The organism is Gordonia sp. HS-NH1 (genome assembly GCF_001418765.1).
Taxonomy (GTDB): Bacteria; Actinomycetota; Actinomycetes; order Mycobacteriales; family Mycobacteriaceae; genus Gordonia.
Genome location: NZ_LIYC01000025.1, coordinates 1 through 57,446, shown reverse-complemented (window position 1 = coordinate 57,446; position 57,446 = coordinate 1). Strand labels below are relative to the sequence as shown.

Annotated in this window: 51 protein-coding genes, 2 tRNA genes and 1 pseudogene; 32 read left to right on the top strand and 22 right to left on the bottom strand. The window is 67.7% G+C overall.

The genetic code is table 11. From position 1 onward, the window contains the following. Positions 1-26 precede the first annotated feature (26 nt). Entirely contained in the window at positions 27-1,442 is a 1,416-nt protein-coding gene (locus AMD30_RS16520; RefSeq protein WP_055476385.1) for a CCA tRNA nucleotidyltransferase, read from the bottom strand. A gap of 284 nt (positions 1,443-1,726) precedes the next feature. On the opposite strand from AMD30_RS16520, the gene AMD30_RS16515 reads away from it, so the two are divergent. The 3 genes from AMD30_RS16515 (at position 1,727) to murJ (ending at position 9,772) form a co-directional block, all read left to right on the top strand. After that, complete coding sequence (locus AMD30_RS16515) at positions 1,727-2,974, top strand: NUDIX hydrolase (protein WP_014928714.1); 1,248 nt, start codon at positions 1,727-1,729, stop codon at positions 2,972-2,974. After that, positions 2,865-5,687: a hypothetical protein gene (locus tag AMD30_RS16510; protein WP_231632754.1), complete on the top strand. Its 2,823-nt coding sequence runs from the start codon at positions 2,865-2,867 to the stop codon at positions 5,685-5,687. The genes AMD30_RS16515 and AMD30_RS16510 overlap by 110 nt, the downstream gene beginning before the upstream one ends. Before the next feature lie 410 nt (positions 5,688-6,097). Next, positions 6,098-9,772: a murein biosynthesis integral membrane protein MurJ gene (murJ, locus tag AMD30_RS16505; RefSeq protein WP_084817300.1), complete on the top strand. Its 3,675-nt coding sequence runs from the start codon at positions 6,098-6,100 to the stop codon at positions 9,770-9,772. A gap of 30 nt (positions 9,773-9,802) precedes the next feature. Here murJ and AMD30_RS16500 read toward each other — a convergent pair whose 3' ends face one another. Next, positions 9,803-10,795 (bottom strand): sterol desaturase family protein, encoded by a 993-nt coding sequence (locus AMD30_RS16500; RefSeq protein WP_055476373.1) that lies wholly within the window; start codon positions 10,793-10,795, stop codon positions 9,803-9,805. Between the two features lie 101 nt (positions 10,796-10,896). Between AMD30_RS16500 and AMD30_RS16495 the strand changes: the two genes are divergently transcribed. The 9 genes from AMD30_RS16495 to AMD30_RS16455 all read left to right on the top strand — a co-directional run bounded on the left by AMD30_RS16495 (position 10,897) and on the right by AMD30_RS16455 (position 18,446). Beyond that, positions 10,897-11,637 carry a TetR/AcrR family transcriptional regulator gene (locus tag AMD30_RS16495; protein WP_055476372.1) on the top strand — a complete coding sequence of 247 codons (741 nt, stop codon included), beginning with the start codon at positions 10,897-10,899 and terminating at the stop codon, positions 11,635-11,637. A gap of 276 nt (positions 11,638-11,913) precedes the next feature. After that, on the top strand, positions 11,914-12,771 hold the full coding sequence (locus AMD30_RS16490) for an SH3-like domain-containing protein (protein WP_055476371.1): 858 nt from the start codon (positions 11,914-11,916) through the stop codon (positions 12,769-12,771). After that, on the top strand, positions 12,768-13,484 hold the full coding sequence (scnC, locus tag AMD30_RS16485) for a thiocyanate hydrolase subunit gamma (RefSeq protein WP_055476370.1): 717 nt from the start codon (positions 12,768-12,770) through the stop codon (positions 13,482-13,484). Before AMD30_RS16490 ends, scnC begins: the two co-directional genes overlap by 4 nt. Before the next feature lie 4 nt (positions 13,485-13,488). Beyond that, complete coding sequence (locus tag AMD30_RS16480) at positions 13,489-13,857, top strand: hypothetical protein (protein WP_055476369.1); 369 nt, start codon at positions 13,489-13,491, stop codon at positions 13,855-13,857. Positions 13,858-13,954: 97 nt separating this feature from the next. Continuing rightward, on the top strand, positions 13,955-14,521 hold the full coding sequence (gene sigM, locus AMD30_RS16475; protein WP_055476368.1) for an RNA polymerase sigma factor SigM: 567 nt from the start codon (positions 13,955-13,957) through the stop codon (positions 14,519-14,521). A gap of 146 nt (positions 14,522-14,667) precedes the next feature. Next, positions 14,668-15,441: a hypothetical protein gene (locus tag AMD30_RS16470; protein WP_055476382.1), complete on the top strand. Its 774-nt coding sequence runs from the start codon at positions 14,668-14,670 to the stop codon at positions 15,439-15,441. Between the two features lie 141 nt (positions 15,442-15,582). Continuing rightward, entirely contained in the window at positions 15,583-16,599 is a 1,017-nt protein-coding gene (gene trxB, locus AMD30_RS16465) for a thioredoxin-disulfide reductase (protein ID WP_055476367.1), read from the top strand. Between the two features lie 59 nt (positions 16,600-16,658). Then, positions 16,659-16,997, top strand: coding sequence for a thioredoxin (gene trxA, locus AMD30_RS16460; RefSeq protein WP_010843067.1), 339 nt, complete (start codon positions 16,659-16,661; stop codon positions 16,995-16,997). Positions 16,998-17,267: 270 nt separating this feature from the next. Next, positions 17,268-18,446, top strand: a complete 1,179-nt coding sequence (locus AMD30_RS16455; protein WP_055476366.1) for an N-acetylmuramoyl-L-alanine amidase — start codon at positions 17,268-17,270, stop codon at positions 18,444-18,446. Here AMD30_RS16455 and AMD30_RS16450 read toward each other — a convergent pair. From AMD30_RS16450 to rsmG, 4 genes are all read right to left on the bottom strand, one after another. Further along, complete coding sequence (locus AMD30_RS16450; RefSeq protein ID WP_010843065.1) at positions 18,391-19,254, bottom strand: hypothetical protein; 864 nt, start codon at positions 19,252-19,254, stop codon at positions 18,391-18,393. The genes AMD30_RS16455 and AMD30_RS16450 overlap by 56 nt on opposite strands. 148 nt (positions 19,255-19,402) lie before the next feature. Beyond that, a complete protein-coding gene (locus AMD30_RS16445) occupies positions 19,403-20,455 on the bottom strand; it encodes a ParB/RepB/Spo0J family partition protein (protein WP_010843064.1) in 1,053 nt (350 codons plus the stop codon). A gap of 64 nt (positions 20,456-20,519) precedes the next feature. Continuing rightward, the gene (locus AMD30_RS16440) at positions 20,520-21,473 is read right to left on the bottom strand and encodes a ParA family protein (protein WP_035717512.1); all 954 of its coding nucleotides are present in this window, start codon (positions 21,471-21,473) and stop codon (positions 20,520-20,522) included. Between the two features lie 169 nt (positions 21,474-21,642). After that, entirely contained in the window at positions 21,643-22,350 is a 708-nt protein-coding gene (gene rsmG, locus AMD30_RS16435) for a 16S rRNA (guanine(527)-N(7))-methyltransferase RsmG (RefSeq protein ID WP_055476365.1), read from the bottom strand. Positions 22,351-22,718: 368 nt separating this feature from the next. Here rsmG and AMD30_RS25500 point away from each other — a divergent pair. Further along, positions 22,719-22,834: pseudogene (locus AMD30_RS25500) on the top strand (carbon-nitrogen hydrolase family protein); the annotation flags it as partial. A gap of 617 nt (positions 22,835-23,451) precedes the next feature. On the opposite strand, the gene AMD30_RS16430 reads toward AMD30_RS25500, so the two are convergent. From AMD30_RS16430 to rpmH, 5 genes are read right to left on the bottom strand one after another with little or no spacing between them, the layout of a single operon-like run. After that, complete coding sequence (locus tag AMD30_RS16430; protein WP_055476364.1) at positions 23,452-24,171, bottom strand: Jag family protein; 720 nt, start codon at positions 24,169-24,171, stop codon at positions 23,452-23,454. A gap of 45 nt (positions 24,172-24,216) precedes the next feature. Further along, positions 24,217-25,425, bottom strand: coding sequence for a membrane protein insertase YidC (gene yidC, locus AMD30_RS16425; RefSeq protein ID WP_055476363.1), 1,209 nt, complete (start codon positions 25,423-25,425; stop codon positions 24,217-24,219). A 27-nt stretch (positions 25,426-25,452) separates the two neighbouring features. Beyond that, a complete protein-coding gene (gene yidD, locus AMD30_RS16420; protein ID WP_055476362.1) occupies positions 25,453-25,881 on the bottom strand; it encodes a membrane protein insertion efficiency factor YidD in 429 nt (142 codons plus the stop codon). Continuing rightward, positions 25,878-26,309 carry a ribonuclease P protein component gene (rnpA, locus tag AMD30_RS16415; protein ID WP_010843058.1) on the bottom strand — a complete coding sequence of 144 codons (432 nt, stop codon included), beginning with the start codon at positions 26,307-26,309 and terminating at the stop codon, positions 25,878-25,880. Before rnpA ends, yidD begins: the two co-directional genes overlap by 4 nt. A 47-nt stretch (positions 26,310-26,356) precedes the next feature. Further along, the gene (rpmH, locus tag AMD30_RS16410) at positions 26,357-26,500 is read right to left on the bottom strand and encodes a 50S ribosomal protein L34 (RefSeq protein WP_004020968.1); all 144 of its coding nucleotides are present in this window, start codon (positions 26,498-26,500) and stop codon (positions 26,357-26,359) included. Between the two features lie 504 nt (positions 26,501-27,004). On the opposite strand from rpmH, the gene dnaA reads away from it, so the two are divergent. The 9 genes from dnaA (at position 27,005) to AMD30_RS16365 (ending at position 38,530) form a co-directional block, all read left to right on the top strand. Then, a complete protein-coding gene (gene dnaA, locus AMD30_RS16405; protein WP_055476361.1) occupies positions 27,005-28,510 on the top strand; it encodes a chromosomal replication initiator protein DnaA in 1,506 nt (501 codons plus the stop codon). A 732-nt stretch (positions 28,511-29,242) separates the two neighbouring features. After that, complete coding sequence (gene dnaN / locus AMD30_RS16400) at positions 29,243-30,412, top strand: DNA polymerase III subunit beta (protein ID WP_010843056.1); 1,170 nt, start codon at positions 29,243-29,245, stop codon at positions 30,410-30,412. Positions 30,413-30,455: 43 nt separating this feature from the next. Continuing rightward, positions 30,456-31,679, top strand: a complete 1,224-nt coding sequence (gene recF / locus AMD30_RS16395; protein ID WP_055476360.1) for a DNA replication/repair protein RecF — start codon at positions 30,456-30,458, stop codon at positions 31,677-31,679. Further along, the gene (locus tag AMD30_RS16390; RefSeq protein WP_010843054.1) at positions 31,672-32,256 is read left to right on the top strand and encodes a DUF721 family protein; all 585 of its coding nucleotides are present in this window, start codon (positions 31,672-31,674) and stop codon (positions 32,254-32,256) included. The genes recF and AMD30_RS16390 overlap by 8 nt, the downstream gene beginning before the upstream one ends. A gap of 342 nt (positions 32,257-32,598) precedes the next feature. Beyond that, a complete protein-coding gene (gene gyrB / locus AMD30_RS16385; RefSeq protein WP_055476359.1) occupies positions 32,599-34,665 on the top strand; it encodes a DNA topoisomerase (ATP-hydrolyzing) subunit B in 2,067 nt (688 codons plus the stop codon). A 44-nt stretch (positions 34,666-34,709) separates the two neighbouring features. Further along, on the top strand, positions 34,710-37,199 hold the full coding sequence (gene gyrA / locus AMD30_RS16380) for a DNA gyrase subunit A (RefSeq protein WP_010843052.1): 2,490 nt from the start codon (positions 34,710-34,712) through the stop codon (positions 37,197-37,199). Positions 37,200-37,317: 118 nt separating this feature from the next. Continuing rightward, entirely contained in the window at positions 37,318-38,253 is a 936-nt protein-coding gene (locus tag AMD30_RS16375) for a DUF3566 domain-containing protein (protein WP_055476358.1), read from the top strand. 66 nt (positions 38,254-38,319) lie between these two features. Then, a tRNA-Ile gene (locus AMD30_RS16370) sits at positions 38,320-38,393 on the top strand. A 61-nt stretch (positions 38,394-38,454) separates the two neighbouring features. Next, a tRNA-Ala gene (locus tag AMD30_RS16365) sits at positions 38,455-38,530 on the top strand. Positions 38,531-38,633: 103 nt separating this feature from the next. On the opposite strand, the gene AMD30_RS16360 is transcribed toward AMD30_RS16365, so the two are convergent. After that, positions 38,634-39,212 carry a helix-turn-helix domain-containing protein gene (locus tag AMD30_RS16360; protein ID WP_055476357.1) on the bottom strand — a complete coding sequence of 193 codons (579 nt, stop codon included), beginning with the start codon at positions 39,210-39,212 and terminating at the stop codon, positions 38,634-38,636. A gap of 100 nt (positions 39,213-39,312) precedes the next feature. Here AMD30_RS16360 and AMD30_RS16355 point away from each other — a divergent pair, with 100 nt between their 5' ends. Next, positions 39,313-40,245 (top strand): saccharopine dehydrogenase, encoded by a 933-nt coding sequence (locus AMD30_RS16355; protein WP_010843048.1) that lies wholly within the window; start codon positions 39,313-39,315, stop codon positions 40,243-40,245. An 8-nt stretch (positions 40,246-40,253) separates the two neighbouring features. Here the strand turns inward: AMD30_RS16355 and AMD30_RS16350 are convergent, their stop codons facing one another. Continuing rightward, positions 40,254-40,820, bottom strand: coding sequence for a dihydrofolate reductase family protein (locus AMD30_RS16350; RefSeq protein ID WP_010843047.1), 567 nt, complete (start codon positions 40,818-40,820; stop codon positions 40,254-40,256). 73 nt (positions 40,821-40,893) lie between these two features. Between AMD30_RS16350 and AMD30_RS16345 the strand changes: the two genes are divergently transcribed. Together AMD30_RS16345 and AMD30_RS16340 are read left to right on the top strand one after the other, a co-directional pair. Further along, complete coding sequence (locus tag AMD30_RS16345) at positions 40,894-41,463, top strand: TetR/AcrR family transcriptional regulator (RefSeq protein WP_055476356.1); 570 nt, start codon at positions 40,894-40,896, stop codon at positions 41,461-41,463. Between the two features lie 66 nt (positions 41,464-41,529). After that, positions 41,530-42,816 (top strand): serine/threonine-protein kinase, encoded by a 1,287-nt coding sequence (locus AMD30_RS16340; protein WP_055476355.1) that lies wholly within the window; start codon positions 41,530-41,532, stop codon positions 42,814-42,816. Positions 42,817-42,860: 44 nt separating this feature from the next. Here AMD30_RS16340 and AMD30_RS16335 read toward each other — a convergent pair whose 3' ends face one another. Both AMD30_RS16335 and mrf read right to left on the bottom strand, forming a co-directional pair. Beyond that, on the bottom strand, positions 42,861-43,112 hold the full coding sequence (locus AMD30_RS16335) for a type B 50S ribosomal protein L31 (protein ID WP_055476354.1): 252 nt from the start codon (positions 43,110-43,112) through the stop codon (positions 42,861-42,863). Between the two features lie 38 nt (positions 43,113-43,150). After that, positions 43,151-44,506, bottom strand: a complete 1,356-nt coding sequence (mrf, locus tag AMD30_RS16330) for a ribosome hibernation factor-recruiting GTPase MRF (RefSeq protein WP_055476353.1) — start codon at positions 44,504-44,506, stop codon at positions 43,151-43,153. Between the two features lie 102 nt (positions 44,507-44,608). Between mrf and rpmB the strand changes: the two genes are divergently transcribed. The 4 genes from rpmB to rpsR are packed head-to-tail and all read left to right on the top strand — an operon-like array spanning position 44,609 to position 45,606. Beyond that, complete coding sequence (rpmB, locus tag AMD30_RS16325) at positions 44,609-44,845, top strand: 50S ribosomal protein L28 (protein WP_055476352.1); 237 nt, start codon at positions 44,609-44,611, stop codon at positions 44,843-44,845. Continuing rightward, a complete protein-coding gene (gene rpmG, locus AMD30_RS16320; protein ID WP_004020951.1) occupies positions 44,845-45,009 on the top strand; it encodes a 50S ribosomal protein L33 in 165 nt (54 codons plus the stop codon). The genes rpmB and rpmG overlap by 1 nt, the downstream gene beginning before the upstream one ends. Then, on the top strand, positions 45,009-45,314 hold the full coding sequence (gene rpsN / locus AMD30_RS16315; protein ID WP_055476351.1) for a 30S ribosomal protein S14: 306 nt from the start codon (positions 45,009-45,011) through the stop codon (positions 45,312-45,314). Before rpmG ends, rpsN begins: the two co-directional genes overlap by 1 nt. A gap of 28 nt (positions 45,315-45,342) precedes the next feature. Then, positions 45,343-45,606, top strand: coding sequence for a 30S ribosomal protein S18 (gene rpsR / locus AMD30_RS16310; RefSeq protein ID WP_083889011.1), 264 nt, complete (start codon positions 45,343-45,345; stop codon positions 45,604-45,606). A gap of 299 nt (positions 45,607-45,905) precedes the next feature. On the opposite strand, the gene AMD30_RS16305 is transcribed toward rpsR, so the two are convergent. The 3 genes from AMD30_RS16305 to AMD30_RS16295 form a co-directional block, all read right to left on the bottom strand. Beyond that, positions 45,906-46,625, bottom strand: coding sequence for a type 1 glutamine amidotransferase domain-containing protein (locus AMD30_RS16305; protein WP_055476350.1), 720 nt, complete (start codon positions 46,623-46,625; stop codon positions 45,906-45,908). An 87-nt stretch (positions 46,626-46,712) separates the two neighbouring features. Further along, positions 46,713-47,561 (bottom strand): SDR family NAD(P)-dependent oxidoreductase, encoded by an 849-nt coding sequence (locus AMD30_RS16300; RefSeq protein ID WP_014924807.1) that lies wholly within the window; start codon positions 47,559-47,561, stop codon positions 46,713-46,715. Then, a complete protein-coding gene (locus AMD30_RS16295) occupies positions 47,551-47,802 on the bottom strand; it encodes a hypothetical protein (protein WP_055476349.1) in 252 nt (83 codons plus the stop codon). The genes AMD30_RS16300 and AMD30_RS16295 overlap by 11 nt, the downstream gene beginning before the upstream one ends. Positions 47,803-47,880: 78 nt before the next feature. On the opposite strand from AMD30_RS16295, the gene AMD30_RS16290 reads away from it, so the two are divergent. Continuing rightward, the gene (locus AMD30_RS16290; protein ID WP_084817299.1) at positions 47,881-49,368 is read left to right on the top strand and encodes an MDR family MFS transporter; all 1,488 of its coding nucleotides are present in this window, start codon (positions 47,881-47,883) and stop codon (positions 49,366-49,368) included. On the opposite strand, the gene AMD30_RS16285 is transcribed toward AMD30_RS16290, so the two are convergent. The 4 genes from AMD30_RS16285 to AMD30_RS16270 are packed head-to-tail and all read right to left on the bottom strand — an operon-like array spanning position 49,320 to position 54,581. Next, positions 49,320-51,002: a dipeptide ABC transporter ATP-binding protein gene (locus AMD30_RS16285; protein ID WP_055476348.1), complete on the bottom strand. Its 1,683-nt coding sequence runs from the start codon at positions 51,000-51,002 to the stop codon at positions 49,320-49,322. The two genes, AMD30_RS16290 and AMD30_RS16285, sit on opposite strands and share 49 nt — an antisense overlap. Next, positions 50,999-51,910 carry an ABC transporter permease gene (locus AMD30_RS16280; protein WP_055476347.1) on the bottom strand — a complete coding sequence of 304 codons (912 nt, stop codon included), beginning with the start codon at positions 51,908-51,910 and terminating at the stop codon, positions 50,999-51,001. The genes AMD30_RS16285 and AMD30_RS16280 overlap by 4 nt, the downstream gene beginning before the upstream one ends. Next, positions 51,907-52,902, bottom strand: coding sequence for an ABC transporter permease (locus tag AMD30_RS16275; RefSeq protein ID WP_055476346.1), 996 nt, complete (start codon positions 52,900-52,902; stop codon positions 51,907-51,909). The genes AMD30_RS16280 and AMD30_RS16275 overlap by 4 nt, the downstream gene beginning before the upstream one ends. Next, on the bottom strand, positions 52,899-54,581 hold the full coding sequence (locus AMD30_RS16270) for an ABC transporter substrate-binding protein (protein ID WP_231632753.1): 1,683 nt from the start codon (positions 54,579-54,581) through the stop codon (positions 52,899-52,901). The genes AMD30_RS16275 and AMD30_RS16270 overlap by 4 nt, the downstream gene beginning before the upstream one ends. A gap of 215 nt (positions 54,582-54,796) precedes the next feature. Between AMD30_RS16270 and AMD30_RS16265 the strand changes: the two genes are divergently transcribed. Together AMD30_RS16265 and AMD30_RS16260 are read left to right on the top strand one after the other, a co-directional pair. Further along, positions 54,797-56,167, top strand: coding sequence for an LLM class flavin-dependent oxidoreductase (locus tag AMD30_RS16265; RefSeq protein WP_010843030.1), 1,371 nt, complete (start codon positions 54,797-54,799; stop codon positions 56,165-56,167). Then, positions 56,164-57,366: an acyl-CoA dehydrogenase family protein gene (locus AMD30_RS16260; RefSeq protein ID WP_010843029.1), complete on the top strand. Its 1,203-nt coding sequence runs from the start codon at positions 56,164-56,166 to the stop codon at positions 57,364-57,366. Before AMD30_RS16265 ends, AMD30_RS16260 begins: the two co-directional genes overlap by 4 nt. The last annotated feature ends 80 nt before the right edge of the window (positions 57,367-57,446 follow it).

The following is a 57,446-nucleotide window of genomic DNA, read 5'->3' as shown; positions in this document are numbered from 1 at the left end:
GCGGGTCCACCGTCGGCACAGACTGGTCAGTTCCCGCCGCGGGCCGCCCACCATTCCCGCAGGGCGTCCTCCGCCTCGTCGCGGCTCAGGGGGCCGCGGTCGAGTCGAAGTTCCTTGAGGTGACGCCACGCCTGGCCGACGATCGGGCCGGGCGGCACGCCGAGGAGTTCCATGATGGCGTTGCCGTCGAGGTCGGGTCGGACCTTCTCGAGGTTCTCGGCCGCCTGCAGGGCGGCGATCCGCTGCTCGAGATCGTCGTAGTTCTGCTGCAGTCGCCGGGCGCGCCGCTTGTTGCGAGTGGTGCAGTCGGCGCGCACGAGTTTGTTCAGTCTGTCCAGCAGGGGACCGGCATCGGTGACGTACCGACGGACTGCCGAATCGGTCCACGCGCCGTCGCCGTATCCGTGAAACCGCAGGTGCAGGAAGACCAGTTGCGCGACGTCGGCCACCACCGCCTTCGGGTACTTCAGCGTCCGCATCCGTTTGCGCACCATCTTCGCGCCCACCACCTCGTGGTGGTGGAAGCTGACGCCGCCCCCCGGTTCGTGGCGGCGCGTCGCGGGTTTGCCGATGTCGTGCAGCAGGGCTGCCCAGCGCAACACCAGGTCCGGATCGCCGTCCTCGAGGTCGATGGCCTGGCGGAGCACGGTCAGCGAATGCTGGTAGACGTCCTTGTGCTGATGGTGCTCGTCGATGGTGAGTTTCATCCCCGGCACCTCGGGCAGCACCCGCTCGGCCAGACCGGTCTCGACCATGGCGTCGATCGCCTCGATCGGGAACTCGCCGCAGATCAGTTTGTCCAGCTCGGTGCGGATGCGTTCGACGGTGATGCGATCGATCTCACCGTTCATCTCGGTGATGGCCTGCCACACCCGCGGAGCGAGCCGGAATCCCAGCTGGGAGACGAACCGAACCGCACGCAGCATCCGGAGCGGGTCGTCGCCGAAGGACTGCTCGGGGGTTGCCGGGGTGTCGATGATCCCCGACAGCAGTGCGGTCAGACCGTCCAACGGGTCCCGGAAATCCTGGGCCCCCGACGAACCGATCTGCACCGCCATCGCGTTCACGGTGAAGTCGCGTCGGATCAGATCGTCCTCGAGCGAGGTGCCGAAGGTGACCTCGGGATTACGACTGACCTGGTCATACGAGTCCGCCCGGAACGTCGTGATCTCGATCAGGTGATCGCCCTTGCGGACCCCGACCGTGCCGAACTCGATGCCGACGTCCCAGAACGCGTCGGCCCAGCCCCGGAGCAGCTGGGAGACCGCTTCCGGACGCGCGTCGGTCGTGAAGTCGAGGTCGTTGCCGAGACGGCCGAGGACGGCGTCGCGCACCGAGCCGCCCACCAGGTACAGCTCGTGGCCCGCGGTCTCGAACAGTTCGCCGAGGGGCACGAGGACATCGTCGAGTCCGCGCAGCGCGATCGCGGCGGAGGCGAGCAGGCGCGTGCGCCGTTCCGGGTCGCTCGCACCGCTCCGCCCGTCCGAGCGCGCCGTGTCCGATGGGACCGCCCCATTCGGTGAGGGCCCAGACGCCGCCGCCCCGGACGAGGATGTGTCGTTCACGGCTTGTCACCCTACCGTCGTGACCCGCGCCGACGACGCCGCACAGTTCGTCGCCGACCGCTCATACACCTCCGGCGCACCCCCGAGGCGGGATTCCACAACCTACGCGTCCTGGGAGGCGTCCGGACAAACTGCAGGTGACCAGCCGCTAGCATCGTGGAGTGTCCACCGATTCCTCGACCAACCCTTCAGACGTCAGCGGCGTCTCGTCGGGTGCGCACGGCGAGGGCGGCGGACAGGGCGACCAGAACCCCGCCGGCCAGGGCCGCCGTGCCCGGCGCGGCCGTCGACGCCGGGGCCGTCGCAAATCCGAGGCGCGAGGTACCTCGGCGGCGCACACCCCGGCTTCGCACAAGCAGAGCGGTCATCCGCAGTCCTCGAATACACAGCCGAAGAACAAACAGCCGAATCCCGCTCAGGCGGGTTCCCGGCCGGGCCACAAACCGGGTTCGCCCAATCCGGCCTCCGAACCGGCGCCCTCGACGCACCACCCGACACCCAACGACCTCGCACGCGCCCGCGCCTCCGATCCCGCATGCCCGGACCCGGTCGAGGCCGAACCCGTCGACAAACTCCCCGTCGATCCCGACCGCGCGCGGCCCCGTGTCACGCCGCCCAAGCCCTCGGACATGGTCGCCGTCAGCGCCAAGCTGACCAAGACCGGCCTGGCCCAGGCGGGGTCGGCTCAGGCCGGCGGCAAGGCGTCGAAGGGACGACGACGCGCGTCCCGAACCGACCGCGGATCCGAGCGTCCCGCCGCCGAGCGCGCGCATTCCGACCGCGCGGGCAACGAGAAGCTCCGGACGGTGCGCGAGACCTCTGCGGGTGGTCTGGTCATCTCCGACCTCGACCTCCCCGTCGATCAGTTGTCGGCTGCGCTCATCGGCCGGGTCGACCGGCGGGGTCGCACCATGTGGTCGTTGCCCAAGGGCCACATCGAGACCGGCGAGACCGCCGAGCAGACCGCGATCCGCGAGGTCGAGGAAGAGACCGGTATCCAGGGAACGGTGGTGGCCCCGCTCGGCAAGATCGACTACTGGTTCGTCAGCGAGGGGCGTCGAATCCACAAGACGGTGCACCACTACCTTCTGCGGTGCATCGGCGGCGAACTCTCCGACGCCGACTACGAGGTGTCCGAGGTGGCCTGGGTGCCGTTGCACGAGCTCCCGCGTCGCCTCACGTACTCTGACGAGCGACGACTCGCCCGGATGGCCCGCGGCGTGATCGCCGAACTCGCCGCCGACCCGACCCGGCTGGCCCAGTCCGAGGCCGAGAGCATTCGCACCGAACCCAACGCCTATGAGAAAGCCGCCGCCGCGCGCAACCAGCGCCGTAACGAGCCGCCGCCCCCGGCTCGTCCTCGTCGGCGCCGACGCCGTCCTCGACGGCCAGCGGCAGGCGATGGCTGAGCCGCGCCCGTCCTCCGCCGCACCCCGTTCGTCCCGACCTTTCGCGCTGTCGCGTGCGACGCGGTCCGGCGCGGCCGCGGCACTGGCCGTTGTCCTGGCCGTCCTCGGTCTGACGGTCCTGTCCGGTGCGACGGGACCGGCGTCGGCGGCGCCGGAGACGAGCACCAGCGGGTCCGACACCGGGTCCGACACACCGGATCAGGAGTCTCCGAGCAGGTTCGCCCGCATCGTGATCGACTCGATGACGCCGAGCATCGTGACCACGACGAGCCGGCCGGTCGTCACCGTCAGCGGCCGCGTCGACAACGTCGGCGACCGGTCCATCACCGACCTCACCATCCGGCTCGAGCGCGGGGACCCGGTCGCGTCCGCCGCCGGACTGCGCACCGATCTGGCCGACGACGATCCGGCGGTCGCGGTGGCCGGTCCGTTCGAGAACCTCTCCGACTCGCTCGCACCTGGCGAGAGCGTCGGGTTCCGCATGTCGATGGCGCTCTCGTCGAGCAACGGTCCCGACGGCCAGGGCCTGGCCATCTCCCGGACCGGTGTGTACCCGATGCAGGTCAACGTCAACGGCACCCCCGAGTACGGCGACACCGCGCAGGTCGCGGGATCACGAATGCTGTTGCCGGTTCTGTCCCTGCCGCCCGACGACACCCGGGCCGCCGGGTACGTCGACCCGTCCACGGAGTACTCCGACACCGACCCGGTCACCGGTCTGGGACCGGACGGCTCGGTGTCGGCGAACCTGTCGAGTCCGGCGCGCATGACGATGCTGTGGCCGTTGGCCGCGCCGCCGCAGCTCGCACCCGGTGTGCTCGGCGGCAACACCGAACCGGTCCGGCTGATCAACGAGAACCTGGCGCGATCCGTCGCCGACGGTGGGCGGCTCGACGAGCTGCTGACCTCCCTGCAGAAGGTCGTCGGCGAACCCCCGCCCGCGAAGTCGGATTCGGCCGCGTCGGACGCTCCCCCGTCCGAGACATCGGAGAGCCCGGAACCCGGCGCCCTACCGGGGTCGGAGAAACTCGCCGACAGCATGTGCCTCGCCATCGATCCCGACCTCCTCGTCACGGTGCGCGCGATGTCACTGGGATACGAGGTGTCCGACAATCCCGCCGACCCCAGGTCGTCGACCCGCCCGGGCAGCGGCGCCGAGGCGGCCGGCCGCTGGCTCGACACCCTGCGCTGGACCGCACAGCGGATGTGCGTGGTGGCGCTGCCGTATGCGCAGGCGGATCTGAACTCGTTGTCCCGGATCGGCAACGCCGGACTCACCGAGGCCGCGCTGCGCTCGCCGGCCGACATCGTCGACACCGTGCTCGGCGTCCGGAGCGTCCGCGGTCTGTCGATACCGGCCCTCGGCGCCATCGACTCCGACGGCGCGGCGACGCTGACCGCCGCACAGCTCGCCGCGACCGCGGTGTCGTCGAACTCCGTCGCACCGACCGGTCGCCGCGACGACACCGGCCGCTACCGGATCGGTGAACTCGCGGCGCAGACCTACGACGCACCCGTCACGGCGTCCTTCGCGGCCATCGGTACCGCACCGTCCACCCCCGCGCTGACGCCAGCCGATCAGCGCGTCGACCTGTCCGACGAGTCCGAGGGGAGCCGGCGTCAGAGTGCGATCGGCGCGCTGGCGTATCCGGCGATCGCCGCTCCGGAGTCCGATCCGGCGGGGTCAGACGCCCGGCCGTCGCCCCGCGACCCGGTCGTCGGCAGATCGGCGTTTCTCGTGCCGCCGACGTACTGGTCACCGACCGGCGCGGACGCCGAAGCCCTGTTCACCACCGCGCGCCTGCTGCTCGAGTCCGGTGCGGCGACCCCGACGCCGCTGGCGACGCTCGTCTCCGAACTCGGGTCCGCGCCCGAGCAGGCACGACTGATCGACCCGCCCGGGGTGGGACCGATCAGTCGCATCGGGTCGGTGCTGACGACCGACGCGACCGCATCGATCCGGCGCAATGTCGAGGACAGCTGGCAGTTCGAGGGCGCCCTGGTGCGCTCGGCGGACGTCGCCGCGACCCCCGAGCGCTACATGTCCCCGCTGCGCGAGGACCAGTTGCGCGCGATCCGCTCGCCGGACGCGTGGGGTTCGGCCGTCTACACGCACTTGCGACGGACGCAGACCGAACGCATCGACGCGGTGTCGTCGACCCTGCACCGGATGGCCCAGTCGGTCACGATCCTCGATCCCGGCGGTCGCTACACGCTGGCCTCCGAACGCAGTCCGCTGCTGCTGGTCGTGAAGAACGACCTCGCCCTGCCGGTGCGTGCCCGGATCACCACGTCCGAGCCGGCCGATATCGAGATCGGCGACCTCGGCGTCATCGAGATCCCGGCCCGCGGCACCCGACAGATCCAGCTGCCCACACAGGGGGAGACGTCCGAGGCGATCAGTGTCGAGATCCGGCTGTCGACGGTCACCGGTGTGCCGCTCGGTGAGTCGATCAGTCTGTCCGTGCACACCAATGCGTACGGCAAACCGCTCTTCTACATCACGATTCTCGCCGCGGCGGCGCTCGTCCTGCTCACCGCACGCCGACTGTGGCATCGTTTCCGCGGCCAGCCCGATCCCGCCGATGCCGATCGTCCCGAACCCGACGAACTCGAGCGGATGCTCGCCGGAAGCGGGTATCAGGAACGACGCCGTACCCTGCAGAGCGAGGGTCGGATGCCTGGCGAGGAACCGGGCGATGGCCCCTCATGACCGACATCAGACGACCCGAGGACGGCGGCAGAAGCGACGTGACCTGGAACGATGAGCCGCGCGCGCCGCGGTCGGGGAAACCCGGCCCGGCGCCGCACCAACGTCCCGAGCGCGCCGCACCCCGACGGATCCCGCCGGACCGGACACCGGGTGACCGGGTTCCCCCGACGAGGATCCCGCCGGGGTCCCCGAACCCGCGATCGACCCCGCCGCGAGCTCCCGACCCGAGGACCGACACGCCGAGAGCCGCCGACCCGCGGTCGGGGAATGCACGACCCGGTCGGCCTGCTCCCTCGGCCGGCCGTCCGCCGACGCCCCGCCCGCCCGCGCCGGCAGCGCCCCCACCGGCGTCGACCCCACCGGCGCCGGCCCGACCCGTCGCGTCACCCGCTCAGGGCCACACGCGGGTCATGACCGCGCCCGCGCCCGACCGGCCGTCGGGCGGCCCGGTGACCAACATCGCGGCGCCGGACGGGAAGGCGCCGGACGAGAAGGCGTCGTCGACCGGGCTGGCGCGCGACTCCGACTCGAGCATCCTGCGCACCAGCGGGTCGATCGCCATCGCCACCCTGTTCAGTCGGATCACCGGCTTCCTGCGCACGGTGCTCATCCTCGCGATGCTCGGACCCGCGATCGCGTCGGCGTTCCAGGCCGCCGACGTGCTGCCGAACATGATCGCCGAGGTCGTCCTCGGTGCCGTCCTGACCGCGATCGTCATCCCGCTACTCGCCCGGGCCGAAGCCGAGGACCCCGACGGCGGGGAGGGGTTCATCAACCGGATCTTCACCATCACCGTCGTCGTCCTCGGGACCGCGACGGTGGTGGCGGTGATCGCGGCGCCGTTGCTGACCTACCTCAATCTGGGAGACGGGCAGGTCAATCGCGAGCTATCCACCGCGCTGGCCTACCTGCTGCTGCCGGAGATCCTGTTCTACGGACTGTCCGCGCTGTTCATCGCGATCCTCAACCTGCGCGGGCACTTCAAGCCGGGTGCATGGGCGCCCGTCCTGAACAACGTCGTGCAGATCAGCACGCTCGTGCTCTACGCGGTGGTGCCCGGCGAGATCACACTCAATCCCGTTCGGATGTCGGATCCGCAGCTCCTGGTGCTGGGCGTCGGCTGCACGACCGGTGTGGTCCTGCAGGCGCTCATCCTGGTGCCGTTCCTGCGCAAGTCAGGGGTGCGTCTCCGCCTCCAATGGGGCATCGATGACCGGCTTCGCCAGTTCGGGAACATGGCGGTCGCCATCGTCGCGTACGTCGCGCTTCTCCAGGTCGGCCTGATCGTGACCTACCGGATCGCGTCGTCGGCCGACGCGTCGGGCGTCAGCATCTACTTCACCCACTGGCAGTTGCTGCAGCTCCCGTACGGCGTGCTGGGCGTCACCATCCTGACCGCGATCATGCCGAGGCTGTCCCGCAACGCCACCGCGGACGACACCAAGGCCGTCGTCGACGACCTGTCGCTGGCCACCAGGCTCACGATGGTCGCGCTGGTCCCGGTCGTCTCCTTCATGACGTTCTTCGGACCGGCCATCGCCATCGCGGTGTTCAACTTCGGCAAGTTCGACGCGGCGTCCGCGTCGCAGCTGGGCTCGGTGCTGTCCTGGGGCGCGTTCACGCTCATCCCGTACTCGATGACACTCGTCCAACTCCGCGTGTTCTATGCGCGCGAGGACGCGTGGACCCCGACGTTCATCGCGTTGGGCATCACGGTGGTGAAAGTCGCGTCGTCGTACCTCGGGCCGGTGCTCTTCGACGATCCGGAACTCGTCGTGCGATGGCTCGCGCTGTCCAACGGCCTGGGTTATCTCGTCGGTGCCGTCGTCGGTCATTTCCTGCTCCGCAGCCGGCTCCACGGGGCACGGCTCTCCGATGTGGCACGCACGTCCGTCGTCACCCTCGCCGTCTCGATCGGAGTGTCCGCGACGGTCTGGGCCGTCGCGAAACTGACCGGCCTCGACCAGATGATCGGCTGGCTGGGCAAGGTGGGATCCGTTCTCTACCTCGGGCTGACCGCGGCAGTGGTGCTCGCGGTGACCTACGCGGGCCTCGCTGCCGCCCGCGTGCCCGACGTCGTCGCGATCGGCCTCGCGGTACGACGACTCCTGGGCCGGTTCATCCCGTCCCTCGCACCGCCGCCGCAGCCCGAACGTGAACAGTCACCGGCGATCACAGTTCAGTTTCCGCGGGTCACCGGCGACGAATCGCTCCCGTACTCTGGTCAGGTACAGGTGCTGCGCCGCTTCGACAGAGGTACCGCGACGTGGCAGTCGTACTCCGTACACTCCGGTGGCGCCATCGGCGCGACGCGGGATGTGCGTCCCATCCCGGAGCGCGCGCCGGTACCGCGCGACATCAGATACCGCAGGAGAGGAGTCCGTCGCGTGAGTGACAGTGAGATCGACACCACTGCTGCCACCGGGCCGCCCGCCGAGCCCGGAGCAGGCGACGCACCCACTCCGCCGATCCCGACTCCCGCCGTTGCCGATACCGGCACGACCGGTACCACCGACGACTCGTCGAGCCCACGCCGCCGCGGACCCCGCCTCGTCCCCGGCGCGGCGGTCGCCGGCGGTCGATACCGATTGCTGGAGCAACACGGCGGCACCCGCGGACTCCAGTTCTGGCGGGCGCAGGACATCAATCTCGACCGCGAGGTCGCGCTCACCTTCGTCGACGCCGAGCAACTGGCTCCGCCACCCGAACGCGGCCAGGGCGCGAGGATCTCCGACCAGGGACCCCAGGCAGTGCTGTCGCGCACCCTGCGTCTCGGGCAGATCAACTCCGACGGGGTGGCACGCGTCCTCGACGTCGTCCGCGGATCGTCGGGCGGGATCGTCGTCGCCGAGTGGGTGCCGGGGTCGTCGCTGGCCGATGTGGCGAGGTCCGAACCGTCGCCGATCGGAGCCGCTCGTGCGGTGCGTTCGCTCGCGGCGGCCGCCGAGATCGCCCACCGCTCCGGTGGTGCGCTGTCGATCGACCATCCCGATCGCATTCGCATCAGCCACGACGGCAATGCCGTTCTGGCGTTCCCGGGCACCCTGGCCGGCGATGACAAGGCGTCCGACGTGCGCGGACTCGGAGCCGTTCTGTACGCGCTGCTGCTGAACCGCTGGGCCCTCGACCCGGCGAACGGTTCCCGGCTGATCACCACTGCGGAGAACACCGAACCCGTGGGCGGGATTCCGGTCGCGACCCCCGGCGAGGACGGACAGCCCGTCGAGCCCCGCGTCGCCAAGCCCGACATCCCGTTCGAGATCTCGGCGGTCGCCGCGCGCGCACTCGACGGATCCCGCGGCATCCGCACCGCTGCCACCGTGCAGCACGTCCTCGATCAGGCCACCGTGGTCGACCTGAACACCGACATGCTGCCGGCGATCACCGACGCCGACGCCCCGCCGCCGGTGACGGTGACACCGCGTCTGGGTGGCGGCGGCGAGAAGCCGCCGCGCCGCAACCTGGCATTGCTGATCGGCGCCGGACTCCTGGCGCTGTTCATCGTCATCGCGCTGATCGTGGGTGCCACCAACGTCTTCGGGGGCAGCAGCGGGCCGAGCGACATCGACTCGATCCTGACCACCAGCGAACCCGCGCCCACGCCCGGCGCCAACCCGCCACCGACCCCCGCGACACCGGCCGCACCGCAGCCCATCGCGCTGCAATCGGTGTCGGTGGTCGACTTCTCCGCGCAGACGCCGGACAACTCGGCGAACGTGCGCAATGTGATCACCGGCGCCGCACCGCCGTGGCAGACCGACAACTACCGCGGCCGACCGGATTTCGGCGGACTCAAGCCGGGGCTGGGACTCATGTTCGACCTCGGCACGGAGCGCGCGGTCCGGTCGGTCACCATCGAGAGTCCGACGCCCGGCATCGGTGTCGAGATCCGTACCGCGCCGTCGGCCCGCCCGGCCTTCGCCCGGACCACGACGGTGGCGTCGGGCCAGGTGGACCAGGCGTCGACCACGATTCCGATCGCGCAGGCGCCGACCACCCGATACGTGATGGTCTGGCTCACCAGTCTGCCGAGTTCGGGAAGCGGCTACCAGGCGGAGATCTCTCGCATCACGATGGCGGGCTGACGCGCCGATCGTGGTGCCGCGCGGCCGAACTCAGGCGGCCGGTTCCGCCGTCGTCGAGCCGGTGACGGCCGTCGGGGTCGACGCCGGGCGCGGTGCATCCGGTCCGACATCGCGGGGCGTCCACCCCGGTGGTCCGAAGACGTAGCCGAGGCGGGCACGCCACGACGACGCCCCACGAACATCCCGCGCGATCGCCGCGTACTCATGCGTCTGCAGTCGGACGATGTTGTAGGTGTCGACGGGTTTGGTCAATCCGTAGCGGGGGCGCCGGACTTCCGGGGCGAACGTGCCGAACATGCGGTCCCACACGATGAAGACGCCGCCGTAGTTGCGGTCGAGGTACTCAGGGTCGCAGCCGTGGTGCACGCGATGGTGCGACGGTGTGTTGAACACCAATTCGAAGGGCGCCCACATGGTTTTGATCCGCTCGGTGTGAATCCAGAACTGGTAGATCAGGTTCAGCGAATAGGCGGCGAACACCAGCGCCGGCGGGACGCCGAGCAGGGGGAGCGGAATCCACATCAGGACCGCAGCACTGATGTTCCATTTCTGCCGGAGGGCCGTCGCGAAGTTGAAGTACTCGCTGGAGTGATGGGCCTGGTGGGTCGCCCACACCAGGCGGACCCGGTGGGAGACGCGATGGCTCCAGTAGAAGAGGAAGTCGACGCCCACGAACGCGATCACCCACGTGTACCACTCGTCCGCCGGGAGTTGCCACGGGGCGACATAGGCGAACAGTGCGGTGTACAGCAGTAGACCGAGGAACTTCCAGAAGGCGCTGGTCACGATCGACACCAGTCCCATCGACACGCTCGACCGCGCGTCCCGGGAGTCGTAGGCGCCCGGCGGCGCCTGCCCGGGTCGTCCGGCGATGTCCGACTCGGCGGCACCGTCCGCGGTCAGCGAGTGCTCGTCGTGCTCCAGTTTGGCCGCGGCGAACCATTCGATGGCGAGCAGAGTGACGAAGAACGGGATCGCGAGCACAGTCGGCTCACGCATCGGCTCCGGCAAGAACTCCAGCACGGTGTACCCCTCACGACATCATCTGACACGACTCCATGTCAGTTCCTTCTGACAAGGTATCGTGTCAGAAGTAGCGCTGTAAAGAGTCGGAGGGAGATCGCGTGGCGTCCGTGCCGGAGCCGTCCCCGTCGACGTCGACGCCGCCATTGCCATCGCCGTCGGAGAATTCGCCCGGGCGTCGGTATGGCGGGGCCGACCCGACGCAGCGCCGGGAACGTCGTCGCGCCGCTCTGATCGCGGCCGGACTCGACACCTTCGGCACCGACGGGTACGCCAAGGTCTCGGTCAAGGGCATCTGCGACCACGCCGGTCTGACGCAGCGATATTTCTATGAGTCGTTCACCGACCGCGCCGATCTGCTCGTCGCCGTGTACGACGACTGTGTGGCCTTCGTCCGGGCGGCGACCGTACGGTCCGCCGCCGAGATCGCCGACGCCGATCCCGAACTCGTGGGTTCTTCGGAAGGTGTTGCTGCCGAACGTGTTCCGGATGTCGCTCGTGCCGCCCTGGGCGCCTTCATGTCCTGCCTCGCCGACGATCCCCGACGCGCACGGGTGATGCTCGTCGAAGTGGTGGGTGTGTCCCCGGAGATCGAACGTGTCCGTATGCGCGCCATCCACGACTGGGCGGCACTCATCCTGGCGCTGGCCCGTGGCGCGCGACCGCAGTCCGACCGCGAGCGCCTGGCGTCGGTGGGCCTCGTCGGAGCGGTCACCCAGCTGCTCGTCGACTGGTACATCGCGGGCGCGGGGGAGTCCGACACGCAGCGCTTCGCGCTCGACGAGATCCTCGACGTGTGCGTGGAGCTCTTCGTCGCGGCCTACGGCCGGCTCCTCACCTGACCCTTCGAGGCTCGCTTCGCTCACACCTCAGGGGGCACGGGGCGCTCGCTTCGCTCACACCTCAGGGGGCACGGGGCGCTTGCTTCGCTCACACCTCAGGGGGCACGGGGGCCAGTGGGTCTGTGGTTCTTTCGGATCAGGGAGCGCGGGGGCTCGCCGGGTGCCGCCGGGTGCCGCCGGGGTCGGACGAAAACGCCTCGGGATCCCGCTGACGGCGTGTAAATTCTCCCGCAACTGCGCTCCACAATATCGGACATGGCGTCCGGGAGGTGTCCGGTGAGCACTGCCGAAGAACGTGCGAGGCAACTCGATCTCGTTGCGCGACTGAAGTCCTCGTATCCCGAGCTGCCGGATGCGCCGACGCCCGACCTCCTCGATCACAGCCGATTCGTCGCCTACATGAAGCCCGTGCACGACGTCGGCGGTGAGCCCGACGCCCCGATCACCTACGAGGGCAAGGCCTACGAGGAATGGGAGCACATGACCTACGTCATGTGCGAGGTGCTCGCCTGGCGCGGGATCTGGTTGTCCGAGGAGCGGCGTCGAATCGGCAACGTCGACGTCGGTCGCGCCGTCTACCTCGGAATCCCTTACTACGGACGCTGGTTGCTGGCCGTCGCGAGAATCCTCGTCGAGAAACACCACATCGCGCTCGGTGAGCTCAGTGAGCGCATGCTCGACGTCGGACAGCGATACGCCGGGGGGCTCGAGGGCCGGCGCCTCGAAGCCCGGCCCCGCAGCGTGGGCGACGGATCCGACGTTCCCCGGAACACCCATCACCGCCACGCGATCGGGGTCGGCGACCCGCAGATCTATGCCGGACGGGCAGGTGACGCCGCGTTCGCGATCGGCGACCGGGTCCGAGTGCGCGAGCTTCCCGTCCTGCTGTACACGCGCACACCGGAATACGTCCGGGGGGCCATCGGCGAGGTGGCTGCCGTCGCGTACGAGAGCCCCGCGCCCGAGGACGAGACCTGGGGTCTCTCCGATGCCCAACCGGAGTGGTTCTACGTGATCCGGTTCGTCATGGGCGACCTCTGGCACGGCTACACCGGGCCCGCCGACGACACCCTGCAGACCGAGATCCCCGAACGCTGGCTCGAATCGGCCGACGGAGAGGACCAAGACCGATGAGCGACGACCACGGCTCTCATGACCACGACCACGACCGTACGGTCAAGCCGATGGTCGACGAGATCACCGACTTCGAGGTGCTCGAGATCGCGCTGCGTGAGCTCTGCATCGAGAAGGGGCTCTTCACCGCCGAGGAACATCGACGCTTCACCGAGTTCGCCGAGCAGATCGGACCGACGCCCGCCGCGCAACTCGTCGCCCGGGCCTGGCTCGATCCCGAGTTCGAGAAGCTGGCACTCGACGACCCGATGGCGGCCAGCAAGGAGGTCGGTGTCGACTGGCTGGAACCGACCGGATTCGGAACACCCAGTGACTTCACGGCTTTCGAGATCCTGGCCGACACCCCCACCGTGCACCACGTGATCGTGTGCGCGTTGTGCTCGTGCTACCCGCGTCCCATCCTGGGGAACTCACCCGAGTGGTACCGAACCCCGAACTACCGTCGCCGGATGGTGCGATGGCCCCGACAAGTACTGTCGGAGTTCGGACTTCAACTCCCGGATGGAGTCTCGGTGCGCGTGCAGGACTCCAATCAGAAGCATCGGTTCATGGTGATGCCGCAGCGCCCCGAGGGTACCGAAGGATGGACCGAGCAGCAGTTGTCGGAGATCATCACCCGCGACTGCCTCATCGGCGTCGCCCTGCCGAAACCGGGCGTCACCACCAACGTCGTCTCCACCATCCGGCCGGCCGTCCACCCGGCGGGGGAGTAGCCACATGACCGACGACGGACACGCCGCTTCCCATCGCCCGCTCGACGAGATCGTCGAGCGCAATCAGGTGTGGCACCGCATGGCGGCGAAATACGGTGTGGAGAACCCGGTTCCGCCATGGAAGACGAGCCTCGACGGACTCTGCGATGCACTCGACCGGGTCGCCGACTCCACGACGGCGTGCGCGGACACCCCCGGTGCGGTCGAACGACGCGACGACGAGGACCGGTTGTCGTCGACGATCTACGCCGACCTGCCCTACCCGGAGAACCAGCTCGTCGCGCTGGCACACACCCTGCTCGACCGGGGTGTCATCGACGAGGGCGAGTTGCGGTCACAGATGGACGCGGTACGGGCACGCCTGCAGGCCTGACCGGCCCGGCCTGAGGAAGAATCCGCATTTCACGGGCATCTGTGCACAGGCGTCGCTCCATCGGATGACCCGATGTCGGCTCCATTACTCTCAGCCCATGCCCGGGGGGAACGACGCGACCGACACGCGTACCGACGAGCAACTCCTGCATGCCCACCTCGCCGGTGACCCACACGCCTTCTCCGATCTGATCAACCGACACCTCGAGTACCTGTGGTCCGTGGCGTTGCGGACGAGCCAGAATCCCGAGGATGCCGCCGACGCCCTGCAGGACGCCCTGTTCGCCGCCCACCGGACCGCGCACGACTTCCGGTCCGATGCCAAGGTGACGAGCTGGCTCCATCGAATCGTCGTGAATGCCGGGCTCGATCGCATCCGTCGCAACCGGGTTCGCAGGACCGTGCCGCTCCCGGAGTGGGATGTGGCGTCGATCGCCGCCACCACCGACGACATCGCCGCGGTCGACCTGTCGGTGTCGATCGGGCGTGCCCTGCACGTCCTCCCGGAAGGCCAGCGAGCGGCCATCGTCGCCGTCGACATCGAGGGCTACACGGTCGCGGAGGCGGCGACGATCCTGGGGGTCGCCGAGGGCACGATCAAGAGTCGATGCGCGCGTGGCCGTCTCAAGCTCGCGCAAGTCCTCGGCCATCTGCGTGAGGGTTGACCGGCACCACCGGACGGCGTCGACGCGATCCGGCCGATCGCGATCACGGGGGAACCGAATCGGGGCGGCACGCGTCCAAGTATCCGACGCCGACCCGACGCGAACACCACGAACGCCCGCGACCCCAGGAATGGAAGACTGACACCATGACCCCTCGGGGACCCGATGACCACGAGACGAGTGATCTGCCCGATCCGCCGTACTCGGCGGACATTCTCGCCGACCTCCACGCCGGTGCGCTGCCCGACCACGTGGCGGCCCACATTCGTTCCAAGATCGCGGATGACCCTGCTGCGCAATCGATCCTGGCCGCCCTGGACCGCACCGCCCTCGACCTGCGCGCCGCCGGACCGGCGCCGGCTCCCGTTCCCGACAACGTGCGTGACGACGTCGCGGCCGCTCTCGCCGCGCTGGGACGAGAGGCACCCGCACCGGTCGACCTGGCCGCCGCACGCCGCGGGCGCCGGAGCGTCGATCCGTCCGCACGCACCCACCGCCGAACGGCCACCCGCATGCTCGTGGCCGCCGCCGCGGTCGTCGTCGTGGCGGCCGGGTCCCTCGGAGTCCTGCGGCTGGTCTCGGATTCCGACGCGACTCCCGACCGGACACCTCGAGCACAGTCGTCGTCGGCCCCGGCCGGGAGCGGGCCCGCCGACGTCGCGGTCGCACTCGCGGTTCTCGGCCGGACCGATGGCGCACCATTCGGGTCCGTCGAGGCGCTCCGCCGCTGTACCGCCGCCCATCGTGTCCCGGCCGATGTCGTGATCGTGGGTTCCGGGCGCATCGTCGTCGACGGTTCCGGGGCCGCGGCGATCCTCCTCTCGACCGGCATCGCGGGACGGTTCGACGCACTGATCGTCGGCCTCGACTGTGACCTCGGAAGCCCGGCGCTGATCTCGCGCGGCATCGTCGGCGGGTGACCGATGCGTCCACACGCTGGGGGCGGACCGGCCGGGGTACGTAGCGCGTCCCTGGGAACATCTCCGCTTACCCTGGTGTTGAAGCAGCCGTGACCCGCCTCGACTGGGCGGGTCTCGCTCAACCCACAGCACGGAGGACAAGTGAGCCAGCCAGAGACCCAGCAGATCCACGAGTTGATCATCATCGGATCTGGTCCTGCCGGGTACACCGCAGCGATCTACGCCGCGCGCGCCGAGCTATCTCCCATCGTCTTCGAGGGCACCCAGTTCGGCGGCGCCCTGATGACGACCACCGAGGTGGAGAATTTCCCCGGGTTCCAGACCGGTATCCAGGGTCCCGCATTGATGGACGAGATGCGCGAACAGGCGATCCGTTTCGGCGCCGACCTGCGCATGGAGGACGTGGACACCGTTCGGCTGTCCGGCCGGATCAAGGAGGTCGAGGTCGGCGGCGAGGTCTACCGGGCCCGCGCGATCATCCTCGCCATGGGTGCCGCGGCACGCTACCTCGGCGTCGAGGGGGAGCAGCAGCTCCTCGGGCGCGGAGTGTCGGCGTGTGCGACCTGTGACGGATTCTTCTTCAAGGACCAGGACATCGCCGTCATCGGCGGTGGCGACTCGGCGATGGAAGAGGCCACCTTCCTCACCAAGTTCGCGCGAAGCGTCACCCTGGTCCACCGCCGCGACGAGTTCCGGGCATCGAAGATCATGCTCGAGCGCGCACGCGCCAACGACAAGATCCGCTTCGTCACCAACGCCGCCGTCCACTCCGTCGTCGGCGACGGGTCGGTGTCCGGCCTGAAGGTCGAGGACACGCGGACCGGTGAGGTCAGCACTCTCGACGTGACCGGCATGTTCGTCGCGATCGGCCACGATCCGCGCAGCGAGCTGGTCCGCGGGCAGGTCGATCTGGATCCCGAGGGCTACGTCCTGGTTCAGGGACGTACGACGCTCACCTCCCTGCCCGGCGTGTTCGCCGCGGGCGACCTCGTCGACCACACGTACCGCCAGGCCATCACCGCCGCGGGCAGTGGATGTTCGGCCGCCATCGACGCCGAGCGCTGGCTGGCCGAGCAGGGTGAAGCGGCCGACCTCACCGTCGACGATGCCGAAGCGGCCGCCGTTTCCGAGATCGACGCAGTTCAGGCACACGCCTGAGCCGTCACACCACATTCCACCCGGGCATCACAGCCCGGTTCGACCAAGGAGGTCACATCATGGGTGCAAACACCGTTGCAGTCACCGACACCACGTTCAAGGACGCCGTTCTGGGCGCCGACAAGCCGGTCCTGGTGGACTTCTGGGCCACCTGGTGCGGACCCTGCCGCATGGTCGCTCCGGTCCTCGAGGAGATCGCGCGTGACCACGCCGACAAACTGACCGTCGCCAAGCTCGATGTCGACGAGAGCCCGTCGACCGCGCGTGATTTCCAGATCATGTCGATACCGACCATGATCCTGTTCGACAAGGGTCAGCCGGTGAAGACGATCGTCGGCGCCAAGGGCAAGGCCGCCCTGCTCCGAGAGCTGGATTCGATCGTCGGCCAGTCGGCCTGACGACCTGCCGTTATCTCCATATCGTCGCGACAGTCCGACGGGTGAACGACGCTGCCGTTCCACCCGCGGACTGTTCGCGTTGGTAGTGTCGGCCGTGGTCTCGACGGGAGACCCCTGTGCTCTGAGCCGGGACGATCCGACCACGGGCAGTTTGGTGTAGTGAAGTCCAGCTGCGAGAATGCAGGCTGACGTTTGACCGGTGTACCGCTTCGCGTACATCGCACATCGCGCAGAACCGCACCTGCCGCGATTCGTACGAGGGGTGACGAGATGCCAGTGTTCCGACTTGGTGATCACGGCTCGGCGGTAGCCGAGATCCGCGCCATCTTGGTCGGACGCGGACTGTTGCCCGCCGACGGAACCTCGAGCGCCACAAACGGCAGTACGACGAACGGGTGGAATCCGCCCGACGCCGTCTTCGACGAAGCCTGTGACCGGGCTGTCCGTGCATTTCAGCAGGAACGCGGCCTGATCGTCGACGGCATCGTCGGGCCGGCGACCTATCGGGTTCTGCGTGAGGCGTCCTACCGTCTCGGAGCCCGTGTGCTGTCGTATCAGCTGTCGGCGCCCATGGTCGGCGACGACGTCGCCACCCTGCAGAGCCGGCTGCAGAATCTCGGCTACTTCACCTCTCTCGTCGACGGCATCTTCGGGCTGACGACGCACAACGCCGTGTGCCTGTACCAGAGCGAGTACGGTCTCGCCTCCGACGGGATCTGCGGCCCGGCCACGCTGCGCTCGCTCGAGCGTCTCGGTACGCGAGTGACCGGTGGTTCTCCCTACGCCATCCGCGAGGAAGAGCATGTCCGACGATCCGGTCCCCAGTTGTCCGGCAAGCGGATTCTCATCGACCCCGGATCCGGCGGACTTCACGCGCTGTCGACCGATGAGGTCGCCGACCGCGAGTCCGAACTGCTCTGGGACCTGGGTGCTCGCCTCGAAGGCCGCATGGCCGCCACGGGGATGCAGACGTTCCTCTCCCACGACGGGCGTGGACGTCCCGGAGACGACGAGCGTGCTCGTGTCGCCAACCTGATGGACGCCGACCTGATGATCTCGCTGCGGTGTGGGCACTACCGGAATACGCGCGCCAACGGCGTCGCGTCGTTCTACTTCGGCAACAACAACTCTTATTCGACGATCGGCCGTAACCTCGCCGGCTTCATCCAGCGCGAGATCGCGGCGCGGACACCGTTGACGGACTGTCGAAGCCACGAGCGCACCTGGGACCTCCTGCGACTCACGAAGATGCCCGTCGCCCTCATCGACATCGGATACATCACCAACCCCGACGACGCTGCGGTGCTTGGGGATTCAAACTGGCGCAACGTGATCGCCGACGCCATCGTCGTCGCCGTGAAACGTCTGTACCTGCTCGACCAGGACGATCGTCCTACGGGCACCTACACTTTCGCAGATCTGCTGGCAGCGGAGAACGGCGCTCGCTGATCGGACGCGGCCCGGTTCCCACCGGGACCGCCGTCTGCTGCCGGCCGGCCAGATCGATCTGGGCCATGACCACCAGCTTCTGCAGCGCACTCTCGACCTCGAACTTCCAGCCGAGACCCTCGTCGAGCTCGAGCCGGAAACGCGGGAACCGCTGGTGCGACGACACGACGTCGAATCCGGAGTCCTTCAGGAACGACGCATCGTTCATACAGGACGTGCAGAGATCGGATTGCGGGTCGTCGAGGATCTCGCGCGTGACTTCGGCGATGGCCTCATCCGACCAGAACTCGACCTCATCCGCCAGTCCTGCCGCACCGCCGACTGATTCGAACAGGTCGGTGCCCGTGCCGTTCCGCACCAGTCCGAATGATTCGACCGCACGGACACCGCGTCGGATGAGATCGCCCAGTACCGCGTCCAGCAGGATCGTCGCCACCTCGTCGTAACCGGGCTCGGTACGGATGCTGGTGAGCAGCACTGCGTCGTGACTGACCGGCGAGGTGGGGAAGTGCTGTGATCGAGGAACTCGATTCGGGGGTGCGTAGAACGCTGTGCCGACGACACTGTTCGTACCGGACTCGATCGCGACCTGACCGCAGGCACCCCAGTCGAGGAGCAGACCCGAGATCCACGCTTCCTTGTCGAACTCGCTCTCGTATGGCTCGAAGTCGCTGAAGCCCGCCGCCGTCATTCCTGCGGCACGATTGGTCTCGGTCGCCGGCTCGACTTCCCAGAAGACACATTTGCGAGTGTGCTGGGGGAGTGAGGCGAAAGATTCCAGATCCAAGCGGGTGACGGACACACTCATGTCAGCGCACTCCGGGTGAACGCGCCCGAGACCACCAAAGTGTCTGAGCAACAACACCTTTCGATGGGAATGTGCCCGTCGGGTTCGTCTATCGTCACAGTGACATTACTTCCGCGTCTAGGTGGTACCGAAAATCTCGCGCCTGAGTTCACTTCTTCGGATCGATGAACTGGACGATGCGTTCCAGGTCGTCGACCGAGCCGAACTCCACCACGATCTTGCCTTTTCTCTTCCCTAGACTGACTGTAACCCTGGTGTCCAGACTGTCGGACAGTCTCTCCGCGAGATCCTGCAGTCCCGGCATCTGCATCGGACGGCGTTTCGGTGCAGTCGGTGACTTGGCGTCGGGCCCATCTCCACGGTTGGCTAGCGTCACGGCTTCTTCCGTCGCCCGTACCGACAGACCTTCGGCGACGATTCGCGCGGCGAGTGCCTCCTGCGCGTCGCTCCCGGTCTCGAGGGAGAGGAGTGCACGGGCGTGGCCGGCCGACAACACCCCCGCGGCAACACGTCGTTGGACCGGGATCGGCAGTTTGAGCAAACGGATCATGTTGCTGATGAGTGGCCGGGAGCGGCCAAGGCGAGTAGCCAGCTCCTCGTGCGTGACGCCGAACTCCTCGAGCAGCTGTTGATAGGCCGCCGCTTCTTCGAGGGGGTTGAGCTGTGCTCGATGAATGTTCTCGAGCAATGCGTCCCGCAGCATGTCGCCGTCAGGTGTCTCGCGGACGATCGCGGGAATCGCCTCGAGCCCGGCCTCCTGGCTTGCCCGCCAACGGCGCTCACCCATAACGATCTGATAGCCGATTCCGTCGGCGGTGGGCTTCTTGAGGCGTCGCACGACGATGGGCTGCATGAGCCCGAACTCCCGAATCGAGTGCACCAGCTCGGCCATGGCTTCGTCGTCGAAGACCGTTCTGGGCTGGCTCGGGTTCGGCTGAATCTCCTTCGGGGGGAGTTCGCGGTACACCGCGCCCGCCTCTTCAGGGCTGAGGGGTTGCGTTCCCGCAGCTGTCGGGGGGGTGGTCGACGAGTCCTTCGCGTCGCCGGTCGGCGCCGCCGGACCCCTGCCGATCACGACATCGGCCGCAGCGTTGCCGAGGCGAGGGGCGTCCGACTGGTCTTCGGCCGGTCCGGTCGGAATCAGTGCGGCCAGTCCACGACCGAGTCCGCCCCGACGCTGAGCGGTGTCCCGTTGGCTCATTGGTACTCCCTTTCGCGGTGGTGGTGCTCGGTCAGCGTTTCACGTGAACCGTCGACGAACCGGGTCACGCCGACGCTTCCCGGGACGCGCGCAATGCCAGCTCGCGCGCCGCATCGAGGTAACTCATCGCACCACGGGAGCCTGGGTCGTATTCGATGATCGTCATCCCGTATCCCGGTGCTTCCGAAACCTTGACGCTACGGGGGATGATCGTGCTCAGGACCTTGTCGCCGAAGTGGCGACGCACTTCCTCGGCGACCTGATCGGCCAGCTTCGTCCTGCCGTCGTACATCGTCAGCACGATCGTGGAGACGTGGAGTTCGCGGTTGAGATGTGCCTGCACGAGCTCGATGTTGCGCAGCAACTGTCCCACCCCTTCAAGTGCGTAGTACTCGCACTGGATCGGGATGAGGACCTCACGAGCGGCCACCATCGCGTTCACGGTCAGCAACCCGAGCGATGGGGGACAGTCGATGAATACGTAGTCGATCTGAAACTCAGCGAGAATGTCATCGGCGAGCGCATTACGTAGACGGTTCTCGCGGGCGACGAGCGAGACCAGCTCGATCTCGGCTCCGGCCAGATCCAACGTCGCCGGTACACAGAACAGACCTTGCTGACTCGGCGACTCCTGAATCGCTTCCTTCAGCGTCACCTCACCGAGCAGCAGTTCATACACCGAAGCGATGTCCTGCGCGCGATGATCGATGCCGAGTGCGGTACTGGCGTTGCCCTGCGGGTCGAGGTCGATGACGAGAACCCGGAGTCCGCGAAGTGCGAGACCCGCTGCCAGGTTCACCGTGGTGGTGGTCTTTCCGACCCCGCCCTTCTGGTTGGCAACGGTCATGATTCGGGTATGGGGAGGTTTCGGGAGCTGCCCGGCGCCCCCCGGAGTCAGGACCTGGCTCGCGCGTTCCGCAGCCATGGCGATAGGGGTGTCGGCGAACGGCTGTCCGTCCGTACCGGGGCGGCCCCCTGCCGAGGTTTCACGTGAAACATTCGGGTCTTGATCGACCACGCGTGGACTCCTTTGACCGACCTCGTAAGGACTCGCGCCAGTACCGCCGGCGGCTGGAGCCGCCGATCCCACTGCCGCGGAAGCGTCGATTGCAGCACCTTCAGAGGTGCCGACAGAACGCCTCCTATTCTGCGCCCTCCGCGGACTCCACACCAATCCGATCGCCTCCTCAGCGTCGTCCGGAGCGGCCGCTCCGCGACCGTTCGTTCTTCGTCCCCACGATCACGGTCGTCGGCGTCTCGAGGAACCGATCACCGCACGTGCGCACCGTCAGGTCAGTGATTCCAGAGCGGCCCACGATCGCGCGGTCACGCTCGATCTCCTCGGCCGCTGACGAACCTTTGATCGCGATCATCTGCCCGCCCGGGCGAACCAGGGGACCGGACCACTTCGACAGTCGCTCCAGGGGAGCGACCGCCCGAGACGTGACCACGTCTGCCAGGCCGACTGCGGCGCGAACGGATTTCTCTTCAGCGCGCCCCCGGACCACGGCCACATTGTCGAGCGAGAGCGCCGCGATTGTGCGCTCCAGGAACGTGCTGCGTCGGAGTAGCGGTTCGATCAGCGTGACCGACAGATCCGGGCGCGCGATGGCGAGGGGGATTCCAGGCAGTCCCGCACCGCTGCCTATGTCGATCACCCGCGCGCCGTCCGAGATGTGCTCGCCGAGCACTCCACAGTTGAGGATGTGCCGGTCCCACAAACGGGGTACCTCCCGCGGACCCATCAGGCCGTGATCGATTCCATCGGTCGCGAGGATTCGCCAGTAGTCGACCGCCAGGCTCAACCGCTCGCCAAAGATGTCAGCGGCCGCAGTCGGCGGAACCGCCAACGCGTCCAGATCGTGCTCGTGCTCGGGTTGTGCGTCAGACGGCACTTCGCCTCCGTTCGGGTGGGACTCGGTACCTAGTGTTTCACGTGAAACCTATGCGCCCGTCGGGTCGGTACACATCGGACGTCCGGGCGCTGTTTCACGTGAAACAACATCGTTGTTATTCGGTGGAGCCAGCCGGGCAGGCGATCCATCGCACGGCGTAATGGACGCCACCTCGCCAGAAGCGGTCTCAGTCTCAGTCCCGGTCCGAACAGCTCTGTCGCTCACATCCACGCCGCCCTGATCTAGTGACGCATGTATCAGCGGCGCGAACCGAGACGGTCACCCTCAGCGCCCTCGCCGCGCGGCGCTAAGCGTGGGGCTCGGGTTCTCGAGAGCGGACGCAGCTCTCCGACGGTCGAGGGATCGGCGATGCGGCCCGGATCATCGCGACGCTGTCCGCGTGGCCCACCAGCGTCACCGACCGTACCGCTCGCCTCCGCGCCGACCGCAGTCACGCGCGTTCGACCTCTACGAGCGCGCCCGCGAGCCGACGAGAAGCCCTTGCTCCGCGACCGCTCCCAGGACCTGGGCCGGCCCCGCCGAGGACACCTATCCACAGCGCAGGTTCCGGCTCGTGCATTCGGCCGCCGCCCTGAGGTGGTTCGGCGGCATAGGTTCGTGCGAACGAACGCTGGCCAGGTGGGGACGGGGCAGCGGCGACTACAGCGGTCGGAACACATCCTCACCTGACCCGGCGCGCCGAAGTCTCGGCTCCCGCGACACCCACGGCCCACGAACCCGTGCCGGGGAATTCGATGGTCCCTGCCGCCGTCCGCAGAAGCCCAGGCGTGGCTACCTCACCGCATCGTGTCAGGACAACGCCCGCAACAGCCCGCCGGCAGCGCGCTCGGGCAGCGCGCTCGGGCGGCGGGCAGCGCTCGCCCAGCAGAACCTCGACAGTCCGCGGTCCCTTGCGACGCCGGATCACAACGACGAACGAGAGCTCGGCGTCCTTCCGAAGCACCCCTGTTTCACGTGAAACAACAACGATGTAACACTCCAGGACAGCCTGCCAACCCCCGCGAGTCCGGTCCCGGAAACACATCAGGCCCCGACCATCGGTCGGGGCCTGATCGCCTCCGCGGGGGAGGGGAGTGCGGACTAGGAGGGAAGGACCACCACGCGACGCTTGGGCTCCGCGCCCTCGCTCTCGCTGACGACGCCGTCGACGACGGCAACCGCGTCGTGCACGATCTTCCGCTCGAACGGAGTCATCGGATCCAGCGCCTCGCGCTCACCGGACGCCAGCACCCGCTCGGCGACCTCGCGACCGAGGCGTGCGAGCCGATCGCGGCGATCCGAGCGCCAGCGCGCGATGTCGAGCATCAGGCGGCTGCGCTCGCCGGTCGCCTGCTGCACCGCGAGGCGGGTCAGCTCCTGGAGCGCGTCGAGGACCTCGCCCTTGCGGCCGACGAGCTTGGTCAGATCGTCGCCACCGTCGATGCTGACGACCGCCCGGTCGCCATCGACGTCGAGGTCGATGTCGCCGTCGAAGTCGAGGACGTCAAGTAGCTGCTCGAGGTAGTCACCGGCGATCTCGCCTTCTTCGACGAGACGGTCCTCGTCGTCCTCGTCCTCGTCATCGTCTTCATCGGAGTCGTCATCCGAGTCTTCGTCATCGATGTCCGCGGCGTCGTCGGTCTCACCCGACGTGGCCTCGACGGTGTCGTCCGCGCCGTTGTCCGCTTCGGTGGCGTCGTTCTCCACCACAGCCCCGTCACCGGCGACGGTCTGTGCGGCGTCGTCGGACTGATCCTCCGTCTGGGCCACGGCCGATGCCTCGGCATCTGTACCGGCTTGAGTTGCAGTCTCTGCTGTCATCTCATTCACCTAACTTCTGTGCTTCATCGAACAAGTCTGGGGCGGTCAACGCTTGCCACCGCGTTTGTTGCCGCGCTTGGCGGTCGAACGGCTTCCGCGGTTGTGGTTCTGCTTCTTACCCGGTGCGGCGCCGGGGCCGGGGCGCGCGGGTTTCTGGCCCGGCTTGGGTTTGGCACCCACGCCGGTGTCCGCTGCTGCCGCGGTTGCGTCGTCGGGCGCAGACACCTCTGGCTCGACTCCATCGGTGCCGGACTTGTCCGCGGACCCGTCCTTCGAGAGGGACACACCCGTCGGCTCGGCGCCGTTGCCGCTCGTGGCCGTGGGGCGCTTCTTGCGGTCGGGTCGCACGCCCGGCTTCGGCGCATTCGCCTTGAGCTTCTCCTGCTTGAGAAGCTTGGCCTCTTCTTCTTCCTTGGCGATGTGCCCGAAGACGATGTGCTGCTGACCGTAGGTCCAGATGTTGTTGCTCATCCAGTACAGGAGGATGGCGACCGGGAAGAACGGACCGGTGACGAGGATGCCGATCGGGAAGATGTACAGCGCAAGGTTGTTCATCATCCGGGTCTGCGGGTTCTCGAGCGCGGCCTCCGGCTGGCGGGCCACCGAGGCCCGCGAGTTGAGGTGCGTCGCGATCGAGGCGACGATCATCATCGGCACGACGACGAACGCGATCTGCGGACGCGTGAAGTCGATGGGGGACCCGGGCTCGACGAACGCCTGGAACTCGGTCGCCGGCTCGACGAGGTAGGACGACAGCGGAACACCGAAGAGACGGGCGTCGAGGAAGTTCTGCACCTGCTCGGCGCTGAAGACGTAGTTGCCCTGCGAACGAGTCTCCGCGGCGCTCATACCGAGCTGGCCCATGCCGGTGCCCATACGGTTGAACGACCGCAGCACGTGGAACAGACCGATGAAGACGGGGATCTGCAGCAGCATCGGAAGGCAGCCGAGCAGCGGGTTGAACCCGTGCTCCTTCTGGAGCTTCTGCATCTCCTCGGTCATCTTGACCCGATCCTTGGCGTACTTCTTGCGGATCGCCTGGAGCTGCGGGTTGATCTCCTGCATCTTCTTCGTGGTGCGGATCTGCTTCACGAAGGGCTTGTAGAGAATCGCGCGCAGGGTGAACACGAGGAACACCACCGACAGTGCCCAGGCGATCCCGTCGCCACCGGGGGAGTCGGGCGTGACATGGCTGAAGAGCCAATGCCAGACCCACATGATCCCGGAGACCGGGTAATAGATGAAGTCGAGCACGGGTCAGTTACCCCTCACTTGTTGTACTCACAGGGCACGCGTCTCGCCGGACGCGTGCTGATGGTTTCGAGGTCGGTGTGTGCCGGTGACCGCACTCCACAGGTCGCGGCACAGGTCTCCGAAGCCGCGCTCGGGGACCGGGTCGTAGCCGGGTTTGTGCCACGGCCCGCACTTGGCGAGCCGGATGATCGACAGCACCGAGCCGTAGAGGAGGCCGTGCCGGTCGAGTGCTTCGACCGCGTATCCCGAGCAGGTGGGCTCGAAGCGGCAGGACGGCAGGCGCATCGGGGACACCCAGGTGCGATACAGCTCGATGAGGAAGATGACGGTGCGGCGGGGGAGCAGACGCAATCCGCGCACCAGGCGAGCACCGCGTCCGATCGACGGGTCGGGGTGGATCGCCGCCGACTCGACGTGGGGCTGAGGCGACGACGTGGTGCCGGAGGTGCCGCTCATCGCTGCGACCTCGCCCCGTCGGCCGGAGCCGAGACGGCGTCGGCCAGACCGGCTACCCGCCTGCTCGTGAACGCGTCACGTAGCTGGTCGGCGAGCTCGTCGCTGGATCGATCTGCCGCGCTGCGACGAGCGCGGACGACCACGTAGGTCTCGTCGGGAAGCAGATGTGACGCGCCCGCGAACGCCGCGCGCAGACGACGAGCGACGAGATGACGCGTCACCGCGTTGCCGACGGACTTGCTGACGACCAGGCCGAGCCAGGGGCCGCCGGACATCGCCACGTCGCGACGCAGACCTCGAGGGTCCGGCCAGTGACGACCGACCATCGCGAGATGGACGACGAAGTCACGACTGTTCACCCGCGCACCGGACTTGAGGGTGCGAGAGAAGTCGGATCCCCGTGAGATCCGATGAAGGGGCGCAGTCATCGAACAGCTGACCGGATCCGCAACCGGGATCCGGTGAGAGCCGACGATCAGGCGGTGAGCTTCGCGCGGCCCTTGGAACGGCGGCCGCTGACGATGGCACGCCCGGCGCGGGTCCGCATGCGCAGACGGAAACCGTGCACGCGTGCGCGACGACGGTTGTTCGGCTGGAAAGTACGCTTGCCCTTGGCCACGGTGACTCCTTGTGCTCCCTGTGGGCACACACCGGTTACCCGGGCATGACCCACATGTTGTCGTTGGTCTGTTGATCCAGGACGGTGCCGAACTGGTGTCGGTGATGACTCGGCGAACATGAAAGATCGCCGCGCAAATCCGCAACCTGGATGACCAGTCGAGACTACTGACACCGAGCGTTCAAATCAAACGACGGCGTCACCCCGCCGACACCGCTCCCGACCAGTGTGTTCTGAGCCACGAAAGCAAGATTCTCAGCAGATTCGAGTCAAACGTCCCGATCGCTTTGTGACCCTCTGCGACCTCTGTTACGTTCACTCACAGCGTCGGCCACCCGTCCCGTCGAGGAAGTTCCTCGGGACCTGGCTTCAGACCGAAGTCCCCAGCTCGTCGTCACCTTTGTACACAGGTGTGGATAACCCTGTGGAAAGAGACGGTCTCCCGGCGCCGATGTCACCAGTCTCGTCAACGCTGGTAGTTTTCCGGACCAGGAGGCCAGCCCCGTGACTTCAGACCGCGACTCATTCGGCGAGGTGTGGCAGCAGGTCGTCGCCGAACTCAACGACGACGAAGCCGCACGCGACCACGAACCACTGACACGCCAGCAGAAGGCATGGCTGTCGCTGGTTCGACCCCTCACCCTCACCGAGGGTTTCGCCCTGCTGACCGTGCCGACGGCGCTGGTCCAGGAGCAGATCGAACGCAATCTCCGCGAGACCATCCGCTCGGTTCTGAGTCGTCACCTCGACGAACCCGTCGACCTCGGCGTCCGTATCGCGACCCCGCGCAACGACGAGCCGGCACCCGAGGCGCCGGCTGCCGAAGGTCGGTCCCTCGGTGGACCGGCCGCCGCCGACCACTCCGCGGCCCCGGTGGGCGCCGGGTTGGCCTCGGCCCCGGTGGCGGAGTCCACGCGCCCGTCCGGCGACTGGGCGTCGTATTTCGCCGAGCGGCCCACGTCGACGCCACCGGCAACGGGTGCGAACCTCAACCCCAAGTACACCTTCGACACCTTCGTCATCGGCGCGTCGAACCGCTTCGCACATGCCTCGGCAGTGGCAGTGTCAGAGGCCCCGGCCCGGGCCTACAACCCGCTGTTCATCTGGGGTGAGTCCGGTCTCGGCAAGACGCACCTGTTGCACGCCGCCGGGCACTACGCGCAGCGTCTGTTCCCCGGTATGCGGGTCAAGTACGTCTCCACCGAGGAATTCACCAACGACTTCATCAACTCACTTCGTGACGACCGGCGGGTCGCGTTCAAGCGTCGCTATCGCGACGTCGACGTCCTACTCGTCGACGACATCCAGTTCCTCGTGGGCAAAGAAGGTATCCAGGAAGAGTTCTTCCACACCTTCAACACGCTGCACAACGCGAGCAAGCAGATCGTCATCTCGTCCGATCGTCCACCGAAACAGCTTGCGACACTGGAAGATCGGCTCCGCACTCGGTTCGAGTGGGGCTTGATCACCGACGTGCAGCCGCCCGATCTGGAGACCAGGATCGCCATCCTGCGCAAGAAGGCGCAGATGGACAACATCGCGGTGCCCGACGACGTCCTCGAGCTCATCGCGTCGAAGATCGAACGCAACATCCGCGAGCTCGAAGGTGCGCTGATCCGGGTCACGGCTTTCGCCTCGCTCAACGACGCCGCACTCGACAAGTCCCTCGCCGACGTCGTTCTCCAGGCGCTGCTGCCCAACTCGGGGACGCTCGAGGTCAGTGCGGCGAGCATCCTCGCGATCACCGCCGAGTACTTCGACATCTCCCTCGAAGAACTGCGCGGTCCCGGTAAGACACGGTCGATCGCTCAGGCGCGCCAGATCTCGATGTATCTGTGCCGGGAGCTCACCGATCTCTCGCTGCCGAAGATCGGTGAGACCTTCGATCGCGACCACACGACAGTGATGTACGCCGAACGCAAGATCCGCAAGGAGATGGCCGAGCGGCGACGGGTGTACGACCACGTCCAGGAACTCACCGCGCGCATCAAGCAGCGTGCCGTCGGCTGAGGCGTCCTTCTCTCTGTCTGTGGCCCGGCGTACCTGTGGCCCTGGCGCACATCTCTGGCCCCCGCACCCCCGAGCCGGCAACGGCCCGGGGGTGCGGTCGTCTCACGGGTTCCCTCGGTGTCTCGTCCCGCTCCCGTGGACCCGAATGGCAACCCTCGTCGGCAACCCCGACAGCAACCCCCGACAGCGCCCCGCGAATGCCAAGTCTGCTCCTCGGGTCGAGGGTCTCCGGCTCCGAAACAGCGGGTCTCGCGGTCGGATCCGGTCGACGTCTGCCCTGCTCACGAATGATCACCAGCTGTGGATGATCCTTGGGATAACCCGTGTCCGGATGTGCACCGACGGTGGACGCCGCGCGAACAACATCGAAACTCCACACCGGCGGCCGGATCCGCTCGACGTTGCTCCACCGGTCATACACACGCGTGCACCCGCCCGGACTGGCCCGATGTCATGGTTGTCCACAGATTCCACAGCTCCTATTACTGAGATGGATCCCTCTATAAAGAGAATCTTTTGTAAGAAGGTCTGTGCACAGACCGGTGCCGACCGGGCCGGTCGGACATCGCCCCGACGAGGGCCTGACTTGCCCCCAACCACCCCGGTCCGGGCAGCGGCGTTCTACAGTGGGACTCCCGGATGCGGGATCCCACTCCAGGCCGGCCGACCCACTGCGGCGCCGACCCGGCGATCCAGGCGGGAACGAGAACGAGAGAAGGGCAACCTCCCAGCATGAAGTTTCGTGTCGCGCGTGACGAGTTCGCTGATTCCGTCGCCTGGGTCGCCCGCAGTCTCCCGTCTCGTCCGCCCGTCCCGGTTCTCGGCTGTGTCGTGCTCAACGTCGGTGAGACCGGCCTGACCGTCTCGGGCTTCGACTACGAGGTCTCGGCGCAGGAGAACCTCGGCGCCGAGGTCGCCGACCCCGGACAGGTCCTGGTCTCCGGCCGGCTCCTCGCCGACATCACCAAAGCCCTCCCGAACAAGCCGGTCGACGTGACTCTCGACGGTTCTCGCGTCGCCATCACCTGTGGCAGCGCGAAGTTCTCGCTCCCGACGATGCCGGTCGAGGACTACCCGCAGCTGCCCGACGTCCCCGCCATCACCGGCACGATCCCGTCGCAACTGTTCGCCGAGGCGATCTCCCAGGTGGCCGTGGCGGCGGGCAAGGACGACACGCTGCCCATGCTGACCGGCGTGCGCGTCGAGATCGAGGGCAACTCCGTCGTCCTCGCCGCAACCGACCGCTTCCGCCTTGCAGTGCGCGAATTGCAGTGGGAGCCTTCTGATCCCGACACCAAGGGCGCCGTCCTGGTCCCGGCGAAGACGCTCTCGGAGAGCGCCAAGACCGCTGGTGCCGAGGGCACCGGAGTCGTCTCGCTGGCCTTTGGTGGCGGCGCGGCCATCGGTTCCGACGGCATCCTCGGCATCCTCGGTGAGACGAAGAAGACCACCACCCGTCTGCTCGACGCGGAGTTCCCGAAGTTCCGTCAGCTGCTGCCGGCCAGCCACACCGCCGTCGCCACCATCGACAGCGGCCCGCTGATCGAGGCGATCCGTCGTGTGGCCCTCGTCGCCGAGCGCGGCGCACAGGTCCGGATGGAGTTCTCCGAGGGATCCGTGCTCCTCACCGCTGGCGGTGACGAGGCGGGTAAGGCCGAGGAAGAGCTGCCCGTGTCGTTCCAGGGTGAGCCCCTCACGATCGCGTTCAATCCCGGGTACCTGCAGGACGGCTTGTCGGCGATCAACGCCGACGCGGTGGACTTCGGGTTCACCACCCCCAGCCGGCCCGCGGTGCTCCGCCCGGCCAGCGGCGAGGATCCGGTGGCGGACGAGTCCGGCGCCTTCGTCGCTCCCGAGAGCGCCTTCAGCTACCTGTTGATGCCCGTCCGCCTCCCCGGCTGACGGCCGCCGCCGGCCTCGCCGTCACCAGGATCGACGCCGACTAGTGTTCGTCCGTGAGCTGCATCTGAGGGATTTCCGATCGTGGCGGGCCGTGGACCTCGATCTGGCGCCCGGCCCGACCGTCTTCACCGGCCGTAACGGCTTCGGCAAGACGAACCTGCTCGAGGCGCTGTTCTACCTGTCGACCCTCCGGTCGCATCGGGTGAGTTCCGATGCGCCTCTCGTCCACGCGGGATCCGCGTCGGCGTCGGTGATCGCGACGGTCGAGAACGACGGTCGCGAGCTGACCGCCGATCTGCGGATCAACGCCGAGGGGGCCAACAAGGCGGCCATCAACGGGAGCCCGGCACGACGACCCCGCGACCTGCTCGGCATCCTCCGCACGGTGCTGTTCGCACCGGAGGACCTTTCCCTGGTGCGTGGGGATCCGAGCGACCGACGACGTTTCGTCGACGAGCTCGTCGCACAGCGTGGACCCCGCTTCGCCGCGGCCCGCGCCGACTACGACCGGGTCCTCCGCCAGCGTTCGGCTTTGCTCAAGACTGCCGCGGCGGCACTGAGACGTGGTGGGCAACAAGCAGATTCGGTCATCAGCACGCTCGACGTCTGGGACGGTCAGCTCGCGGATCTCGGCGGTCAGGTGATCGCCGCACGGTTGTCGGTGCTCGCCGAGCTCGAGCCCCACTTCACGGGTTCGTACGCCTCGATCGCGCCGCATTCGCGGCCGGCCGTGCTCTGCTATCGTCCCGCGGGTGGTGCGGAGATCGAGGAGCGCACCCCAGAGGCCATCGCCGATGTGCTGGCGGTGCGCCTGACGGAGTTGCGCGACAAGGAGATCGAGCGCGGCCTGTGCCTGGTCGGGCCGCACCGCGACGACATCGACATCGTGCTCGGCAACGATGTCGCGAAAGGCTTTGCCTCGCACGGGGAATCGTGGTCGCTGGCGTTGGCCCTGCGGCTGGGATCGGTCGAGCTGACCCGTGCCGAGGGCGTCGAGCCGGTCATCATGCTCGACGATGTGTTCGCCGAATTGGACGCCAAGCGGCGCGCGCAACTCGTCGAGTTCACCGCCGACGCCGAGCAGCTGCTCATCACCGCTGCCGTGGCCGAGGACATTCCCGGGCAGATCGGTGGCCGGCGGATCGGCGTCGACGTGGTCGACGACGGCGAGGGACGACGGTCACACATCGTCGACGACGATGATGATGGAGACGACGCAGACGCAGACGCCGATGTCATGGCCGCGGGGGAGGAGACCCATGAGTGACGATCTCCCGGCCGGATCCTCCGATCCCGTCGAGCCCGCGCCGCGCCCGACCCCGCCCGGTGAACTGGGCGGGTACGAGCGCGCTCGCAAGGCGCTGGAGGAGGCGCGCGCGCAGGCCCGAGCCGCGGGGAAGTCCGTCGGCCGGGGCCGGGCCTCGCCCGTCCGTCGTGTGCCGCGCGGATCCCAGGGGCGCCGGCGCTGGTCCGGTTCCGGACCGGATGCACGGGATCCGCAGCCGTTCGGCCGCCTCGTCGGTGGTCTGGCGAAAGAACGCGGCTGGCAGGAGAAGATCGGCGAGGGCACCCTGTTCGGGATGTGGGAGCAGATCGTCGGTTCCGACATCGCCGCGCACGCGCAGCCGATTGCACTGCGCGACAACGTACTTCATGTCCAGGCCGAGTCCACGGCGTGGGCGACACAACTCCGCTACGTCCAGTCGCAGATCCTCGCCAAGATCGCCGCGGCCATCGGCCACGGCCAGGTCACGTCGTTGCGGATCAGTGGACCGAAGGGTCCGTCGTGGCGCAAGGGTGAGCGGCATGTCCGCGGCCGGGGCCCGCGCGACACCTACGGCTGACGCATCGCTAGCAGAGTCGCTGACACATTACTAGTTGCTGAGCCTCGTGGGCCGTTTTCCATCCCCAAGCCACGATCGAACCGGGGACGAGGCCAAAAAATCGTTCTGAGGGCCTGTTAGCGGCCCCGGATGCACGTTCCAGGGCGAGTCAGGCAGTACACTATGGAGAGTTGTCCCGACAGGGGTGCACAACGACAGACAGACAGCGCCGCCAGGCTACCCGGATGTACCCGCCGGGTACTCCTGTGCGCGCAACCGCCGTGTGCCCCGTCGACAAGGATCGACGACGGATCCGGAGACCACCTGATCCGTCGATGAGCAGAACAGGAGCGGACGCACCTCGTGGCCGACACCAGCGACACCGGACCGAAGAAGAACAAGAAGAAGCCGTCAGAGTATGGCGCCGATTCGATCAACATCCTCGAGGGTCTGGAGGCCGTTCGCAAACGGCCCGGTATGTACATCGGATCCACCGGTGAACGAGGCCTCCACCACCTGATCTGGGAGGTCGTCGACAACTCCGTCGACGAGGCGATGGCCGGCTTCGCCTCCCGCGTCGACGTGACCCTGCTCGCCGACGGCGGCGTCCAGGTCGTCGACGACGGTCGTGGCATCCCGACCGGCATGCACCGGACCGGCGTCCCGACCGTCGAGGTCGTCATGACCCAGCTGCACGCCGGCGGCAAGTTCGACTCCGACGCCTATGCGGTGTCGGGCGGTCTGCACGGCGTCGGCATCTCGGTGGTCAACGCCTTGTCGACCAAGGTGGAGCTGGAGATCCAGAACGACGGTTTCCACTGGGAGCAGACCTACAACTACGCCAAGCCCGGTGCCCTCGAGAAGGGGAGCCCGACCCGTAAGACCGGTACCACCGTCCGGTTCTGGCCGGACCCCGAGATCTTCACCGAGACCACGCGATTCAACGCCGAGACGGTGGCGCGTCGTCTGCAGGAGATGGCCTTCCTGAACAAGGGCCTCACCATCACGCTGACCGATCAGCGCCCGCAGGCCATCGAAGCGCCGGGGGACGCCGACGGCGACGAGGAGAGCACCCTCACCGAGGCCGCGGAGGAGATCAAGTCCGCGGAGGAGAAGGCGGCGGCCGCGGCGAAGCCGAAGACCCGCACCTACCACTACCCCGACGGACTCGTCGACTACATCAAGCACCTCAACCGCACGAAGCAGTCGATCCACACCACGGTCATCGGCTACACCGGGCAGGGCACGGGTCACGAGGTCGAGGTCGCGATGCAGTGGAACGCTACCTATTCCGAATCGGTGCACACCTTCGCCAACACCATCAACACCCACGAGGGTGGTACGCACGAGGAGGGTTTCCGTGCTGCGCTGACCCTCACGGTGAACAAGTACGCGGTGGAGAAGAAGTTCATCAAGGACAAAAAGGAAGACCGCCTCTCGGGTGACGACATCCGTGAGGGACTCGCGGCGGTCATCTCGGTGAAGGTCGGCGATCCGCAGTTCGAGGGCCAGACCAAGACCAAACTGGGCAACACCGAGGTCAAGGGTTTCGTCCAGCGGGTCTGCAGCGAGCACCTCGGTCACTGGCTGGAGGCCAACCCGGCCGAGGCGAAGACCATCATCAAGAAGATCGTCGAATCCCAGCGGGCCCGGATGGCCGCGCGCAACGCTCGTGATCTGGTGCGTCGCAAGACCGCCACCGACATCGGTGGTCTCCCGGGCAAGCTGGCCGACTGCCGCAGCAACGACCCGGGCAAGTGCGAGGTCTACATCGTGGAGGGCGACTCCGCAGGCGGCAGCGCGAAGTCGGGTCGCGACTCGATGTACCAGGCGATCCTCCCGCTGCGCGGCAAGATCATCAACGTCGAGAAGGCACGGATCGACCGTGTTCTCAAGAACACCGAGGTCCAGTCGATCATCACCGCCTTCGGCACGGGCATCCACGACGAGTTCGACATCAGCAAGCTGCGCTATCACAAGATCGTGCTGATGGCCGACGCCGACGTCGACGGCCAGCACATCTCGACCCTGCTGCTCACGCTGCTGTTCCGCTTCATGCGACCGCTCATCGAGCACGGTCACGTCTATCTGGCCATGCCGCCGCTGTACAAGCTCAAGTGGCAGAAGTCGGCGCCGGAGTTCGCCTACTCCGACCGTGAACGTGACGGACTGCTCGAGGCCGGCCGCGCCGCGGGCAAGAAGATCAACACCGAGGACGGCATCCAGCGCTACAAGGGTCTCGGCGAGATGAACGCCAAGGAACTGTGGGAGACCACGATGGATCCGGCCGTGCGTGTGCTCCGCCAGGTGACGCTCGACGACGCCGCGGCCGCCGACGAACTGTTCTCCATCCTCATGGGTGAGGACGTCGCCGCCCGCCGCAGCTTCATCGCCCGCAACGCGAAAGACGTTCGCTTCCTCGATGTCTGATCACGGATCGTCTCGATTCGTAGTGATCGCAGAAAGAACACACAATGACTGACACCACTCTGCCGCCCGCCGGAGGCGAAGGCGATCGCATCGAGCCCGTCGATCTCGGGCAGGAGATGCAGAAGAGCTACATCGATTACGCCATGAGCGTGATCGTGGGGCGAGCGCTCCCCGAGGTGCGCGACGGCCTGAAGCCGGTGCATCGCCGTCTCCTCTACGCGTCCTTCGACGCGGGTTTCCGTCCGGACCGCAGCTATGTGAAGTCCGCGAAACCCGTTGCGGAGACGATGGGTAACTATCACCCGCACGGCGACACCGCGATCTACGACGCCCTCGTCCGGCTTGCCCAGCCGTGGTCGATGCGCTACCCGCTCATCGACGGGCAGGGCAACTTCGGCTCGCGCGGCAACGACGGTGCGGCCGCGATGCGGTACACCGAGGCGCGTCTCACGCCGCTCGCCATGGAGATGTTGCGTGACATCACCGAGGAGACAGTCGATTTCGTCCCCAACTACGACGGCAAGACGAATGAGCCGACGGTACTGCCGTCGCGCATCCCGAACCTGCTGATCAATGGTTCCGGCGGTATCGCCGTCGGCATGGCCACCAACATGCCTCCGCACAACCTCAACGAGGTTGCCGAGGCGGTGTTCTGGGCGCTGGAGAATCACGACGCCGACGACGAGACCACCCTCGCCGCCTGCATGGAGTGCATCAAGGGACCCGACTTCCCCACGGCCGGACTGATCGTCGGCAGCCAGGGCATCAAGGACGCCTACACGACCGGTCGCGGCAGCATCCGGATGCGTAGCGTCGTCGACATCGAGGAGAACAAGGGAGCCACCACGCTGGTGGTCACCGAGTTGCCGTACCAGGTCAACCCGGACAACCTGATCCAGTCGATCGCCGAGCAGGTCAACGAGGGAAAGCTCAAGGGCATCAGCCGGATCGAGGATCAGTCCTCGGACCGCGTCGGCATGCGCATCGTGGTGACGCTGCGTCGTGACGCCGTCGCCAAGGTCGTGCTGAACAACCTGTACAAGCACAGCCAGCTCCAGACCAGCTTCGGCGCCAACATGCTGTCGATCGTCGACGGTGTGCCGCGCACGCTGCGACTCGACCAGATGATCCGCTACTACGTGGCGCATCAGATCGACGTCATCGTGCGTCGGACCCGGTACCGGTTGCGCAAGGCCGAGGAGCGCGCGCACATCCTGCGCGGTCTGGTGAAAGCTCTTGACGCCCTTGACGAAGTGATCGCGCTGATCCGTCGCTCGGCGAACACCGAGACCGCACGCACCGGCCTGATCGACCTCCTCGACATCGATGAGATCCAGGCCGACGCCATCCTCGCGATGCAGCTGCGCCGACTGTCGGCATTGGAGCGGCAGAAGATCGTCGACGAGCTCGCCGAGATCGAACTCGAGATCGCCGACTACAAGGACATCCTCGACCGGCCGGAGCGTCAGCGCGCGATCGTGCGCGACGAGCTCAAGGAGGTCGTCGACAAGTACGGCGACGAGCGTCGTACGAAGATCATCGCTGCCGACGGCGACGTCAGCGACGAGGATCTGATCGCGCGTGAGGACGTTGTCGTCACGATCACCGAGACCGGGTACGCCAAGCGCACCAAGACCGACCTGTACCGCAGCCAGCGTCGCGGCGGCAAGGGCGTGCAGGGAGCCGGCCTCAAGCAGGACGACATCGTCAAGCACTTCTTCGTGTGCTCGACCCACGACTGGATTCTGTTCTTCACGACCAAGGGACGGGTCTACCGCGCCAAGGCCTACGAGCTGCCCGAGGCCAACCGCACCGCGCGCGGCCAGCACGTCGCCAACCTCCTCGCCTTCCAGCCGGAGGAGCGCATCGCCCAGGTCATCCAGCTCAAGACCTACGAGGATGCCCCGTACCTGGTGCTCGCGACCCGCAACGGCCTGGTCAAGAAGTCGCGCCTGGTCGACTTCGACTCGAACCGTTCCGGCGGCATCGCGGCGATCAACCTGCGCGGTGAGGACGAACTGGTCGGCGCCCAGTTGTGCAGCGCCGACGACGATCTGCTCCTGGTGTCGCAGAAGGGACAGTCGATCCGCTTCCACGCCGACGACGAGGCCCTGCGGCCCATGGGCCGGCAGACCTCGGGCGTCCAGGGCATGCGGTTCAACACCGACGACACGCTCCTGTCGCTCAACGTCGTCCGCGACGGCACCTACCTCCTGGTCGCGACCTCCGGTGGGTACGCCAAGCGGACCGGCATGGACGACTACCCGGTGCAGGGCCGCGGCGGCAAGGGTGTGCTGACGATCGCCCACGATCGACGGCGCGGCGAACTGATCGGCGCCCTCATCGTCGACGACGACTCCGAGCTCTACGCCATCACCTCGGGCGGCGGCGTCATCCGCACGACGGCGAAGTCGGTCCGCAAGGCCGGTCGCCAGACCAAGGGTGTGCGCCTGATGAACATCGACGAGGGAACGACGGTCATCGCGATCGCCCGCAACGCCGACGAGCCGGACGAGACAGAGGTCTCTTCCTAAGCGTTAGGGTGAAGACCACTGTTTCTCGGCCCGTCGTCAGCCGGCGGGTCGGGGAGCGGTGGGTTCGGACCCGGCGCCGAGCGAGCAACGTCAGCAACGCCTGAGTGAGGGAATGTCTGTGAGCACACCGAACGAGCCGCATCAGGACCAGAACGGGCGCCCCGCCGGGGGGCCGGCGGGCCCCGGGACGGGTACCCCGAACGGGGGACTGGTGCCTCCGTGGCAGCGAGGACCGGCCGAGGATTCGGCCGGCGCGCCGACCGAGACGTTCACTCGTGACGACACCCGCCGGCCCGGATCGGACGGCAATCCGGGCGGTCCGTCGCAGAACGGTCCGAGTGGCCCGCCGCAGAACAACCCGGGCGGCCCGCCGCAGAACAATCCGGGCGGCCCGCCGCCGCGCGGCGTCGTGACGAACAGCGGTACCGCTGCCGCCAGCATGAGCGGCCAGCAGGCGCCGGTCACCAAACTCGAGAGTCCTCGACGCTCGGGTGCCGCGACGGCGACCGAGGAGTCCGGCTTCGTCGAGTCACCCACGAGCACGATCGATCGGGGACACCTCCCGGCGAACGATCTGCCCGATCTCGATCAGATCCACCACACCGCGGATCTGAAGCGGCCTGAGGCCTCGCAGCCGCCGGGCGGCAAGTCGGTGCCGCGGTCGGCACCGCGCCAGGTGCTCGCCGCAGGCACCGCGCTGCGCGCGGCGGTGCAGGTGCGTCGGATCGACCCGTGGGCGACGTTCAAGATCGCGGCCGTGCTGTCGGTCGTCGGCTTCTTCATCTGGATGATCTCCGTCGCGGTGCTGTATCTGATCCTCGACGGCATGGGCGTGTGGGATCAGGTGAACAACAGCTTCGGAACGCTCATGGCCGAGGAATCGAGCACGAGTGGCGACGTCGTGGGGGCGGGCACCGTCTTCGGCGCTGCGGCCCTCTTGGGGGCCATCAACGCCATCCTGCTGACGGCCCTGGCGACGATCGGCAGCTACATCTACAACATCTGCGCCGACCTCGTCGGCGGCGCCGAGGTGACGCTCGCCGACCTCGACTGACCGAGCTCCTGACCAGCCGTTTTGTTTGTTGGGGCATCGGTCGGGTAATCTCACTCCTCGGTTCAAGGGCCTATAGCTCAGGCGGTTAGAGCGCTTCGCTGATAACGAAGAGGTCGGAGGTTCAAGTCCTCCTAGGCCCACTGCGACGGATGTTTTCGGACATCGGAATTCGCATCCCGCCGAACCGATCCGGTACGGCACGGGGCCTTAGCTCAGTTGGTAGAGCGCTGCCTTTGCAAGGCAGATGTCAGGAGTTCGAATCTCCTAGGCTCCACCACGTTCATCTCGAAGCCGGCATCGGTCGGCGATGTACTGCGACGGCGACGACGCGGCTCCACGAGCCCGCTCGTCGCCTTTCGTGTTTCCGGCGCACTCCGTGGTCACCGCGGTGGAAGTGCATCCAGGCGCGACACCGGGCGGTCGCCGTGCGGCCCGAAGAGATGCAGGATCTCGACCGGGCTGTCGTCGGCCGGTCCGAACCAATGCGGTGTCGTCGGGTCGAACTGGGCGGTCTCGCCGGGTTCGAGGATGTGCTCGTCGTCGTTCAGGAGCACGCGCAGTCTGCCGGCGAGCACGTAGAGCCACGCGTGCCCGTCATGGGTGACCAGTCGCGGCGCGCGCGGGCCCAGGACGTGCTTGAACGCCCGCACGCGTCCCGGGTAGCCGGTGAGCGGGACGATGATGCCTCCCGACGCGATGGACCTCGGTTCGAGGTGCACGCGGGGATCACCGGTTGGCGGTGCGTCGACGAGTTGATCCAGGGACACGCGGTAGAGCTTCGCGAGGGGGAGCAGGACGTCGAGTGTCGGTTGCCGTTTACCGGTCTCCACACGCGAGAGTGTGCTGATCGACAATCCCGACTCCTCGGCCACCGCCGTCAGCGTGAGGTCCCGCCCAAGCCGGAGGGTGCGCAGCCGCGGGCCGATCGCATCGATCAGGTCGGTGAGCTCCGCGGTCATGGCGTCATCTTTGCAGATCCCGCAAAAGTCCTCACCGGTCGCGATCGCTGTCGCCGAGCATGGTCTCCAGGCAATCGGGAAACAGCGAAAGTGGTGTCGGATGGACGAATCGAACGAGCGCGCGCACCTGCGGGTCCTGCTCCTCGGCGGGCGCGGTGCGGTGGGCGCCGTTGTCCGGCGCGAACTCGAGGGGGACGGCCACATCGTGACCGGGACGAGTCGCACCGCACCCGGGGATGTCCGGATCGATCTACGCGACGACCTTGCGGCTCTGCGCACCCTCGCGGCCGAACATGACGTCGTCGTCAACGCCTCCGGCATCGAACGTCCAGACCTCGGTGCCGCGACGGCTCGGACGCCGCTGGTCGACATCGCGGCGTCCGGTGCCTACCTCGACGAGTTGCGCGCCGCCTCGGTCGGACCGGTCGTCCTGGGCGCCGGTCTGGCGCCGGGCCTCAGCACCATCCTGACCGCCGCACTCGACTCCCACGCCGGCGACGACCTTGACGTCCTCGTCCTCCTCGGCGCCGGTGAGAAGCACGGCCCGGCGGCAGTGGCCTGGACGGTCGGTCTGGTCGGCACCGATGTCCACTGCCCACCCGAAGGCCGGCCGGTGCGCAATCTGGGTGAGAGCCGCCGCGCGACCGGTCCGGACGGGCGCACGAGGCGCTACCTCCGCGCGGACTTCCCCGACCATGTCCTCCTCGACGACAAGCCCGGCGTGATCCGCTCGTATCTCACCCTCAGCTCGGCACCGATGACGGCGGCACTCGGCCTGGTCGGACGGATACCCGAATTGCGCAGCACGCTGACGTGGGCACCTCCGCTCGGGTCGGAGGCCTGGCACGTTGTCGCCGAGAATCGACGCACCGGCGAGCGACGGCAGGCCTCGGGCACCGGACAGTCCGAGGCCACCGGCAGGCTGACCGCACTCGCCGCCACGCGTGCAGCGAGAGACCTCCGAGGCACCACGAGGAGTGTGACGATGGCCGACCTCGTCTCACTCGACGACGCGCTCGCGGTCCTGACGTAGGTCCACTTCTACGACGCGGCGTATTCGACGATCGACACCCCGGTCTCGAAGTCGCGACCACTGACCCGACGGAACCTTCTGGGGGCGTAGCGGCCGGGAGCCATCAGGGGAATCCCACTGCCGAACAGCACCGGCTGGCGTTTGAGGACGAACCGGTCGATCTCATCCGACAGCTGCGTCGCGAGGTTGCCACCCCCGCAGAGCCAGATGTCCTTGCCATCAGCCTGTTTGAGCTCGTGGACCACCTCGACCGGGTCACGATCGGTGAACGTCACGCCGTCCACGGGATCGTGTCGGCGGTGGGTGAAGACGTACTGGTCGAGGTGGCGGTACGGACTCGTCGTCTCGGGCAAGCCGGCGGCGTAGGTACTCGCTCCCATGAGCACGGTGTCGAAGATGCCTGCGCTCTGGTCGATACCGAGCGCGGCGGCGTAGTCGGTCGGCATCGTGTCGGCGAACCGATCGTTGATGCCGTCCATGTGATCGCCCTCCATCAGGAAGGCGTCGAACTGGCCGTCCGGTCCCGCGATGTACCCATCGAGACTGACGGCCACGTAGTACACGAGTTCACGCATGTTGTCCCCAATCACTTCAGATGTAGTGGTTGAGAACCTACAGCACTTGTAGTGGTTGGGCTATCGTTTTCCCATGGTCCGAAATGATGACCGGCGGCGAGCCCTCGCCGACGCGGGTCTCGAAGTCCTCGCCGACACCGGAGCGCGAGGACTCACCCACCGCGCGGTCGACCGTGCCGCCGGCGTCCCCGTCGGCACGACGACGAACTATTTCCGTTCTCGCTCAGCACTTCTGACCGGTCTGGTGGAGCGCATCTACGAGCGGCTCGCACCGAGCGACGACTTCATCGCCGAACGGGCCGGACGCACCCCGACCCGCGATCTGTTCGCCGAATACCTTCGCAACATCGTCGAACGCCTGTTGGCCGACCGGGAGGTCACCATCGCGCTCATCGAACTGAGACTCGAGGGGATCCGACGCCCCGAGGTCGCCGAGATCATCGTCGAATGGCGTCGAACCGGGTTCGCCGGGGACGTCGCTTTCAACGAGCAGGCGGGCCTGCCGGGGTCGGCGCGGGAGATCGCCCTGTTCCACTTCGCGGTCGACGGCCTCCTGCTCGACCAGCTGACCGGCCCGTTGCTCCCCGATGTGCCGCTCGACGACATCGTCGACGCACTGGTCGACGGATTGCTGCCCGGTTGAGTACGCGCGGTCCGCACCGGGGTCGGGCCGATGATCGACCGGCGGGGCACCCGCTACCGTGGACAAGTGGACCGCGATCTGCTCGACGGACGCTATGAGATCCGGGGAGTTCTCGGACGTGGCGGCATGGCGGTGGTGCACGACGGGTGGGACCGGCGGCTCCACCGGTCGGTCGCCATCAAGCTGCTGCGGTCAGCGCCAGAGACCCCGGTAGTCGCTCGTGAACGGTTCGCCGCAGAGGCGCGGGCGGCCGCGGCACTCAACCATCCCAACATCGTTGCCGTTCACGATTTCGGCGAGCACGACGGGACTCCGTACATCGTGATGGAGCGGCTGAGTGGCACGACGGTCGGAGACCTCATGGTCGACGGACCGATGCCACCCGACCGTGTTGCCGCGATTCTCGCCGACGTCCTCGCGGCCCTGCACGCCGCCCACGCAGCCGGCGTGTTTCATCGCGACATCAAACCCGCGAATCTGCTGATGTCCGGTGACCGGGTGAAGGTGGCCGATCTCGGCATCGCCAAGACCGCCGGCACGGCGCACACAGCGACCGGTGAAGTCGTCGGCACCATCTGCTATCTCAGCCCAGGACGCGTGCTGGGTCAGGCGGCGACACCTGCCGACGATCTCTATGCGGCCGCCGTCGTCGCGTACGAAGCGCTGACGGGCCGTCGCGCGTACGACCAGGACAATCCCGCCGCTGTCGCGCATGCGATCCTGCACTCGCCCCCGCCGCCATTGACCGTTGTGCGTCCAGACGTTCCACCGGCCCTGCGCGACACGATCGATCGGGCCATGCGCCCCGGTGACGCGGCATCGTTCGCCGACGCCGCGGCGATGCTTGCGGCGCTGTCCGGCCAGGGTGCCGAACCGCTGTCACATCCGGCGACGAGCCGGCTCACGTCCCCGCTGTCGATGACACCGTTGTCGGCGACCCCGTTGACTGCGACACCGGGGCCCGTACCCCCGGTCGGGGGCGGGTCGCCGACGGCACCTCTCTCCACGGGGCGGCCGCGACCACGGAGACGAACCTGGGTCGCGCTGGTCGGCGGATCCGCCGCACTGCTGGCGGCGCTCCTGGTCGCCATCACCGTGGCGGCGACGAGCTCGGACGAGGACGCGCCGTCGCCGACGAACCCCGCCCCTGCCTCACTGCCCGCCGCAGAGCCCTCGATCCCGGCGAGCACCATCGAGACGCCGCAACCGACCCAGACAGAACTGCCGCAGACCGGTGTGCCCCAGACGGGGCCGACTCCGACCGAGAACGATCGGAACGGTAGGGGAAACTCCGGAGGAAATGGCGGCAACGGGAACAGTGGCAACGGGAAACCGAAGGACGACAAGAACTGATTGCCACAGCGAGGCAATCGAACCCGGATGGCCGCCGACTCGGGTCAGTGTTCGAGGTGCGCGTAGCGGCGGCGGAACTTCTCGACCCGGCCGGCGATGTCGGGAATCGTGTTGACCCCGGTGTAGAACGGGTGCGAATCGCTGGTGACGTCGACGGTGATGAGCGGGTACTCGTTGCCGTCGGACCAGGTGACGGTGGTCGGCGACGTCGCGGTGGAGCGGGTCAGGAACTCCTTGCCCGTTGAACCGTCGCGGATGACGACGGGGTGGTAATCGGGGTGGATGCCCTTCTTCATGATGAGTGCCTTCCGGTGAGATGGGTGTCGGCGAGGGGTCAGTTGTCCCGCGGGTCCGAGGTGTCGAGCCCCGGCACCGCGTCCACGGTCGACTCGGCGACGTCGAGGTCGTCGCAGGGGTCGGCGTGGAACTCGCCGAAGGGATCGTCGAAGGTCGACCAGAACTGTTGACCCGCAGCGAGTTCGACCTCGTTGAGACAGGCGTTGCGGAGCGCGTCCTCGATCTCGGCGGGGTCGGCCTGATGGACGAGCGCGACCAGCGACGTGTGCCGGTCGCCGAAGGTCTCGTCCCAGCGCAGTGCGCCGAGAGCACGACGTTCGGCGGGTACCTGCGCGAGTTCGTCGTCGGACATCGAGGCCAACCAGGGACCGCCGTGGGCCACGCGCAGCCCACCGCCTGCCGACTCGAGCCAGAGTGCCTCGTCGGGTTGGGTGGCGATCCAGACTCGCCCGCGCGCACAGACGACCCCGTCGAGCAGTGCGTCGATCGCCTCGTGGAATCGGCCCGGATGCAGCGGTCGATCGCTGTGGAACTCGACCCACGTGACGCCGCAGTCGGACTCCAACGGGGGTTCGCCGGCGAGGAGGGGGTCGTGAGGTCCGTCGATGCGACCTCGTCGTGAGCGCGGCGGCACCGCGGCCAGCAACTGTTCGGCGAGGGTGGGGGTGATCGGGCGCTGGGGCAGCTCGAACATCATGGGGACGTTGGGTGCGAGCCGTTTGAGGACGGCCACGAGTCGCGCCGACGCCCAGGCGTCGCGGACGGTCGGGTCGCACGCCGCGACCACCAGGGCGTCGGCGAAGGCGACCTGCCCGACCGCCACCTGCGCGAGCGTGCGGTCGTCGTCCAGTGCGACGTGCCCACCCTCGGCGAGAGAGAGGTCGCCGGTCGCCGACGTCAGCCAATCATCCTCGGCCACACAGGCAACCGTGAGGTCGATGCGGACGTCGACCGCTGCCGGGGCGTCGTCGAACCCCGGCATGTCGGCGACGATGACGTTCTCGATCGACCACGCGACCTGCTCGGGTTCGAGGACCGGGTCCAGGGTGAGGACGATCCGGTTCACCGACGGTCGACGATGAAGTCGGCGGAGCAGCGGGAGCAGGTCTTCTCTCAGCGTGCACGAGATGCATCCGTGGGCCAACTCGACGATGCAGACGTCATGTCGGCTGCGTCCGTCGGGTCCCCGCCAGCTCACGGTCCGGACGACGCGGCCGTCCTCGACCTGGGTCAGGTCGTGGTGCACCTGGACGCTGCCGGCGCCCCCGCCCTCCAGCGCGTCGCCGACCCGGTGGATCGACGACGCGTCGAGCCCGGTGACCACGACGATCGGGGTTCGACGGTCGGTCGGTCCGGCACCATCCGGGCGGTTCGCGAGTCCATCGTCGAGCACGGCTCCACTCCGATCTATTGAGAATGATTTCCATTTGCGCTCCGGCGACGGTACCGTGGCCGAACAGTTAATGCCAATCATTGTCGATAAGAAGGGGGCAACATGTCCAAGAGGTGCCAGGTCACCGGTCGGGTACCGGGCTTCGGCAAGCAGGTGTCGCATTCGCACAAGCGGACCTCGCGCCGTTGGGACCCGAACATCCAGCGACGCCGCTACTTCGTGCCCGGTGAGGGTCGGTACGTGACGCTGCGCGTGAGCGCCAAGGGGATCTCGACGATCGACAAGCACGGCATCGAGTCGGTGCTGCGCAGGATCCGTGCGCGCGGAGAGAAAGTCTGATGGCGCGCAACGAGATCCGGCCGATCGTCAAACTGCGTTCCACCGCCGGGACCGGATACACGTACGTGACGCGGAAGAACCGCCGAAACGATCCCGACCGCATGGTGCTCCGCAAGTACGACCCGATCGCCCGTGCCCACGTCGATTTCAAGGAGGACCGCTGATGGCCAAGAAGTCCAAGATCGTCCGGAACGAGCAGCGCCGGGAGGTCGTCGCGCGGTATGCCGACCTCCGCGCCGAACTGAAGCGCGCAAGTGTGGCGCCCGATTCGACGCCCGAGGAGCGGATGACGGCCTTACATCGCCTACAGCGGTTGCCGCGCAATGCAAGTCCGACGCGTCTGCGCAACCGGGACGCGGTCGACGGCCGCCCCCGCGGGTACATCGGCAAGGCGGGTCTGTCCCGCGTGCGGTTCCGCGAACTCGCGCACAGGGGTGAGCTGCCCGGAATCCAGAAGTCCAGCTGGTGAGACGGATCCACGAGAACAAGGAATGGTGATGGCCAACAAGAGAACCCGTCGGCGCGACGACGAACCGGTCAAACGCAAACGGAACCTGCTCGTCGCACAGGGCGTGCGCGTCGACGGGCGTACTCCCGTCGACTACAAGGATGTCGCGCTGCTGCGACAGTTCCTGTCCGACAAAGGCCGTATCCGCAGCCGGCGGCTCACCGGATTGAGCCCGCAGGAGCAGCGTCAGGTCGCCACGGCGATCCGCAACGCGCGCGAAATGGCCTTGCTGCCGTACGACTCACGACACTGACGTCCGGTACTCGTGTTCGCGAACGAGCGCGACGAGCCCCCCGCCGCTCCCTGAGGTGTGAGTAGACGCGACCTCCATTGCTCCCTGAGGTGTGAGTAGACGCGACCCCCATTGCTCCCTGAGGTGCGAGCGAAGCGAGCCACGAAGGGCATGGTGACGTGCCTCGCCAGCCCTTCGTGGCTCGTCGCTAACGCTCCTCGCACCTCAGGGAGCGGGAGGGAGCGTAGCTAACGCTCCTCGCACCTCAGGGGGCGGGAGGGGCGCCGCTTGCGCTCCCCGTTCCTCGGGTCGAAAAAGTCCTACTTGGAGCCCTGCGGCACGTTCTCGAGCCGATCGAGCAGAGTGCGTGCCAGCGATTCCGACGACGCGGGATTCTGACCGGTCAGCAGGTTGCCGTCGGCTTCGGTGTGGACCGCCCACGGCTCACCCAGGGTGATCTTGAACCCCGCCTGGGTGAGCCGGTCCTGCAGGAGCCAGGGTGCCTTGTCGGCGAGCCCGGCCTGTTCCTCCTCGGCGTTGCTGAAGCCGGTCACCGTGCGACCGGCGAAGGCGTTGACACCGTCGGAGTTGGTGGCGGCGAGCAGGATCGCCGGTCCGTGGCACACGATCCCGAGCGGCAGTTTCGCCTCGTCGGCCGCTATCAGGAGGCCACCTGCGTTCGAGTCCACGGCCAGGTCCTCCATGGGACCGTGTCCGCCCGGGACGAACACCGCGTCGTAGTCGGCGATGCGAACGTCGGTGAGGGCGATCGGCTTCTTCAGTTCGGGTGCGGTCTCGACGACGTGACGGATCTCGGCCGCACGCTCGGGGGTGCCGATGCTCTCGACCGCGAGACTGGTCTCGTCGACCGGCGGCTGGACACCGTTGGGGGTGGCCACGGTCACCTTGTAGCCGGCCGCACGGAACACCTCCAGCGGCGCGACGGCCTCTTCGGCCCAGAATCCGGTCTTGTGAGTCGAGCCGTCGTTCAGCGTCCAGCTTCCGGCGCCGGTCATGATGAAGAGGATGTTTCGTGTCATCTGAACCTCCTGTGCCCAGGTAGTCGGTGTGGTCGTCGTCCGCCAACGTAGAGACAAACCGCGGTGTCGGCCACGACGCAGGTCAGGTCAGGCGAGACCGGTGAGCTCGGCGGAGCGCTGCCACAGGCCGTCGATCAGTTTCTGGTCGTGGGCCTGACGGTTCTCCCGGCCGTTGGCCTTGTGGCGGTTGAAGTACACCCCGTTGACGCTCGGGTCGGCGCCGCGTTCGGCGAGGGCGATGAGCGGGGCGGCTCCCTGCTCGGGGGTGATGGTCACCAGGCGCGTCAGCGGAGACCGGTAGGCGAGTCCGACGAACCGCGAGTCGCGGCCGAAACTCGTAGCCGCGGGTCCGGGATGGACTGCGGCGGAGTAGATCTTGTCAGCGGTCCAGCGCTGGGCGATCCCGCGTGTGAACAGGATGTTCATCAGCTTGGCGGTGCCGTAGGGCCGCATCCCCAGCGTGCGACGTTTCTCGAAGTCGAGGTCGTCGAGGTCGACCTGGCCGAAGAGGTTGCCCACGCTGGAGGTGTTCAGGACGAGGGACTGCGGGGCCGCGGCCAACCGATCCCGGAGGAGGTGGGTCAGGAGGAACGGGGCCAGGTGGTTGATCTGGAAGTTGAGCTCGTGCCCGTCCGCGGAGCGTTGCGACGAGTCGAACGTCCCGCCCGCGTTGTTCATCAGGACGTCGATCGTCCCCACGGCGGAATTGATCTCCGCGGCCAGGTCCCGCACCTGCGACAGATCCGAGAAATCCGCGGTGAACGGGGTCGCACCGGTCTCCGCCGCGATCGGCGCGAGCTTCTTCGGTGAGCGTCCGACGAGGATGAGCTCGGTCTCGGGTCCGGCCAGGGATCGCGCCGCGATCGCGCCGATCCCGTCGCTGGCGCCGGTGAGGACGATCGTGCGTTTCTGTCCGGACGGGGTTTCACTGGCCATCGGTCGTGCCCTCCGATCCGCCGACCGCGTGACCCTCATCGGTGTGGTCGGCCGGTGGCTGCGCGCCGTCGTAGGACGCTTTGTCTTCCCGGATTCGGTCGGTCTCGCCGATCTCCGTGTCACCGGCGGCCGGCAGAACCGACTCGGGGCCGTCCTCCTCGTCGGGATCGTCGCGCAGATCGGGATCGGTCTTCAGTTCGTCTTCGTTCGTCGTCCAGGTGGGCTTCTCGTTGTCCGGCATCTCTCCACCTTGCCCGAAGACGCACGTTTTCACACCGGCCTTGACTTCAAGCTGACTTGAGGTTGTCTGCTCGTCGTCGTGACCACACTCGACCCGGCCAGCCGGCGCATCGGCCTCATCCTCGTCGTCCCGACCCTCATGGTGATGCTCGACGTGACGGTGGTGACCGTCGCGCTCCCACAACTGACCACCGAGTTCGACGCACCGCTGTCGAGCGTGCAGTGGGTGACCACCGCGTACGCACTGGCTCTCGTCGCGGTCATGCCGCTGTCCGCGTACGCCAGCAACCGATTCGGTGGCCGGCGGGTCTATTGCGCGGCCCTCCTGGTCTTCGTTCTCGGATCGCTTCTCACCGCGTTGTCCTGGAACATCGGCAGTCTCATCGTCTTTCGGGCCCTACAGGGCCTCGGCGGCGGCATGCTGCAACCCGTGGGCATGGCCATCGCGCTGCAGGCGGTACCGGAAGCACTGCGAGGACGGATGATGGCCATCCTGGGACTGCCCACGCTCGTGGGCCCCGTGCTCGGTCCGGTCTTGGGCGGTGTTCTCGTCGACCACGGCAGCTGGCGCGTCATCTTCGCGGTCAACGTTCCCCTCGGTCTGATCGCGGCGGCACTGGCGTGGCGGTTCTTCCCCCGGACCGCTTCTCGCCGCATGCCGCGTATCGACCTGCGAGCGGTGGCCGCACTGTCACCGGGCGGTGCGTTCCTGGTCCTCGGCCTGTCCCGCGCCGGGGACACCGGCTCGCTGCTGGAGGCGTCGATTCTGGTCCCGGTGGGCGTCGGCCTGATGTTGTTGGGCTACTTCGTCCGACGGTCGCTGCGCAGCCGAACACCCGTCCTGGATCTGCGACTGCTGGCACATGCGCGCCTGCGCGGTGGCGTGGTGGTGATGATCTTCTTCGCCGGGGCGTACTTCGGCTCGATGACGATCCTGCCCATCTATGTCCAGTCGGTCCGGTCCGATTCGGCCACCACCGCCGGCATGCTGTTCGTCCTTCCCGCGCTGCTGAGCGGCATCACTCTCCAGATCGCCACGCGGGTGGCCGATTCCGTGGACCCGCGCCGGGTCGCGATCTGCGGGATCGTGATGTCCACGGCGGCGATGACGTCGATGGCCGCGGTGCTCGACGACGCGACCCCGTACCCTGTCATCGTCGCGATCCTCGCTCTCATGGGGATCGGGGTCGGCGCGACGATGCTGCCCACGATGACCGCCGCCACCCGCGACCTCGAAGGTGCGGACACCCCCGGGGGCACGACCATCCTGACGACCTCGAACCAGTTCGCCGTCGCGCTGGCGTCGGCCGCGGTCACGGCCACGATTGCGGCGCTGATGAATTCGCGCAGTGCGGTCGTCGAGGGCCGGGGAGTGGCGGGTGCGATGTCGCTGAGCTCGGCCGAACGCGTCGAGGCCATGCCCGAACTCGCGTCCGCGGTCGCCGACACGTACTACCTCACCGCCGGGCTCCTCGGGTGTGCCCTCCTCGCGGCGGTGTTCGTCATGCCCGCGCGGCGTCAGGCCACCTGGATCCGCGGCACGGCGGCGAGGAGCTCGCGGGTGTAGGGGTGTTGCGGATCGTCGAAGACGGCATCGGCCGCACCGTACTCGACGACCTCGCCCGAACGCATCACCGCGATGTCATCGCTGACGTGGTGGATGACGCCCAGGTCATGGGAGATGAACACCAGGGCGACACCGGTTTCCGCCTGCAGGCGGGCCAGCAGGTCGAGGATCCGTGCCTGGATGGACACGTCGAGGGCCGATACCGGTTCGTCGCACACGATGACGGCGGGCCGTGGTGCGAGCGCACGGGCGATCGCGACGCGCTGTCGTTGTCCGCCCGACAGTCGCGAGGGGTGCCGGTGCCGGTGCTCCTCGTGCAGACCGACCTGGTCGAGGAGTTCGGTGATCCGGTGGTCGAGATCCGCGCTGCGGACGCCGGTCACGCGCAGGGCGTCGGCGAGGATGCGGTCGACGGTCCATCGTGGGTCGAACGAACTGAGCGGATCCTGGTAGATGACCGAGATCAGCCGACGCGACTCCCGGCGCCGGGCTTCGGTGAGTCCAGACCACGGCTCGCCATTCAGTTCGACAGTGCCGGAGTCGGGTTCGGTGAGACCGAGGATGATCCGCGCGGTCGTCGTCTTGCCCGAGCCCGACTCGCCGACGATGCCGAGGGTGCGTCCGGCGGCGAGGTCGAAGCTCACCCCGGCCACGGCTGGTCTGGCGGTGATCGCCTTGCCGCTGAACGACTTGTGCAGGTCGCGAACGCGCAGCGCGAGCGGCTGTTCGGGCGCCGAAGTCGCCGGAGTGCCGAGTTGCTCACCGCTGACGAGCAGGGTGCCCTTGGATGCGCGGGACGGGATCGCGTCGATGAGACCCCGGGTGTACTCGTGCTGCGGGGCCGTCAGCACCTCGCGCGCGTTGCCGTATTCGACGATCTCGCCGTCGCGCATCACCGCCACGCGGTCGGCGAGCCGTGAGACGACGGCCAGATCGTGCGAGATGAGGATGATGCCGTTGCCTCGCGTCTTCGCTTCGGCCAGCACCTCGAGGATCTGTGCCTGGACGGTGGCGTCCAGTGCCGTCGTCGGCTCGTCGGCGATGAGTAGCTTCGGGTCCTGGGCGAGGGCCGACGCGATGAGGGCACGCTGGCGGAGTCCGCCGGAGAGTTCGTGCGGGCGTTGACGCGCCCGTACCCGCGGTTCGGGAACGCCCACGAGGTCGAGCAGTTCGATGACACGCTCCTCGCGGAGCGCACGTCCGAGCCGTGTCGGGGTCCGGCGACCGATGCCACCATGAGCGGTCAGCGATTCGGCGATCTCGCTGCCCACCGTGCGCAGTTGATCCAGGGACACCAGGGCGTCCTGGAGCACGAATCCGATCTCGCGGCCTCGGATGGCGCGCCATTCGCGGTCGACGAGGCCGCGCAGGTCACGTCCGTCGAATGACAATGCGGCGGCGTCGATCTCGGCTCCCGGACCGGTGAGCCCGATGAGGGTGCGCGCGGTGACGGACTTGCCGGAGCCGGATTCGCCGACGATCGCCAGGCACTGGCCGGCATCGACCTTGAACGACACCCCCTTCACGACCTCGCGGCCGGCGAACGAGACGCGGAGGTCGCGCACCTCGGCCAGCGGCGCGTCGGTCCGGACTTCGGTGCCGGAGGTCACTGCCTCTCGGGTGACGACGGTCATCGGCGTTCTCCTTCCAGGCGTGTGCCGAGATACCGGCCCACGGTCGTGAATGCCAGTGCCACCGTGACGATCACGAGGCCGGGGAAGATCTCCAGCCACCAGGCCACGGTGATGTAGGTGCGTCCGGCGTCGAGCAGCGCGCCCCACTCGGGTGCGGGTGGTGGCACGCCGAGTCCGAGGTAGGCCAGTCCCGACGCCCAGATGATGGCCTGTCCCACTCCGAGCGTCACGGTCACGATCATCGGGCGGAGCGCGTTGGGCGCGATGTGCTGCAGGAGGATTCGGCGGCGAGGGTGGCCCAGGGCGGTCGCGGCCTCGATGTAGGGCGCGTTGCGGACGGCGAGCACCTGTCCGCGGACGATGCGGGCGTACCCCGGCGCGATACCGATACCGATCGCGAGGATCAGGGTCACCTGTCCGGGGCCGAAGACCGAGGTCAGGAGGAGGCCGAGAAGCACGATGGGGAAGGCGAACATCACCTCGATCCAGCGATTGGCCAGTGCCTGGGAGACCCGACCCGACAGTCCCGCGGCGATGCCGAGCAACACCGCCAGGACCGAGGCTAGTGCGACCGCGCCGAGCCCGATGATCAGCGATTGCCGTGTACCGGCGATGACGCGGCTCAGCAGGTCTCGTCCCGAGAGGTCGGTGCCGAACGGGTGTGCCCAGCTCGGCGGTTGCAGGGTGGCGTCCAGGTCGACGGCGAGCGGGTCGTAAGGAGCGAGCAGGTTGGGTGCGACCGCGGCCACGAGCAACAGGCCGAGAACCACGAGCGCGGCGATCACCGCCGCCGGCGGCCACGAGCGACGCGGGTGGTGGTCCTGGCCGAGACGCGTGCCGGTGGTGGACCTGCGTACCGCGGAGAGCGCGTTCGTCAATGCGGGCCGGACCGGATTGGTGAGGGTCATGGGACCTCGATCCTGGGGTCGATGACGGTGTAGAGGAAGTCCACGGCGAGGTTGGCGATCGTGTAGACGAGCGCGACGAAGAGAACGATGCCGCTCACCAGCGGGACGTCACGCGAACTGGCCGCCGCGACCAGTGTCTGACCGATACCCGCACGCGCGAAGACGGTTTCGGCGATCACCGCACCGGACAGCAGCGCACCCATGGCCCAGCCCGAGACCGTGACCGCGGGAAGGACGGAGTGCCGCAACACATGTCGAAACCGGACCGACAGGTCACCGAGTCCGCGACTGCGCGCGGTGAGCACGAAGGGCTGGTCCAGTGCGCGGGCGAACTCGTCGCGGGCGATCTGGCCGAGGAAACCGGACAGGGGAATGGCCAGGGTGAGCACCGGCAGGACGAGTCCCCACAGGCCGGTTCCGCTCTCGACGGGAAACCAGCCGAGGTTGATCGCGAACACCACCAGGAGGATCGATCCCACCCAGTACTGCGGCAGGCCCGCGCTGACGGTCTCGATCAGGGACCCGGCCGCGCCCCAGGGCCCGCGGCGGCCCGCCGTGAGCGTGGTGAGGACGAGCACGAAGAGCCACGCGACGACCAGGGCGGTGAGGGTGAGGACGAGCGTGGGCCCGATCTGGTCGGCGATGATCTCGGTGACCGGCTGCTGCAGCTGGAACGAGATGCCGAGATCGCCGTGCAGCAGACCGCCGAGATAGTCCACATACTGCGACCACACCGAATCGTCGAAGCCGTACTCGGCGTTGACCGGAGCGAGTTCGTCCGGCGTGCGTTCGCGGCTCTCACCCGACGAGAGGTTGAGGAGCAGCGTGGCGCGGTCACCGGGTGCGAGGACCTGGAGCAGGAAGGTTATGGACGCGGCGGCCCACAGCACGAAGACAGCGGAACCGATCTTGCCCGCCCAACGGGTCAGGCCCCGCGGTGGGAGTACCTGGCGCCGGGCCGCGGTCACGGCCGGGTCGTCGACCAGGGTCATCGCACAAACCTCGCATCCGCGAACACCGGTTCGCCTTGTGATTTCTCGACCCACACCCCGTGCAGGCGCGGTGACACCGCCAACGACGTCGTCTGCGTGTACAACCCGATCGACAGCGCGTTGTCGCCGATGAGGCGCTGGGCGTCCCGGTAGAACGCCCGGGCCTGCACCGGATCCGGGGAGGCGTTGCCTTGCTCGATGAGACTCTGCAGGCGCGGGTCGTTGTAGTACGCCGTGTTGTGCGGGTTGGGACTGTCCGGAAGTCGCTGACGCCAGTTGATGTAGAGCAGGCCCGGGGTCGGGCTGGTCCAGTAGCCGACGTAGGCGTCGTAGGTCGGGGCCTTCGCGTACTGCCCGCCGAAATACGCGCTCTGGGTGGCGGGGACGAGCTGGATGTCGAAGCCCACGTCACGCGCCTGTCGAGCCACCGCCTGAAGGATCGCGGCACCCTCGGGTCCGACGATCGCGTCGGCGGCGTACACGACCCGAGCGGTCAGGCGCCGTCCGTCCTTCGTGCGGATGCCGTCGTCGTCGCGGCCCGTCCAGCCCGCCTCGTCGAGCAGGGCAGCGGCCGCCTCCGGGTCATGCGGGTAGTTCCCGGCCTCCGGGTCGTAGTCCGGGGTGCTCTGACTGAGGGCGCCGTTGGCGTTGTAGGGGACCACGCCGAGAAACGCCGTCTCGACGGCTTTCCGACGGTCCGCCGAGTACGCGAACGCCTGGCGGACCCGGACGTCGTCGAACGGTGCATGGTCGACGTTGAGGGTGATGGCGTTCGGTCGTCCCGGCGTCACGTACCGACTCACCTGATAGCGGCTGGTCGCGTCCGCCCAGTTGATGGCCGGCACGTTGTAGATGACGTCGGAGGATTCACTGCGCAGCGATCCGTAGCGGAGCACCGGATCCTTGAGGAACTTCCAGATCAGCTTGTCCACGTGGGCCGGACCCTGGTTCTTCGCGTTCGCCGGGGGCGAGGTGTAGTTCGGGTTGCGGACGAAGGTGATGCTGCGATTGCGATCCCAGCGTTCGATGATGAACGGGCCGGACCCGACCGGGCTGGTGCAATTGGCCTTCGGACCACGCGCCAGCGCGGTCGGCGACTGGATTCCGAAGTAACCCTGCGTCAGTACGGTGAGGAGCGGGGTGTACGGGGACCTGAGGTTCATCCGGTAGGTCAGCGGCCCGACGACCTCGTCGGACTCGAAGTACTTGCCGATATAGGACACCACCGTGCCGTTGGGCTTGTCTGGATTCAGATACGACGCGAAGGTGGCACGGACGGCTTCGGCGTCGAGCGGCGTGCCGTCGCTGAATTCGACGCCGGGCTTGAGATGGAAGGTGTACGAGCGTCCGTCGGGGGAGACGTCCCAGCGGGTGGCCAGCCACGGCACCACTCGACCCGAGTCGTCCAGCGATACCAGGTTGTCGAGGTATTGCCGTGCCAGATAGGCGTTCTGGACCCACCCTCCGTGCACGCAGGGCGGCTCCTGCTCATGGCCGTAGGAGATGGTCCCGCCCGAGACGTACTGGCCCGGCGTGGCGGAGACCCCCGTCGACTCGCCGTCGCCGGTGCGCGGCTGGGCACATCCCGCGAGCAATGCCGCACAGGTCAGAGCGATGCCGACCGCGGGTAGCAGGCGGGATGGCCGCGGTCGTCGCAGCACAGGACTTCGTGGCAGCACAGAACTCTCCTCGGGCAGCACAGATGGCGGCGAACGCGGCTCGAGGTCCTGGTACACGACAGCGCGAGCCCGGCGTCGGGATGGGAATCACCACAAAGTAGGGGCTTCGGACGGTGTCGGGCACCCCTTGAGGCCACCGTGATCCGAAGTCGCCGCACGCGCGTCCTCGTCCGTAACGTCGCGCTGAGTCCGCCGCCTCGTGATCAGGAGCAGCCATGTCCGCGCCACCCTTGAACTTCGCCGCCTTCGTCATGAACACGACATCGCACATCCTGCACGGCGCGTGGCGGGCACCCGAGGCGCAGCAGCACCGCTTCAACGACCTCGATCACTGGATCGGACTCGCGAAACTGTTGGAAGAGGCCCGGTTCGACTTCATCTTCTTCGCCGACGTGGTCGGGTTGTACGACGACTACCAGGGGGACTGGAAGAAGTTCGTCGACTCCGGCCTGCAGATCCCGAGCAACGACCCGCTCGTCTTGGCTTCCGCGATCGCCTCGCACACAGAGCATCTGGGCATCGCGATCACGAGTTCGATTCTGCAGGAACACCCGTTCGACTTCGCGCGGAAGATATCCACCCTCGATCACCTGAGCAAGGGACGGATCGCGTGGAACATCGTCACGAGCCTGTCCGGCAACGCCTGGCGCAACTTCGGATATGACGGCATCACCAAACACGACGACCGCTACGCATGGGCCGACGAGTACGTCGACGTCGCCTACAAGTTGTGGGAGGGGTCCTGGGACGAGGGCGCGCTCATCCAGGACAAGTCGGGCGGCCTCCACGGGGACTACGACCGCGTTCACAAGATCAACCATGTCGGCGAGCACTACCGCGTCGAGGGTCCTCATCTCGTGTCACCGTCACCGCAGCGGACCCCGGTGCTCTTCCAGGCCGGATCCTCGCCTGCCGGACGGCGCTTCGCGGCCCGCAATGCCGAGGCCCAGTTCATCCTCTCGCCGTCGCCGGACGCCGCGCGCACGCTGATCGCCGACACCCGGCGCCTCGCGGTCGAGTCCGGCCGGAATCCGTCGGATCTCCAGTTCTTCCAGGGACTCTCGTTCGTGGTCGGGAGCACCGAGGACGAAGCGGCGCGCAAGTCCCGTGATCTCGACGAGCTCATCGATCCGAGCACGATCATCGCCCACTCGGCGGGTGGCATCGGGGTGGATCTCGGACACTATGACCTCGACACCCCGATCGGGCAGATCCACACCGAGGGTTCCCAGAGCCACCTGCTGTGGCTGCGCGAGGCCGTGCCCGACCGCGAACCGACCGTGCGCGATCTCGCTCAGCTGCGCAGCCGTACCGGGCGGGTCGTCGGGACCCCGGACCAGATCGCCGACCGTCTCGAGCAGTGGCGCGACGCCGGCGTGGGTGGCATCAACGTCATCAACGCGACCATCCCCGGCAGCTATGTCGAGTTCGCCGAGCACGTGCTGCCCGTCCTGCGCGAGCGGGGCCTGGCGAAGCGGGAGTACGCCGAGGGGACCTCACGCGCCAAACTCACCGGCCGCGACCGGCTTCCGGAGTCGCACCCCGCGGCACGCTATCGCGGCGCGTTCGCCGGGGTTCCGGCATGACCGCACCCGCGCGGGTCGTGACCGACCGGAACGAGATCCTCGCGGAGATCGCGGCCGGTTCGGCCGAACGCGAACGCCTGGGCCAGGACCCGCGAGAAGCCGTGGCGCTCCTACGACGGTCGAGGTTGACTGCGCTGTCCCTCGACACACAGTCGGGAGGCGGCGGGGCCGGGAGCGTCGAACTCTTCGAGTTCATCATCGACCTCGCCCGCGCCGACCCGATCGCGGCGCACATCCTGCGCGCCCACTACTGGTTCGTCGAGCAGATCGAACGACTGCCCATCGGACCGGTGCGCAGCCGCTGGAGCGAGCGAATCGCCGCGGGAGCCATCGTCGGCAACGCGTCGAGCGAACGCGGCGTCGCCGCCGGGTCACGCCAGTACGCGACACAACTGGTCACCGACGGTGATGGCTGGCGGCTCCGCGGTGAGAAGTTCTACAGCACCGGAACGGCTTTCGCGGATTTCGTCACGGTACTCGCCATCGTCCCGGACGCCCTGCGCTCACGGCTGGTCAAAGTGGTCGTCCCGGTGGACCGCGACGGGGTGAGCGTCGTCGACGACTGGGACGGGATCGGGCAGCATCGCACGGGCACCGGCTCGACCCTGTTCGACGATGTCCGGGTGACCTCCGAGGACGTCCTCGAGTTCGTCGAACTGGACGAGTCCACGCCGCCCGCCGCCAACGACGGCCCCTTCCTGCAGCTGTTCCTCCAGGCACTGATCGCCGGCATCCTCCTGTCCGCGGCGGATGACGCGGTGACACTGCTGCATTCGCGGGCACGGACCTTCGAGCACGCACCCACGCCGGAGCCCAGGCAGGATCCGCTGCTGCTGGAACGGATCGGCGAGATCGATGCCGCCGCACACGTGGCGCGCGACGCGGTCCTGAGCGCGGCCCGGCAGGTCGAGACGGCGAATGCGTTGGCACGGCGCGGGGTCATCGACGTCGCGCAGTTCGCGCAGGCATCGCTCGCCGCCGCGCGCGTCAAGGTGCACGTCGACCGCATCGCGCTCCCGGCGGCCGCGGCCGTCTTCGACGTGGGCGGCGCGTCGGCGGCCAGTCGCAGCCGCAACCTGGACCGGCACTGGCGCAACATCCGGACCATCACCCTGCACAACCCGACCGCGTACAAGGCCGTCGCCATCGGAGATCTGCGCGTCAACGACACCCCGCTGCCGGGTAACGGCTACTTCTGACCGGAGTTGACCGGATCTGCGTCCAGGCGGGTGGCGTGGACCACGACGGAACTCTGCTGCCTGATCCGAAAGAACCACAG

Coding starts and splice junctions, on each gene's coding strand:
- AMD30_RS16510 (WP_231632754.1), top strand. CDS start 2,865: ATGAGAAAGCCGCCGCCGCGCGCAACCAGCGCCGTAACGAGCCGCCGC.
- murJ (WP_084817300.1), top strand. CDS start 6,098: ATGACCGCGCCCGCGCCCGACCGGCCGTCGGGCGGCCCGGTGACCAAC.
- scnC (WP_055476370.1), top strand. CDS start 12,768: ATGAGCGACGACCACGGCTCTCATGACCACGACCACGACCGTACGGTC.
- AMD30_RS16480 (WP_055476369.1), top strand. CDS start 13,489: ATGACCGACGACGGACACGCCGCTTCCCATCGCCCGCTCGACGAGATC.
- sigM (WP_055476368.1), top strand. CDS start 13,955: ATGCCCGGGGGGAACGACGCGACCGACACGCGTACCGACGAGCAACTC.
- AMD30_RS16470 (WP_055476382.1), top strand. CDS start 14,668: ATGACCCCTCGGGGACCCGATGACCACGAGACGAGTGATCTGCCCGAT.
- trxA (WP_010843067.1), top strand. CDS start 16,659: ATGGGTGCAAACACCGTTGCAGTCACCGACACCACGTTCAAGGACGCC.
- AMD30_RS16455 (WP_055476366.1), top strand. CDS start 17,268: ATGCCAGTGTTCCGACTTGGTGATCACGGCTCGGCGGTAGCCGAGATC.
- AMD30_RS16450 (WP_010843065.1), bottom strand. CDS start 19,254: ATGAGTGTGTCCGTCACCCGCTTGGATCTGGAATCTTTCGCCTCACTC.
- AMD30_RS16445 (WP_010843064.1), bottom strand. CDS start 20,455: ATGAGCCAACGGGACACCGCTCAGCGTCGGGGCGGACTCGGTCGTGGA.
- AMD30_RS16430 (WP_055476364.1), bottom strand. CDS start 24,171: ATGACAGCAGAGACTGCAACTCAAGCCGGTACAGATGCCGAGGCATCG.
- yidD (WP_055476362.1), bottom strand. CDS start 25,881: ATGAGCGGCACCTCCGGCACCACGTCGTCGCCTCAGCCCCACGTCGAG.
- rnpA (WP_010843058.1), bottom strand. CDS start 26,309: ATGACTGCGCCCCTTCATCGGATCTCACGGGGATCCGACTTCTCTCGC.
- dnaN (WP_010843056.1), top strand. CDS start 29,243: ATGAAGTTTCGTGTCGCGCGTGACGAGTTCGCTGATTCCGTCGCCTGG.
- AMD30_RS16390 (WP_010843054.1), top strand. CDS start 31,672: ATGAGTGACGATCTCCCGGCCGGATCCTCCGATCCCGTCGAGCCCGCG.
- gyrA (WP_010843052.1), top strand. CDS start 34,710: ATGACTGACACCACTCTGCCGCCCGCCGGAGGCGAAGGCGATCGCATC.
- AMD30_RS16360 (WP_055476357.1), bottom strand. CDS start 39,212: ATGACCGCGGAGCTCACCGACCTGATCGATGCGATCGGCCCGCGGCTG.
- AMD30_RS16355 (WP_010843048.1), top strand. CDS start 39,313: ATGGACGAATCGAACGAGCGCGCGCACCTGCGGGTCCTGCTCCTCGGC.
- AMD30_RS16350 (WP_010843047.1), bottom strand. CDS start 40,820: ATGCGTGAACTCGTGTACTACGTGGCCGTCAGTCTCGATGGGTACATC.
- AMD30_RS16345 (WP_055476356.1), top strand. CDS start 40,894: ATGGTCCGAAATGATGACCGGCGGCGAGCCCTCGCCGACGCGGGTCTC.
- AMD30_RS16335 (WP_055476354.1), bottom strand. CDS start 43,112: ATGAAGAAGGGCATCCACCCCGATTACCACCCCGTCGTCATCCGCGAC.
- rpmB (WP_055476352.1), top strand. CDS start 44,609: ATGTCCAAGAGGTGCCAGGTCACCGGTCGGGTACCGGGCTTCGGCAAG.
- rpmG (WP_004020951.1), top strand. CDS start 44,845: ATGGCGCGCAACGAGATCCGGCCGATCGTCAAACTGCGTTCCACCGCC.
- rpsN (WP_055476351.1), top strand. CDS start 45,009: ATGGCCAAGAAGTCCAAGATCGTCCGGAACGAGCAGCGCCGGGAGGTC.
- rpsR (WP_083889011.1), top strand. CDS start 45,343: ATGGCCAACAAGAGAACCCGTCGGCGCGACGACGAACCGGTCAAACGC.
- AMD30_RS16305 (WP_055476350.1), bottom strand. CDS start 46,625: ATGACACGAAACATCCTCTTCATCATGACCGGCGCCGGAAGCTGGACG.
- AMD30_RS16300 (WP_014924807.1), bottom strand. CDS start 47,561: ATGGCCAGTGAAACCCCGTCCGGACAGAAACGCACGATCGTCCTCACC.
- AMD30_RS16295 (WP_055476349.1), bottom strand. CDS start 47,802: ATGCCGGACAACGAGAAGCCCACCTGGACGACGAACGAAGACGAACTG.
- AMD30_RS16285 (WP_055476348.1), bottom strand. CDS start 51,002: ATGACCGTCGTCACCCGAGAGGCAGTGACCTCCGGCACCGAAGTCCGG.
- AMD30_RS16280 (WP_055476347.1), bottom strand. CDS start 51,910: ATGACCCTCACCAATCCGGTCCGGCCCGCATTGACGAACGCGCTCTCC.
- AMD30_RS16275 (WP_055476346.1), bottom strand. CDS start 52,902: ATGACCCTGGTCGACGACCCGGCCGTGACCGCGGCCCGGCGCCAGGTA.
- AMD30_RS16265 (WP_010843030.1), top strand. CDS start 54,797: ATGTCCGCGCCACCCTTGAACTTCGCCGCCTTCGTCATGAACACGACA.
- AMD30_RS16260 (WP_010843029.1), top strand. CDS start 56,164: ATGACCGCACCCGCGCGGGTCGTGACCGACCGGAACGAGATCCTCGCG.